This window comes from uncultured Microbacterium sp. (assembly GCF_963521645.1).
GTDB lineage: Bacteria > Actinomycetota > Actinomycetes > Actinomycetales > Microbacteriaceae > Microbacterium.
The window spans coordinates 1-55,283 of sequence record NZ_CAUQVQ010000007.1; the positions used below are offsets into that span (position 1 = coordinate 1).

The following is a 55,283-nucleotide window of genomic DNA, read 5'->3' on the forward strand; positions in this document are numbered from 1 at the left end:
ACGAACAGGCCGGCGAGACCGTCGATGTACTCCTTGCCCTTCGAGTCCCAGATGCGGTGCCCCTCGCCCTTGACGATGATCGGGACGCCGCTCTTCTCCATGGTCGACTGTCGCGTGAAGTGCATCCACAGGTGGTCTTTGGCCATCGCCTGGAGTTCGGCCTCGGACGGTGTCTGGCGGTGCGTGCTCATCTGGTCCCCCAGTTGTAGAGCTGCTTCTGCAGCTTGGCGTAGATGAAGGTCTCGGTCGACAGCACCCCGTCGATCGGACGGATGCGGTCGTTGATGAGTGCGAGGAGGTCTTCGTCGTCTTCGCACACGACCTCGGCGAGGATGTCGAAGGAGCCGACCGTGATCACGACGTAGTCGATCGCGGGGATCTCGGCGATGGCCTCGGCGACCACGCGCGTGTCTCCGGAGACGCGGATGCCGATCATGGCCTGGCGCGGGAAGCCGAGTTGCATCGGGTCGGTCACCGCGACGATCTGCATGACGCCGGATTCGGTGAGACGCTGCACCCGCTGGCGGACGGCGGCTTCGCTCAGTCCGACCTCGCGGCCGATATCGGAGTACGAGCGGCGCCCGTCCTCCTGCAGCAGCTCGATGATCGTCTTGGCGACGTCATCCAGGGGAGGGTGTTTCTTCGAGGACGGCATGATGCGATCCTCGCATCGGATCGGCCATCGTTCAACCGATTTCGCAGAATCAGCACACCTGCAGCGGTGAAACCGCAGCTGACCCGGTCAGGACTCGAGCGGTCCCAACCAGGCGCTCGCCGCGGTCGCGTGCGCGGACTCGGGGTCGGAGGGGTGGAACGCGCCCGCGAGCACATCGCGATAGAGCCGCGACAGCTCGGCGGACGAGAAGTACGAGCCGCCGCCCGCGACGAGCATCGCCTGGTCGACGACGTGCTTCGACATCGTGATCGCCCGGTGCTTGACCCCCGACAGCAGCGTGAACCAGCGCGCACCGTGGTCGACCTTGTCGTCGACGTCGCGAGCGAGCACGGCGATCTGCGGGGGGAGCGCGTCGTACGCGAGACCCATATCGGCGATGCGCCAGCGGATGTCGGGATCCTGGCTGTACGCAGCGCCCGTCTTCTTCGACCGGCGCTTCTGAGCGGTGAGCACCGCGAGGTCGAGGGCCCGCCGCGCGATGCCGGTGTAGACCGACGCGAGCAGGATCTCGAAGACCGAGAAGATGCCGAAGACGATGGGGTCGGGGTTCGGGCCCGGATCGATGCGGCGCACGACGTGTGCGGCGTCCGCCGTGGCGCCGTCGAGGCGGGTCGTTCGGCTCTGGGTGCCGCGCATGCCGAGGGTGTCCCAGTCGTCGCCCGTGACGACCGCGTCGGTGCGGTCGACGAATGCGAACACGAGCTTGGGGGCGTCGGGGCTCGTGGTGTCGAGTCCGTGCAGGCCGAGCCGGGTCCACACCGGTGCGAGAGAGGTGAAGATCTTCGTCCCGGTGAAGGCATAGCCGCCGTCGGACGTGGGAGCCGCCTCGGTGTCGCTGCCGAACAGCACGAGGTCGTTGCCGCCTTCGCTGATGCCGAACGCGAAGACCTCGCCCGCGACAGCGCCGTCCTGCACGAACTCGAGGCCCGGGACGCCGCGGTCCGAGAAGACCTTCGCGACGCCGGTCCAGACGAGGTGCATGTTGATCGCGAGCGCCGTGGCCGGGGCGGCGGTGGCGAGGCGCTGCTGCAGCACTGCGGCCTCGGCGAGGCCCAGGCCCGCGCCGCCGCGGTCGGTCGGGACGAGGATCGACAGATAGCCGGCGTCTCGCAGCTCGGCGAGATCCTGCTCGGGAAAGGTGTTCTCGCGGTCGTGGATGGGCGCACGCTCGCGGATGCGCTCGATCAGGTCGTCGGGAAGATACGCGGTGGGGTCGAAGGTGCTCACGCCAGTGCCTCTCTCAGCTGTCGAACGGTCTCTTCGGGCTTGTCGCGGTGCAGAGAATGCCCGGCGCCCTCGACGATCGACATCGTGACGAGGGGGTTGGCGGCGAGCACGCCGGTCGCGACATCGCCGGTGAAGATGCTGTAGACCTCGGGGTCCGAGGCGATCACATGGGTGGGAACGGTCAGCCGCGCGGCATCCGCCGTGACATCCCACGGAGTGTTCTGCGCGCTCGTCTGCTCCACCGCCCAGGCGCTGGCTCGCCGCACGGCGTCGACCTTGAGCTCCCAGTCCTGCGGATGCCAGTGGGGATGCTCCTGCCGTACGAGCTCGATCCTGTTGTCCGCGAACGCGCGCTCCTGACTCCTGCGGACGATCGCGGCGTCTCGACCGCCGACGAGCACGGCGGGGTCGAGCAGCACCAGGCGGCGCGTCCATCCGGGGGCGGATGCCGAGGCGGCCGTGCTCGCGGCGCCGCCGAGGGAGTGCCCGATCACGGCGTCCCACGGCCCGCCGCCGTCGGGCACGGTCGTGGCGAGGTCGGCGGCGTACCCGCCGACCGAGTAGTCGAGTGCGCGGGGCGCGTCGCCGTGACCGCGCAGATCGACTGCCGTGGCATGCCACCCGGCGTCGGCGAGGGCGCTGCCCAGGCGCCACATGAGGGCGCCGGACGAGCCGAGGCCGTGCACGAGGAGCGCGCGGCGACCCGAGGCGGGGTCGCCCCAGCAGATGCGAGGCAGTGTGAGCGGTGCAGGCATGCAGCCAGCCTACGACTGGCCCGTGCGCCGCGGCCGTTCGGCGTCAGTCGAGCGGCGGCAGATCGCCGTGTGTGGTCAGCACTCGCGCCGCTGCGGCGTGGCCGGCGGCGAGTCGTAAATCCAGCCCTGCGCCGTCGAGCGTCGCCGCGAGGAAGCCCGCCGCGAAGGCGTCTCCCGCGCCGACCGGTTCGACGACCTCGACGCGAGGAGCGTCCACGAACACGGGTTCGTCATCGCGGCGGAAGGCCGTCGCCCCGACATCGCCGTCCTTCACGATGAGCAGCCCGCAGTTCGGCAGGTGCGCGCGGATATCGGCGGCGGTCGCCGTGCCCCAGATGCGCTCGGCCTCGTCGCGGCCCACGAAGGCGATGTCGGCGGCGTCGGCGAGGCGCGCCAGGGTCTCTGCGGCATCCTGCATCGACCACAGGGCTCTGCGGTCATTCACGTCGAACGACACGAGCGCGCCCGCCGTGCGAGCGTCGACGAACAGCCGATCGACCATCTCGCGGCAGGCGGGGGAGAGCGCGGGGGTGATCCCCGTGGTGTGCACGATGCGTACGCCGTCGAGCCGAGCGGCGTCGAGGAAGCCGGGCCCCATCGCCGACGCGGCGGATCCGCGTCGGTAGTAGTAGACCGACGACGACTCGATGCCCGGGTCCTTGAACATGACGCCGGTCGGGGCGTCGGCGTCCGTGGTCACCCAGAGATCGACCCCGCGGCGGGCGAGCTCGGTCGAGATGCGGCTGCCGATCGGGTCGTCGCCGAGGCGCGAGGCCCAGGCGGCGCGGTGTCCGGCCGAGACGAGTCCGACCGCGACGTTGCTCTCGGCGCCCGCGAGCCCGAGCGCGGCGGTCTCGGTCTCGGCGAGCGGGGCGCCCAGAGCCGTGACGAGCCCCATGGACTCGCCGATGCAGACGACCTCGGGGATGACGGATGCGGAGGAGGGCGCAGAGCTCATGAAGGGGTGACCGCCAGAGGTTCGGTGTCGGGGTGGGGACTCGCATCGCGGTGACGCAGATCGGGGAAGGAACGGACGAAGACGATCGAGACCACGAGCGCGGCCGCGGCGAAGAGGGTCGCAGCCAGGTAGGCGCCCCGCGGGTCCGTCGCATCGACGAGGAAGCCCGCGACCGCCGAGCCCGCCGCTGCGCCGATCAGCTGGCCGGTGCCAGCCCAGCCGAAGGCCTCGGCCGTCTCGCTGAACTTGACGCTCGCGGTCGTGATCGCGAACAGCACGGCGAGAGCGGGCGCGATCCCGATTCCGGCGACGATCAGGGTGCCTCCGAGCCAGAACACGTCGAGCGAGACCATCGTCAGGGCCAGACCCACCGTCACGATGGTGAGGCGCCGGGCCATCGCCCAGGGCCCGATCGGGATGTGTCCGAACGAGAGCCCGCCGGCGAGGCTGCCCACCGCGAACACCGCGAGCACGACACCCGCGGCCAGGCTGCCGTGCTCGAACGTCGCCACGACGCCGACCTCGACCGCCGAGCACGCACCGATCAGCAGGAACCCGATGACGGTGGCGAGCAGCACCGGCGGCTTGAGCACGACCTTGCCGAGAGCGCTGCGGCTGCGCGGGATGCGCACGCGGCCGACCTCGGGGGAGAGGATGAACCACGCGCCGCCGCCGACGAGCACCACCGCCACGAGCAGCAGGCCCTCGGCAGTGCCCACCTGGGTCGACACGAGCGTGATCACGACAGGCGCGAGCACCCAGATGATCTCCTGCAGCGAGGCGTCGAGAGAGAACAGGGGCGTGAGCTGGCGGGAGTTCACGAGCTTCGGATAGATGGTGCGCACCGCCGCCTGGACCGGAGGGGTCGACAGTCCCGCGATCATGCCCAGGATCATGTAGCCGGCGACGTTCAGCGGCAGCAGCGCCAGTCCCAGCACGGCCACGACGCACACGCCGAGCGTGAGCGTGAGCACGCGACGCATTCCCCATGCGCCCATCCATCGGCTCGTGATCGGACCGGCCACGGCCTGGCCGACGCTGGTCGCGGCGAGCACGAGGCCCGCCGATCCGTAGGAGCCGGTCTGCTGCTCGACGTGCAGGAGGATCGCCAGCGAGGTCATCCCGTTGGGGAAACGAGCCGTCAGCTGAGCAGCGATCATGCGCGCCACCCCGGGCGTGCGAAGAAGGTCCCGATATCCCGCCACGGACCCACGCTATCGGGCATCGGGGACACCCGTCGAAGCGCCGTCGGCACGACACGCCGCGACACGCCGATGTCGAGTTTCCACACCACATCGAATGTCCGAGGGGGCGTTTAGCGTGCCCCCTGTGGATGGATCTCTCACAGGGCGTTCCCAGCCGCGATTTCACGCGGTTCGCGAGCGCCTCCGAGGGGGTCGAGCCTGTGGAAGAAACGGTGGAGAACCTGTGTTGTACCAGTGGAGAGCGGTGGAAAACTACACGGATGTAACTACTAGCCCTTGTGGTCACTCCGAATGTCCGTCCCTATATGTAGTATTGAGTTCCCGGTGAGGCTCTACCGGACAAACCAGAGATTTGAGGGGATCAGATGTCGATCACGGTCTACACGAAGCCGTCCTGCGTTCAGTGCAACGCCACGTATCGCGCGCTCGACGCGAAGGGCATCGAGTACGAGATCCACGACCTGTCGGAGGACCCGGCAGCGCTCGAGCAGGTCAAGGCGCTCGGCTACATGCAGGCGCCCGTCGTCGTGACCGACGGCGACCACTGGTCGGGCTTCCGCCCCGACAAGATCGACGAGCTCGCCTCGCGCCTGGCGTGATCCGCCATGAGCGCCGTCGCGACCGCCGCGCCGCTCCTGGTCTACTTCTCGAGCGCGTCGGGCAACACCGCGCGCTTCATCGAGAAGCTCGGGCTTCCGGCCCGACGCATCCCGCTCCACCGTCAGGACGAAGAGCTCGTCGTCGATGAGCCCTTCGTCCTCGTCACCCCCACATATGGCGGGGGTGAGGGGCGCGGCGTCGAACGCGGTGCCGTACCCAAACAGGTGATCCGGTTCCTCAACGACGAGCGCAACCGTCGTCACATCCGCGGGGTGATCTCCGCGGGCAACACCAACTTCGGCGAGTCCTTCTGTCTCGCCGGAGACATCATCAGCCGCAAGTGCCACGTGCCTCACTTGTATCGGCTCGAGATCTTCGGCACACAGGACGACGTTGATCGCGTGAGCGACGGATTGGAAAGACAGTGGCAACTGCAGTCGAAGAGCATGACTCCGTGAGCGAGACCGTGGCGTTCAAGATGAACCCGAGCTACGAGGGCCTCGACTATCACGCCCTCAACGCGATGCTGAACCTGTACGACGCGAACGGGAAGATCCAGTTCGACGCCGACAAGCGCGCGGCACGCGAGTACTTCCTGCAGCACGTCAACCAGAACACGGTGTTCTTCCACTCCCTCAAGGAGCGTCTCGACTACCTGGTCGAGAAGGAGTACTACGAGCCGGCCGTGATCGAGCAGTACTCGCTCGAGTTCATCCAGAAGCTCAACGATCTCGCCTACAGCAAGAAGTTCCGCTTCGAGACCTTCCTCGGCGCGTTCAAGTACTACACGAGCTACACGCTCAAGACGTTCGACGGCAAGCGCTACCTCGAGCGCTTCGAAGACCGTGTCGTGATGACGGCCCTCGGTCTCGCCGGTGGCGACGAGGACCTCGCGGTCGCGCTGGTCGAGGAGATCATCTCCGGTCGCTTCCAGCCCGCGACGCCGACCTTCCTCAACTCGGGCAAGGCGCAGCGCGGCGAGCTCGTCAGCTGCTTCCTGCTGCGCATCGAAGACAACATGGAGTCGATCGCCCGCGGCATCAACTCCGCGCTCCAGCTCTCCAAGCGCGGCGGCGGCGTGGCGCTGCTGCTCTCGAACATCCGCGAGGCCGGCGCGCCGATCAAGCAGATCGAGAACCAGTCCTCTGGCATCATCCCCGTGATGAAGCTGCTCGAAGACAGCTTCAGCTACGCCAACCAGCTCGGTGCCCGGCAGGGTGCGGGTGCGGTGTACCTCAACGCGCACCACCCCGACATCATGCGCTTCCTCGACACCAAGCGTGAGAACGCCGACGAGAAGATCCGCATCAAGACGCTGTCGCTCGGTGTCGTCGTGCCCGACATCACGTTCGAGCTCGCGAAGAACGGCGAGGACATGTACCTCTTCTCGCCGTACGACGTCGAGAAGGTCTACGGAGTGCCGTTCGGCGACATCTCGGTCACCGAGAAGTACCGCGAGATGGTCGACGACCCGCGCATCAAGAAGACCAAGATCAACGCGCGCGAGTTCTTCCAGACCATCGCCGAGATCCAGTTCGAGTCGGGCTACCCGTACATCATGTTCGAGGACACGGTGAACAAGGCCAACCCGATCAAGGGCCGCATCAACATGTCCAACCTCTGCAGCGAGATCCTGCAGGTGAACACGCCGACCACGTACAACGACGACCTCTCGTACGACCAGATCGGCAAGGACATCTCCTGCAACCTCGGCTCGATGAACATCGCGCTGTCGATGGATGCCGACGACCTCGGTCAGACGGTCGAGACGGCGATCCGTGCGCTGAGCGCGGTGAGCGACCAGAGCCACATCCGCTCGGTCCGCTCGATCGAAGACGGCAACGACCGTTCGCACGCGATCGGCCTCGGACAGATGAACCTGCACGGATACCTCGCTCGCGAGCACGTGCACTACGGCTCCGAAGAAGGCATCGACTTCACGAACATCTACTTCTACACGGTGCTGTTCCACGCTCTGCGCGCCTCGAACAACCTCGCGATCGAGCGCGAGCAGGCGTTCGACGGCTTCGCGGACTCGACCTATGCGTCGGGAGAGTTCTTCGACAAGTACATCGAGCGCGCCTGGGTGCCCGAGACCGAGAAGGTCAAGGAGCTCTTCGCGGGCAAGCACATCCCGACGCAGGCCGACTGGGTGGCGCTGAAGTCGTCGATCCAGGAGCACGGCATCTACAACCAGAACCTGCAGGCGGTGCCCCCGACCGGCTCGATCTCGTACATCAACAACTCGACGTCGTCGATCCACCCGATCGCGTCGAAGATCGAGATCCGCAAGGAAGGCAAGCTCGGCCGCGTCTACTACCCGGCGCCGTTCATGACGAACGACAACCTGGAGTACTACCAGGACGCGTACGAGATCGGCTACGAGAAGGTCATCGACACGTACGCCGCCGCGACCCAGCACGTCGACCAGGGCCTGTCGCTGACGCTGTTCTTCAAGGACACCGCCACGACGCGTGACATCAACAAGGCGCAGATCTACGCATGGCGCAAGGGCATCAAGACGATCTACTACATCCGTCTGCGTCAGCTGGCGCTCGAGGGCACCGACATGACCGAGTGCGTCTCGTGCATGCTCTGACGTTGCGTCGCTGCGTTTCGTCTCGCTCCGCTCGCTCAACGACCGACTCTAGGACCGAATCATGACTCCTCACCCCCCGCTCAAGCTGGTCGACAGCGTTCAGGCGATCAACTGGAACCGCATCCAGGACGACAAGGACCTCGAGGTCTGGAACCGTCTGGTGAACAACTTCTGGCTGCCCGAGAAGGTGCCGCTGTCGAACGACGTCCAGTCGTGGAACACGCTGACGCCCGAAGAGCAGCTGCTCACGATGCGCGTCTTCACCGGGCTCACGCTGCTCGACACGATCCAGGGCACGGTCGGCGCCGTGTCGCTGATCCCCGACGCGATCACCCCGCACGAAGAGGCGGTGTACACCAACATCGCGTTCATGGAGTCGGTTCACGCCAAGAGCTACTCCTCGATCTTCTCGACGCTCGCGTCGACCAAGGAGATCGACGAGGCGTTCCGCTGGTCCACCGAGAACCCGAACCTTCAGAAGAAGGCTCAGATCATCATGGACTACTACCAGGGCGACGACCCGCTCAAGCGCAAGGTCGCCTCGACGCTGCTCGAGTCGTTCCTGTTCTACTCGGGCTTCTACCTGCCGATCTACTGGTCGTCCAAGGCGAAGCTCACGAACACGGCCGACCTGATCCGCCTCATCATCCGTGACGAGGCCGTGCACGGGTACTACATCGGCTACAAGTTCCAGAAGGGCCTCGAGAACGAGACCGAAGAGCGCCGCCAGGAGCTGAAGGACTACACCTTCAACCTGCTGTTCGAGCTCTATGACAACGAGGTGCAGTACACGCAGGACCTCTACGACGGCGTCGGTCTCACCGAGGACGTCAAGAAGTTCCTGCACTACAACGCCAACAAGGCGCTCATGAACCTCGGCTACGAGGCCATGTTCCCGTCGACGGTCACGAACGTGAACCCGGCGATCCTGTCGGCCCTCTCGCCGAACGCCGACGAGAACCACGACTTCTTCTCCGGCTCCGGTTCCTCCTACGTCATCGGCAAGGCCGAGGCGACGGAAGACGACGACTGGGACTTCTGAGTCACCTGCTGAACACCACGAAGGGGGCGGATGCTGCGGCATCCGCCCCCTTCGTCGTCACCGTGTCACGCGTCGCGATGTCCTCGCGTCGAGGAGGACCGCCTGTGCAGCGCGTTCACCGGAGGCGAGGGCGCCCTGTATCGATGCCGTGTCACGGTGATCTCCGGCGACGTAGAGGCGCTCGGTATACCGCGGCGATCTCGCAGGCCGCAGCGGTGGAGTCTGGCTCGGGAGCGCGTCGGCGATGTCGTCGCGCCGCAGCAGCTGCCATGCGCTCACGTCGACACCCCAGATCTCGGTCAGGTGTCGGCGCACCTCGCTCTCCGCGGCGGACTCGCCGTCGCGCGACAGCAGGCAGGTCGCGGCGATGAGGTGACGCCCGGCGGGGGCGTATGACGGCACCGTATGCGTCATCACCACGGTGTTGACGATCGGACCCCGGGCCGTGCCTCTGCCGTCGACCGCGAGCAGCGCGGACGAGGTCGGGGGTTCATCGGCGGCGAACCACCAGGTCTGCAGTCCGTTCGTCGCAGGTCGGGGGAGAGGCGTGAGATCGGCGACGGCATCCGGTCCGACCGCCACGACAGCTCGGGCAGTCCGGACGGGGTCGCCGCCCTCGATCCCCACCTCGACGCCCTGTGCGCGGGTGGAGACCCCCACGGCGCGCGCCCGCAGGCGGATCTCGGCACCGGCAGCGCGTGCGCGTGCGGCGAGCTGCTCGGGGACCGCGGAGATCCCCTGCGCCGGCAACCCGGGGCGACCGAGAACGAAGTACTGCGCGAGCCATCGGGCGAAGGTGTTCGACGTCGCACCGTTATCCTCGGCCAGCACTCCCGCAAGGAACGGCTCGAGCACGGCGGTGCGCAGCGGACCGCGCAGCCCGACGGCATCCCATCCCGCACGCAGCGAGATGTCGTCCTGAGCGAGGCGTGAGAGGGGAAGCGCCAGAGCGGGCGTCGCCCAGCGGGCGAGCGCGACGGCGTCCGAGGCGCTCACCAGTCCGCTGCGCAGCGTGGTGTGGATCGACAGCGGATGCCGGAGCGGATGCCGCAACTCGACCACCCCGTCGTCCGTGCACACCCGGACACCTACCGGGAAGCTCCCCATCGCGAGTCGCCCGAGATCGACGCTGCGCCGGAGCTCGCCGTAGGCGGGATTGAGGACCTGGAATCCGCGATCCAATCGGAACCCGTCGATGAGGTCGGTCCGCTGGCGTCCGCCGACGGCGTCGCCCGCTTCGACCACGATCACGTCGAATCCCTCGGCGGCGAGCAGTCCCGCACAGCGCAGCCCCGCGAGTCCCGCCCCGATCACGACCGCGTCATGCATGGCCCCAGCCTATGTCGGTATGCCGAGAGGTGGTGCCGACGGGCCGGTCAGTCGCGCTCGTCCGCCAGGCGGGCGCGGCGGTCCTCCTCGCGCTTCGAATAGGTGGCGGCGCGGATCGCATCGTCCGATTCGAGGCCTGTGCCCAGCGCGCCGCCGAGCGTCGCCGCCGACGCGACGAACCAGGTGAGGACGAACAGCTCGGGGATGTCGACAGGGCGGCCGAGCGCGTCGCTCATCACTGTCAGGTCGAGGACGAAGAATCCCCACGCCAGGTTCACGACGTACAGCGCCAGATAGCAGATGCTGATGCCGATGGTCAGAGTCAGCAGCGTCGAGGTGTTGTAGAGGCGCGATCTCTCGCGCGCCTCGGGAGACGCGTCATCGGGGCGGTCCCAGAGCCGTCCGTCGATCACGATCCAGCCGATGATGATCGCGACGGACGCCACGGTCGCCGCCACGAGCCGCCACCCCGACAGCGACAGGGCGAGAGACCAGACCGAGGGCTCGATCGTCGCCACGGCTCCGGTCGCGAGAGCAGCGACGAGAGCGGATTTGAGTCCCGCGGCGAGCAGCCAGGGGCGATTGGCCAGCACCATCCCCAGAAGCAGGCGTCCGCGCGCGCTGAGCCGGGGGAGCGGCAGGCGCTGCTCGTCGGGTGTTGCGGGCACGGCCATGTCGTTGACGAGACCGTGGACGGCCCGACGGGCGCGCGTCTGCACACGGAAGCCGCCGAGGGCGGGCAGCGACAGCACGGCGGAGTGCCGCTGAGGATCCATCGCGGCCAGCAGATAGCGGCCGTCGTCATCGCGGAGGGGGAGTTCGGTGACGCCGATGACGAGGTCCCAGCGGTTCTCGTCGGCACGCGCTCGGAGTCGTTCCAGAGCGACGTCGACGTCTTCGGAGCCGAGAGTGAACGGCTCGCTCACGAGTTCGACCACCCAGCCGTCGCCATCGGCGTCGAGCATCGGTCCGACACCGGTCATCCGGCGCGCGACGGCTGTCGGCGAAGCCGGATCGGCCACGAGGCCCACACGGATCGGCTCCATCTCCGCAACCTACACCCGTCGGCCGCCGGCCGCATCGGCATCTGCGACCTGAGCCGCTCTACTTCCGGTTCGCCGCGTAATACGCGAGCAGCGACCGGGTGGACGCGTCCTGCGCGCGGATCGCCGCGTCGTCCCCGCCGATGGCGGGAGCGATCTGCATCGCGAGCTGCTTGCCGAGCTCCACGCCCCACTGGTCGAACGAGTTGATGCCCCAGATCGTGCCCTGTGTGAAGGTGATGTGCTCGTACAGCGCGATCAGCTGACCGAGCACCTGGGGGGTGAGCGCGGGCGCGAAGATCGACGTCGTCGGCCGGTTGCCGGCGAACGTGCGCGCCGCGACCAGGGCGCCGGTCGTGCCCTCCGCCTCGACCTCTTCCGCGGTCTTCCCGAAGGCGAGCGCCTTGGTCTGCGCCAGGAAGTTCGCGAGGAACAGCTCGTGCACGTCCTGGCCGTCGTCGGTCAGCGGGTACGCCGGGTTCACGAAGGCGATGAAGTCGGCGGGGATCAGCCGGGTGCCCTGGTGGATCAGCTGGTAGAAGGCGTGCTGTCCGTTCGTGCCGGGCTCGCCCCAGAACACCTCACCGGTGTCGGTGCTCACGGGGCTCCCGTCCCAGCGCGCGGACTTGCCGTTGGACTCCATCGTGAGCTGCTGCAAGTACGCGGGGAAGCGGCTGAGCTGCTGCGCGTACGGCAGCACGGCATGCGTCTGCGCACCGAAGAAGTTCACGTACCAGATGTTCAGCAGCCCCATCAGCACCGGCACGTTGCGCTCGAGCGGAGTCGTGCGCACGTGCTCGTCGACGGCGTGGAAGCCTGCGAGAAGCTCACGGAACGTGTCGGGTCCGAGAGCGATGGCGAGAGACAGGCCGATCGCGGAGTCGACCGAGTACCGGCCGCCCACCCAGTCCCAGAAACCGAAGGCGTTGGCGGGATCGATGCCGAACGCCGCGACCTTGTCGAGAGCGGTCGACACCGCCACGAAGTGGTGGGCGACCGCGTCGGTGCGCGCATCGTCGCCGTCGGCGATAGCCCCGGATGCCGCGAGCCCGGCCCACAGCCAGTCGCGGGCGAGCCGCGCATTGGTGAGGGTCTCGAGCGTGGTGAACGTCTTGGAGGCGACGATGAACAAGGTCGTCTCCGGGTCGAGGTCCGCTGTCTTCTGGGCGAGGTCGGTGGGGTCGATGTTCGACACGAACCGCGCCTCGATGCCGGCGTCCGCGTAGGGCTTCAGTGCCTCGTAGACCATGACGGGCCCGAGGTCCGAACCGCCGATGCCGATGTTCACGACGTGAGTGACCTTCTTGCCCGTCACGCCCCGCCATTCGCCCGCGCGGACGCGCGATGCGAATGCGCCGAGGGCGTCCAGGACCTCGTGGACGTCGGCATCCACGTCCTGCCCGTCCACGACGAGCGCGGGGGACGCGCCGACCGGGCGCCGCAGTGCGGTGTGCAGCACGGCGCGATCTTCGGAGGTGTTCAGGTGCGCCCCGGCGAGCATGGCCGCATAGCGGTCTGCGACGCCGGTCTGCTCGGCCAGACGGAGCAGGGCCGCGAGGACCTCGTCTGTGACGAGGTTCTTAGAGAGATCGACATGCAGGTCTGCCAGGGGGAACGACAGCTTCTCCGCACGGTCGTCCTCCGCGGCGAACCAGCCGCGGAGATCAGGGGTGAACGCGCCGTGCAGGGCGGTGAGCTCGGACCATGCGGGAGTGGCTGTCGGATCAACGGGAGCGGTCATGATCCCACGCTACTGCGATTCCCGAGGATGGCGGCGATGACGGGCCTGAGCCGCCGCGACGATATCGTGACATCGCTCGCGCGACCGAATGCGCGTCAGGGCGCGGATCGCGGTACGGTTCACTCATGGGAAGACTGCGATACGACGGCACATCGGAGCCGATCCTGATCGACGACGAGACGCTCGCACACCTCAAGGTGATCATCGGCACGAAGCTGCGCAGGCAGGAGAGCTTCATGATGACGTGGCACCCGACCGAGGGCGGCGATCCCGGCCGGGTCACCGTGTGGATCCATCCCGCCATCCCGCTGCAGTTCCTCTTCACCACCGCAGAGCCGCAGCAGATCGAGAAGTCGCGCATCGAGGACATGATGCACGCCCTCAACGCATCCGGCGAACTCGTGATCGACGAGTTCGCGCAGCCGGGCGTCCTCAGCGCGGGTGCCCCCGTCGCCTGAGTCCCCCTCGCGTCACTCCGCCGGGTAGCCGGTGTCCTTGAGGCTGCGAGCCAGGTGCGCGGCGTTGCGCGCGGCAGTGGCGGTCGCGGCGGCCACCTTTTCGGGAGTCTTCGAGAGGTCCTTGTAGTCGACCGTCTGCATGGCCTCGCCGTTCCAGTACACCGATCCTTGCGCGGGGATCGTGTAGCCCACATCGTTGAGGCCCTGGAAGAGGATCGCCGCGATGTGGTGCGCTCCGTCCTCGTTGCCGACCACCGCGGCGATAGCGACCTTGTCGAAGAGCGTCGGCCGCCCCTGATCGTCGGTCTCGGAGAGTTCGGCGTCGAGGCGCTCTAGCACGCGCTGGGCCACGCTCGAGTGCTGGCCCATCCAGGTCGGGGTCACGAACACCAGGATGTCCGCGTCGAGCACTCGCTGCCGCAGCTCGGGCCACTCGTCGCCGTCGCCCATGTCGGCCTCGACACCGGGGCTGATGTCGACGTCGATCGCGCGAACCAGACTGCCCGTCACACCGTGGTCCGCGAGCGCGTCGAGGATCTGGGAGCCGAGCAGGTCGGAACTCGATTCCGAGGGCGAGGGCTTGAGGCTGCAGGTGATCGCGAGAGCTGTCAGGGTCGTTGTCATGAGAGCGAGGCAATCACGTCGCGAGCCGTGCGGGGAGGGGGTTCCGTGTCTGCGGACTCTGCGCTAAAGGTATCCTGGATGCTGGCCGGTTGTTCAGACAGGAGACCCCGTGATCCTCAGCTTCATCTTCTTCATGATCCTCTTCCTCGGAGGCATCTGGCTCATGGGGCTCGCGCAGTCGCTCGAGGACTTCCAGGCGATCGTGTTCATCGCCGGCATCCTCATCGTCAGCCTGTCGCTGGCGTTCGTGATGCGTCAGCGCGGTTCGGCCACGCGACGCAAGGACAACTGGTCGGGCAACGCGACGGAGTGACGCTCAGAACCGCTTGGCGAGTCTCATCTCGAGATTCGCCCTGACCGCGGGCCACTCGGGTTCGATGATCGAGAACTCGACGCTGTCTCGCAGTGCCCCGTTGCGGTAGCGGCTGATCGCGCGCATCACGCCGTCCTGCTTGGCGCCCAGCCGCTCGATCGCCGCGCGCGACTGGAAGTTCACCCACTGGGTGGTCAGCCCGACCCGGAAGACTCCGAGCTCCTCGAACGCGTGCCGGAGCAGCAGGAGCTTGGACTCGGCGTTCGTGCCGGTTCCATGAGCCGACGGCCTGTTCCAGGTGTAGCCGATGTGCAGGCGGGGCACGTCCTCGACGATGTCGTAGTACGAGGTGAGTCCGAGGATGCGCCCGGAGGCGTCGAAGGTGGTGAACGGGACCATCCCGCCCGTCTCGATCAGGCTGATCCGACGGTCGATCTCGGCGGCGAGCCCCTCTGGCGACGGCACCGAGGTGTACCACGCGTTCTTCCACAGGTCGCCCTCTCTCAGTGCATCGAGGAGGCCGTCATGGTGAGAGGTCTCCAGAGGGCGGAGTTCGACCAGGCGTCCCGTGAGAGTGGTCGGAGCGGGGGCGACGCGAAAGCTCATGCGGTCATTCAACCAGTGCGACGGCCCCCCGCCGCAGCAGCCGCTGATACGCGCGCACGATCTCGACCGTGACCCCGAGCTCGAATGCGAGGCTCGCGGCGTGCGGGCCCCGCAACTGCTCTGCGTCGGCGTACGACCGCGCGGTGATGAGCAGCCGTGCGGCCCACTCGTCGGCTCGCTGCTCCTGGCGGTCGCGCACGAGGTCATCCGATGTCGCGACGTGGCCGAGCACGGCGTGCCCGAGTTCGTGCGCCAGCACACTGCAGGTCGCGCGACTGCTCAGGCCCGGTTCGATGCGGATCGTGGAGGTCGAGGGCTCGAAACCGCCGAGCGACGGTCCGCTGCGCTCGACGAGTCGAAGGCCATGCTGTTCGACCAGGAGGAGGAGTCGCTCCATGCCCTGCCTCCTCGATCGACGGTGTGCGCCGACCGACCTCGGGCCTCAGTCGTAGAGGTCGTCGGTGTCGCGGCGGTGAGGCAGTTCGGACTCGAAGGCCACCTCTGCGTCATTGTCTCGTCGACCGCCGACATCGGTGAGGGGTCGGAGGGGAGTGATGATCGCGTCCCCCTGTGACGCGTCGGTGCGGAATCGCTCCTGTGCCCGCTCGAGGATCACGTGGGGTGCGACGCCGATCACGGCGCACACTCGATACAGCACCGGGATCGGGATGTCGCGCTTGCCCGTCGTGTAGTTGTCGAGGGCGCTCCGCGACACGTCGATGTCACGAGCCATTCGCGCGATGCTGCTCCCGGCCGCGGCGATCTCGCCCTTGAGCTGGCGTCCGACGGCGCTGTTGTAGTCCTCCGCTGGTGTCGTCACGTGAGTCACGATAGCACTGGCATGAAACCAGGATGCCGTCATTCTGGTGCGGGGGGCTTGGCACCGGACCATGGCGGCGATAGTGTCGTCGAGTGACGACACATGTGCGACGAGCGGTCGCAGAAGCAGTGGTCCGCGAGCTCGCGGATGCCGGCGAGACGGCTCCGACGCTCGCCGACAGATCGGGGATCGAGGTGAAGACCCTGCAGGCCAAGCTCGCAGCGCGACGAGACTTCACGGTCACGGAACTGGCGTCGATCGCCGATGTCCTCGGCATCCCGATCACGCGTCTCGTCCCGCCGGTCTCTGACGACTGAGCACAGTGTCGTCGACATCGGGGCGCGCTGGGGCCGCGGCACGGGTCTGAGCAGAGTCGTGGTCGCGGGGTGTGGTCGGAGGCGTCGTGGGGTCGTGCTCCGGCCACATCGGCCCGCGACGGGCTAGCGTGGACCGCATGAAGAACGTGCCCTTCGGCTCCTCATCCGCTCCCGCCCTGGTCGCCGGCATGATGCGCATCGACGACAAGAACGATGCGCAGATCCGCGAACTCTACGAGGCCGCTAGGGGGAGCGGCATCGATTTCTTCGACCACGCCGACATCTACGGCGGCGCGATGCACGTCTGCGAGTCTCGATTCGCCGAGGCGCTGCAGCTCGCCCCGTCGGAGCGCGCGGAGATCGTGCTGCAGACGAAGTGCGGCATCGACCCCGCCCAGCAGGCCTTCGACTTCTCCTACGAGCACATCATGCGCCAGGCGGAGGGCTCTCTGCGCGCCCTGCGCACCGAGTACATCGACGTGCTGCTGCTGCACCGCCCCGACGCCCTCGTCGAACCCGAAGAAGTCGCGCGGGCGTTCGACGAGCTGCATGCCGCGGGCAAGGTGCGGGCGTTCGGCGTCTCGAACCACACGCCGAGGCAGATCGACCTGCTGCGCACGGCGGTCGAGCAGCCGCTGATCGTCAATCAGCTGCAGCTGTCGATCACGCACGCGCCGATCATCGCGCAGCCGGTCGCCGCCAACATGCTGGCAGAGGAGCAGAGCGTGGTGCGCGACGGCGGCGGGATCGTCGAATACTGCCGCATCAACGGCATCACGATCCAGGCCTGGTCGCCGTTCCAGGGGGGATTCTTCACGGGGGTCTTCCTCGGCAACCCCGAGTACGCAGAGCTGAATGAGGTGATCGATCGGCTCGCGGCGTCGTACGGCGTCGAGCCGATAGCGATCGCGACGGCATGGATCACGAGGCATCCCGCACACATGCAGGTGGTGCTGGGCACGACCACTCCCGCTCGGGTGCGGGATGCGGCGGCGGGCGCCGACCTCGAGCTGACGCGGGCCGAGTGGTACGAGCTCTTCCGCGCGGGCGGTCATCTGCTGCCCTGAGGTCCTTGCCCGGAAGGCCCTGCGCCGGGAGGGGGCTGTGCTGTTCTGAGCGCACGGCGCGCGAGCGCGATCCGTCGTCTACCCTGAACTCATGCCGTTCCTGTTCTCGCTCCTCGTCATCGTGCTGATGGTCGGCGCGCTGATCGACATCATCACGCGCGAGGACTCGCAGGTGAGGTTCCTGCCGAAGATGGCCTGGATCGTCATCGTCATCCTGCTGCCGCTGATCGGCGGGCTGCTGTGGTTCGCGATCGGACGCGAGTACTCCGAGGCCGGCTTGCGAATCCCGCGGATGCGCACGGCCGGCCGGCCGAGCAGGCGCCCGTCTCCTCAGCCCGCTCCGCCGCCCTCGACGCCGGTCGACACACGCTCCACCGAGCAGCAGATCGCAGACCTCGATCGCGAGATCGAGGAGTGGCGGCTCCGTGCGGAGCTCGAGAAGCGTCGGCGCGAGTCAGAGGGCGACGGTCCCGCGGCTCTCTGACGGTCAGGCGGCAGCGGCGGCGGTCGACGCGAAGGACTCGCGCACCGCCTCGTCGAGACGCGAGTAGGCGAACTCGAAGCCGGCAGCGGTGAGCTTCTCGGGCAGCACCCACCGACTCTTCAGGATCAACTCGGTCTCGGTGCGGATGCCGATCGCACCGAGTTCGAGCATCCACCGGGGCATCGGCGGCCCGATGACGGCGCCGGCCTCGCGGCGCACCGTCGCCATGAACTCACGGTTGTCGACCGGGTTCGGCGCGGCGGCGTCGACCGGTCCGTCGAGTTCGGGGTGCCGTTCGAGGAAGTCGATGATGCGAGCGACGTCCTCGATGTGCACCCAGCTGAAGCGCTGTCGGCCGCCACGAGCGCCGAACTCGTGGCCCGTGCCCGCAGCGCGTCGAGCGCGGCTCACCGGCCACCGTCCGTCGAGCTGGGTGCCCCCGAGCCCCAAGCGTGCGAGTGAGCGCAGAGGTCCGAGCACGCCGCCGTGGCCGAGCACGATGGCGCTCCGCAGGGCGACGCGCCGTGTGCGGGGCAGGTCGTCGGCGAACAGGGCGCGTTCCCACGCCTTCGCGACCTCGACGGAGAATCGGCTGCCGATCTCGCCGGTCGACTCCGTCATGGGGCGGTCTTCGGCGTGGCGGTAGATGGTGGCGGTCGAGGAGTTGACCCACAGCGCCGGCGGAGCATCCGCTCTGGCGATCGCGGTGCTGAGTGAGGTGGTCGTGTCGAGGCGGGAGCGGAAGATGGCGGCGCGGTTCTGGGGCGTGTAGCGGCAGTTGACGCTCTTGCCCGCGAGCCCGATCACGAGCGAGGCGCCGTCGACCGCGCGGTCGATCGCGGCCTGGTCGCCCCAGGCGATGTCGGCATCCGCGCGTGAGATGGTCACGACCTCGCGACCGGCGGCGCGCAGCCTCGGCACGAGGTAGGTGCCCATGAACCCGGTCGAGCCGCCGATGACGACCCGGCCCCCGCTCTCCGGGGCGCCCTCGATCACGGCGTCTCTTTCTCGATCGTGTACTCGAAGAAGCCCGTGTACTCGTAGACCCGACCGAGCACCGGGGCATCTATCGTCATGGCGACGTGGTGGCGTTCACTCTCGTCGTCCCATCGTTCGACCAGGGCGATCGTCGGGCGGAGGAAGGCGGGGGCGGCGAGCTTCAGGCGGCCCAGACGCAGACCGACCCGACGGATGGTCAGGACCACGGCTTCGTCTCGCACATCGATGTCGAACGTCGTGACCACGGTGCGATGAGGGCCGATCTCGTTGCGGAGGATGCCGGCGGGCGTCAGCTCGACGACGTCGGGCATGACCCACGTGCGACCCGGAAGCTCGAAGTGGCGGACTGCGAGGGCGCGGCCGTCGACGGTGCGGTTCTCGATGCGGAAGGGGACGTCCTCCTCCCATCCTGCGAACGCGACTCCGAGCGCCTCGGCGATGCGGAAGGCCGGCCACAGCCAGCGATGCCGCGACCCCGCAGTCGTGAAGGTGCCGCGTCCGACTCCCACGTGCCCGTCGGGAATGGTCCGGAAGTACCACCCGGTCTTGGGATGGAGCTCGGCGATGCGCGCGCCGAGCGCTCTCTCGTAGGGGGATGCGGTGGGGTTCTCCGAGGGAGTCACGGCTCCAGCCTAGGCCGTGGTCGTGTTCGCAGCCCCGGCTGCCGACAGCGCGAGGCGACGGTCGATGCTCGAGGGCGAGAGCACCTCACGCGCGACCATGATCGCTGCGCCGAGCACTGCGGCGCGCTCGCCGCCCTGTGACTGCACGATCGCGAGGTGCTGGGTGGCGAGCGGGATGGAACGTCGATAGACGACCTCGCGGACGCCTGCGAGCAGATGCTCACCCGCGCGGGCGATGCTGCCGCCGAGCACGATGATCGACGGGTTGAGCAGATTGACCACGGTGGCGAGCACCTCTCCGACATCGCGCCCCGCCTGCCGCGTGGCCGCGATCGCCGCCGCATCGCCGGACCGCACGAGTTCGATCACATCCGCGGGACCGTGCGTGTCGTGACCCTGCGCGCGAAGCGCGACGGCCAGGGCGGACCCGCTCGCGAGCGCTTCGAGGTCACGCTCGTCGTCGGCGGCACGCGACGAGGCTGCCGACGCGCCCGGGACCTGCACGTGTCCCATGTCTCCTGCCGATCCCTGCGCGCCGCGCTGCAGCTGGCCGCCGGCGATGATGCCGGCGCCGATCCCGGTGGACACCTTCACGAAGATGAGGTCGTCGACGTGCGGCCACGCGGTCGCGTGCTCTCCGAGGGCGAGGATGTTGACGTCGTTGTCGACCAGCACGGGAACGTCGAAGGTGCGCTGCACGTACCCGGGCACGTCGAAGCGGTCCCAGCCGGGCATGATCGGCGGATTGGTGGGGCGCCCGCTGGAGTGCTCGACGGGCCCGGGGACGCCGATCCCGATGCCGAACAGCGGGATCCCCGACGCGGCCGGCGACGCGAGCAGGCTCTCGGCGTCGTCCAGGATCCCATCGAGCAGCTTCTCGGGCCCCTCGCCGATGTCGATCGTGCGCGTGTGCGCGTCGAGGAAGACGCCGGCCAGATCCGCGAGGGCGACGGTCGCGTGGGTGGCCCCGAGGTCTACGGCGAGCACGAGCCCGGCGCGGGCGTTGAAGCCGACCCTGGCGGGAGGCCGCCCGCCGGTCGACGCCGCCTCGCCCGCCGGACGCAGCAGGCCGGCCGAGAGGAGCGCGTCGACGCGCACCGACACGGTGGAGCGGGCGAGCCCCGTGAGGGCGGCGAGCTCGGCCTTGGTGCGCGCGGGGCCGTCGCGGAGTATCTGGAAGATGTCCCCCACGCCGGGAGTGGAAGGCGCGGACGGCCGCGGAGCATCACCCATTGCGTCAGTAAACCACAGCAGTTCGACGCGTCTGCGACCAACTTCCAATTCGTTACAAACAACTTTTGACGAAGATCTAGCAAAAGATGCGCTCCCGTGTCAGACTCACCGGCATGACAACGGATGTCACGGCCACCGGCCTCGGAACGATCCGAGCCGGCATCCTCGGCGGAGGCTTCATGGCCCGCGTGCATCGCACCGCAGCCCGTGACGCGGGAGGCGAGCTGCGCGCCGTCGCCACCCGCTCCGCGTCGAGCGGACGTCGCGCGGCGGACGAGCTCGGAGCCGCTCGCGCAGAGACGGATGCCATCGCGCTCATCACGGCCGCCGACATCGATGTCGTGCACATCTGCACGCCCAACGCGACGCACGCCGAGTTCGCGCTGCACGCGCTCGAGTCCGGGAAGCACGTCATCTGCGAGAAGCCGCTCGCGATCCGTGCCTCCGACGCCCGGCGCCTCGCCGATCTCGCGGCCTCTCGCGGACGCGTGGCCGCAGTCCCGTTCGTGTATCGGTATCACCCGATGGTGCGTGAAGCGCGTGCCCGCGTGGCGCAGGGGGACGTGGGCGAACTCCTCACACTCGACTGCTCGTACCTGCAGGACTGGATGCTGCTCGACACCGACGACGACTGGCGGGTGCGGTCGGCATCGGGTGGCGCGTCCCGCGCCTTCGCCGACATCGGATCGCACCTGTGCGATCTGATCGAGTTCGTGGCCGGGCAGCGCATCCGCTCACTGAGCGCACGGACCCGCCGGGTGTTCGAGGAGCGCGGCGGCCGAGCCGTCGACACGGAGGATATCGTCGCCGTGCTCATCGAGACGGAGTCCGGCGCGCTGGGCACGCTGCTCGTCTCGCAGATGGCCGCGGGGCGCAAGAACGCGCTGACTCTCGAACTGCACGGCACCCGCCAGACTCTGCGGTTCGAGCAGGAGCGGCCGGAGGAGCTGTGGATCGGCACGCGAGACGACTCGCGACTGCTGCTGCGGGATCCCGCCACGGCGACCCCCGACTCGGCCCGACTGCAGCGCGTGCCCTCGGGACACCCCATGGGGTACCAGGACGCCTTCAACGGCTTCATGGCCGATGTGTACGCGGCGATCGGCGGCGCGCAGCCCGAGGGGCTGCCGACGTTCGAAGACGGTTTCCGTTCGGCCGTGCTCACCGAGGCGGTCCTCGCCTCGGCCGCGGCAGACGGTCGATGGACGGAGGTGGCGGCATGACCGCGACGATCACGCAGCCGGTGCTCGAGGTCTCGGGCATCCGCAAGTCGTTCTTCGGGGTGGAGGTGCTGAAGGGTGTCGACTTCGACGTGCGTCCGGGCGAGGTCCACGGCCTGGTCGGCGAGAACGGCGCAGGCAAGTCGACCCTGATGAAGATCATCGCCGGAGTGCAGCCCGCCGATGAGGGCGTGGTGCGGTATCGCGGCGAGGAGGTGCGGCACGCACATCCGCGGCAGGCGATGGACGACGGCATCGTGACGGTGTTCCAGGAGTTCACCCTGCTTCCCGAGCGCACCGTCGCACAGAACGTCTACCTCGGGCGGGAACCCCGCCGCGGCGGCTTGGTCGATCAGAAGGCGATGATCCGACGCACCGGCGAGCTCCTCGCCGACCTCGGCGTCTCGTTCATCGACCCGCAGGCCCGGGTCGGCTCGCTCACGGTGGCCGAGCAGCAGATCGTCGAGATCGTGAAGGCGCTGTCGTTCGACGCCAGGGTGATCTCGATGGACGAGCCGACGGCCGCGCTCAGCGACCGCGAGGTCGAGCTGCTCTACGCCATCATCCGACGGCTCACCTCTCGCGGCGTGGCGGTGATCTACGTCTCGCACCGACTCAAGGAGATCTTCGACCTGTGCGACCGCATCACGATCCTGAAGGACGGAGCGCTCGTGTCGACCGATGACGCGGGTGCCCTGACGACCGATGAGCTCGTGCGCCGCATGGTCGGACGCTCGATCCAGTCGTACTACCCCGACGCCGTGGCCGGGACGATCGTCGGCGAGCCGCGCCTCGAGCTCGACGAGTGCGGCAACGCCTTCGTGGACGGCGTCTCCTTGACCCTCCGCGCCGGGGAGATCGTCGGGATCGCGGGGCTCCAGGGGTCCGGTCGCACCGAACTGGTCGAGGGGATCTTCGGCATCGATCCGTTCGTGCGCGGCACCATGCGGATCGACGGCACGCCGACGCGCATCACCAGTGCGAGAGCGGCCGTGCGAGCCGGGCTCGCCCTCGTCTCGGAGGACCGGAAGGCACAGGGGCTCGCGCTCGGGCAGTCCGTGCTCGACAACGCTCTGCTCGTGATCCGCAGCGTCTTCGCCGGACGCACGACACCGTCGAGACGGGAGGTCCCCGGCGTGCTCAGCTCCCTCGAGATCAGCGCCCGCGGCCTCGACCAGGAGGCGCGGTTCCTCTCGGGAGGCAACCAGCAGAAGGTGGTGCTCGCGAAGTGGCTGCTCACCCAGCCGCAGATCGTGCTCTTCGATGAGCCGACCCGTGGCATCGACGTGGGAGCGAAGTACGCCGTGTACCAGCTCATGCGCGATCTCGCGGCGCGGGGCACAGCCGTGCTGATGGTGTCGAGCGAGCTCCCGGAGGTCATCGGGATGAGCGATCGCATCCTCGTGATGCACGACGGCGAACTCGTCGCCGAGCTCCCGGCGGGCTCTGCGGAGCACGAGATCCTGGGCGCTGCCGCAGGTGCCACCGAGGGAGGTGCTCGATGAGGCGGCTGCGCATCGACTCCACGGTCATCGTGCTCGGGATCCTGATCCTGACGCTCATCATCGGGGCCGTGCTGGTCGCGACCGTGGGGCGCAACTTCTTCAGCGCCGGCAACATCCGCGACATCCTCACCGGCATGAGCGTGCTCGGACTCGTCGCGATCGGGCAGACCCTCGTGGTGCTCGGAGCGTCGCTCGATCTGTCGGTCACCTACGTCGTGAGCCTGTCGAGCCTGCTGGCCGCCACGATCATGAACGGCAACCCGGCGAACATCCCGGCCGCGGTCGCCGTCACCCTGCTCGTGTGCGCCGGCATCGGACTCGTCAACGGCCTCATCGTCACGGTGCTCAAGGTCAACGGATTCATCGCCACGCTCGGCGTGGGCCTGATCCTGCAGGGGATACTGAACACCAATTTCGAGGGCTCGGCGGGCAGCGTGCCCTGGGAGTTCCAGCTCATCGGCGCCACGGGAGTCGGCCCCGTCCCCGTGTCGACGATCATCATGATCGCCCTGGCCGTCGTGGTGTGGATCCTGTTGAACCGCACCCGGACCGGCGCGCACCTGTACGCGGTCGGCGGCGACCCCGAGATCGCGCGTCTGTCGGGAGTGCGCACGCGTCCGCCGCTGATCGCCGCTCATGTGCTGTGCTCGGTGTTCACCGGATTCGCCGGCCTGCTGCTGGCCAGCCGACTCGGCGTGGGGAGCCCGACCGTCGGCCAGCAGGGCGGCTATGCGCTGCTGTCGATCGCCGCCGTGGTGCTCGGCGGCACACTGCTGCTCGGCGGACGCGGATCGATCTGGGGAGCCATCGGCGGTGTCGCGATCCTCGCGGTGGTCGACAACGTGATGAGCGTCATGCAGGTCAATCCGTTCCTGAAGGACGTGGTTCGCGGCATCGTGATCGTCGCCGCGGTCGCGGTCTACAGCCGCCGCTCGATCGTCAGCCGCCGGCCGCGCTTCGGAGCGGGCGGCACGAGGACCGGGGGAGACGACGCCGCGAAGGCCGCCGACTCCGAGATGGCGGCCGCTGCCTCCGAGCTCGCCGATACGAGCACCGCTGCGGAAGGAGGACGGCCATGAATGCACTGCGCACCCTCGTGAGCCCTCGTGGCGCGGTGTTCCTGCTGCTGGTGATCCTGCTCGTCTCGGTCGCGCTGCTCAACCCGAGCTTCGCCGAGCCCGGCCAGTTCATGAGGTTCATCCAGCGCGTCGCACCGATCGCGATCGTGGCGATCGGCCAGTACTTCGTCATCATCGCGGGCGAGTTCGATCTGTCGCAGGGATCGCTGATCACCGCGCAGGTCATCATCGCGGGCAACCTCGTCGGCCAGGACGACTCCCGCACCGTGCCCGTGCTGCTGCTCATGATCGTCTTCGGGGTGATCGTCGGACTCGTGAACGGCGTCATCACGACTCTGCTCAAGGTGCCGTCCTTCATCGTGACTCTCGGCATGATGCTCGCACTGCTGGGCGGCGTCATGTGGTGGACGGGCGGCGCGGCCACCGGCAACCCGGCAGACAGCTTCCGCGAGATCGGGCGCGGCGGCATCCGCGACGTGCCGGTGCTCGAGTTCATCCCGTGGTCGGTGCTGATCCTGATCGGCTGGCTCGCCCTCGGCATCTGGATCACCAAGCGCCCGCTCGGCAAGCTGCTCATCGCGGTGGGCGACAACGCCACGGCGGTCGACTTCGCCGGCGCGCGCAGCGCATGGGTGACGACACGCGCGTTCGTCATCTCGTCACTGTCCGCGACGCTCTCTGCCGTGCTGCTCGTGGGATACGCCGGAGTGCACCCGTCGGTGGGACGAGGGTACGAGTTCATCGCGATCACCGCGGTGGTCCTCGGCGGCGTCGTGCTCGGCGGTGGGCGTGGCTGGATCGTCGCGGCGGCGGCCGGAGCCTTCGCGCTCGAGGCGCTCTTCATGCTGTTGAACATCGCGGGTGTCCCGTCGACGCTGCGAGACGCCGTGCAGGGCGTGATCATCATCGCCGCCGTCGCGTACTCCGCGGTCGCCTTCCGGGCACGCCGCAGACAGCGCCCGCAGCCGTCGCCCGATGACGCGACGGCAGAGACCCCCGACCCCGTAACAACCAGCACCATCCACACAGAAACCAGAGGAGATTAGCAATGCGACGATCGATGAAGATCGCCACCGCAGGGGTGGCTCTCTTCGGCCTCATCGCGCTCGCCGGGTGTACGACTGACCCGTCCGTGGCGCCGGCGGAGTCGGAGAACCCGGAGGAGTCGGCCGAGACCACGGAGTGGTTCGACCAGGAGCTCTTCGACAAGCAGGATGCCGAGCGCGGTGTCGAGCCCCAGGGGCCGGCCGATGAGCCGTACCTCCAGCACATCAACGCCGAGATGGTCGACACCGCGGAGTTCGCGAGCGCCGGCGCCAAGAAGGCCTGCTTCGCGAACGCCTCGATCTCGAACCCGTGGCGTCAGACCGGCTGGATCACGATGAACGAGCAGTTGAAGGCGCTGCAGGAGGCCGGCGCGATCAGCGAGATGGAGACCCGCGATGCGCAGGACTCCGATGACACGCAGATCGCCGACATCGACTACTTCATCTCTGAGGGCGGCTGCGATGTCTTCCTCATCTCTCCCAACAGCACCGCGGCGATGACCCCGGCCGTCGAGCGGGCGTGCGAGACCGGCAAGCCCGTGATCGTGTTCGACCGCGGCGTCGACACCGACTGCCCGGTCACGTTCATCCACCCGATCGGCGGATTCGCGTGGGGCATCGACACCGCCGAGTTCCTCATCGACAACCTCGAGGAGGGCGACAAGGTCGTGGCGCTCCGCATCCTCCCCGGCGTCGATGTGCTCGAACACCGGTGGGCCGCGGCGGAGAAGCTCTTCGACGAGGCGGGGATCGAGGCCGTGGACTACTTCACGGGCGCCGACCCGGCGGAGATCAAGAGCATCATCAGCGACGAGCTCGCCAAGGGCGACGTGCAGGGCATCTGGATGGATGCCGGTGACGGCGCCGTCGCGGCGATCGAGGCGTTCGAGGATGCGGGTGCCGACTATCCCGTCATGACGGGTGAGGACGAGATGAGCTTCCTGCGCAAGTGGAAGGACACGGGACTCACGGGGCTTGCGCCGGTGTACTCGAACTTCCAGTGGCGCACGCCGTTGATCGCGGCGCAGATGATCTTCGCCGGTCAAGAGGTCCCCAAGGAGTGGGTCCTGCCGCAGAAGCCGATCACCGAGGCGGAGCTCGACGACTATCTCACCGCCAACGAGGGCATGCCCGACGGGCACTACGCGAAGTTCGGCGGGGAGAACCTCCCCGGGTACCCGACGGTCTGGCAGGAACGCCAGATCCCGTAGAGTCACGCGTGCGGGCGTTTCGTCTCGCTTCGCTCGCTCAACGACCACCGGTCGTCGAGCGAGGAGCGAAGCGACCAGCATCGGTCGTTGAGCGAGGAGCGAAGCACCGAGACGAAACGCCCGCAGTCATCCCCGAAGGAGCAGGATGCCTCGCACGATCGCCGTCAACACCTGGGTGTGGACGTCTCCGCTGACCGACGCGACCCTGGAGCCGCTCGCGCGGAAGGCCGCGGAGATGGGCTATCAGGCGCTGGAGCTGCCGCTCGAGAACGTCGGCGACTGGGATCCGCAGCGCACCCGCGACGTGCTCGACGAGCGCGGGCTCGGCGCGATCGTCGTCGGGGCGATGGGGCCGCAGCGCTCGCTGCTCGCCCGCGCCGGAGACGTCGATGCCACCCAGTCCTATCTGCGGTCGTGCATCGCGGCGGCCACGGCCGTCGGCTCCGCGGTCGTCGCGGGCCCTTTCTACGCCCCCACCGGAGTGACCTGGCGGATGTCGCGGGAGGAGCGGGAGGATGCCGTGCAAGAGCTGCGCGAGAACCTGCGACCTGTCGCCGACGCGGCGGCCGCCGCCGGCATCACCGTGGCGATAGAGCCGCTCAACCGCTACGAGACCAGCGTGCTCAACACCGTCGAGCAGAGCCTCGACGCGCTGGCACCTCTCCTGGGGGCGGGCGTCGGGCTCGCCCTCGACACCTACCACCTGAACATCGAGGAGAAGAGGCCTGCCGCCGCGATCCGAGCCGCGGGCGCATCGATCGCCCATGTGCAGGTGTGCGGCAGCGATCGAGGCGCGGTCGGCGATGACCACACCGACTGGCCCGAAATCCTGAGGGCTCTCGACGACGCGGGCTATCAGGGGCCGCTGGCACTCGAGAGCTTCACGGGCGAGAACGCGACGATCGCGGTCGCGGCCTCGGTCTGGCGACCGCTCGCGCCGAGCCAGGACGAGCTCGCCTCGCGCAGCATCCGGGCACTGAGGGAGCTCGGAGCCTGACCGACCACGCGATACGAACCAGCCAGCGGTACGAAGGAGTATCCATGACCACGCATCCGGTCACGTTGTTCACCGGGCAATGGGCCGACCTGCCGTTCGAGGAGGTCGCCCGCCTGGCCGCCGAGTGGGGGTACGACGGCTTGGAAGTCGCCGCCTCCGGGGATCATCTCGATCTGCGGCGAGCCGAGGAGGACGAGGGGTACATCGCCTCGCGCCTCGAGATCCTCGACCGGCACGGATTGCGGATCTTCGCGATCTCGAACCATCTCGCAGGGCAAGCCGTGTGCGATGCGCCCATCGACTTCCGGCACCGGGCGATCCTGCGCGACTACGTCTGGGGCGACGGCGACGCCGAGGGCGTGCGTGCCCGCGCTGCAGAAGACATGACACGAGCGGCCAGGGTGGCGCGCAGGCTCGGCGTCGACACCGTCGTGGGTTTCACCGGATCGTCGATCTGGCCCTACGTCGCGATGTTCCCACCGGTGCCCGCGTCGGTCATCGAGGAGGGGTTCGAGGACTTCGCCGCTCGTTGGAACCCCATCCTCGACGTGTTCGACGGCGAAGGCGTGCGGTTCGCGCACGAGGTGCACCCGGGGGAGATCGCCTATGACTACTGGTCGTCGGTACGTGCTCTCGAGGCCGTCGACCATCGCCGGGCGTTCGGTTTCAACTGGGATCCGTCGCACATGATGTGGCAGAACATCGACCCGGTCGGGTTCATCGTGGATTTCGCCGACCGCATCTATCACGTGGACTGCAAGGACACACGGACGAGGCCGCGCAACGGGCGCGCGGGCGTGCTCGGCTCGCACCTGCCGTGGGGCGATCCCAGACGCGGCTGGGATTTCGTCTCGACCGGACACGGCGATGTGCCCTGGGAGGACGCGTTCCGTGCGCTCGACGCGATCGGCTATCGCGGTCCGATATCCATCGAGTGGGAGGACGCCGGGATGGACAGGCTGCACGGAGCACCCGAGGCGCTGGCCTACGTGCGGTCGCTGCTGTGGCCGGCACCGACAGCCTCGTTCGACGCCGCCTTCCGCAACCAGGGCGGCGCTGAGGAGCTCTGAGCGGTCGGCGCAGCGAGTGTTGGGGTCTACGCCTCAGGCGGCCTGCTCGCGCAGCCGCACGAGCCGCTCGTGGCCGGTCTCCTCGAGCTCTGCGATGCCCTCACGGGACTTGAGGAAGTCGGAGAACGAGCGGTAGCCGAGAGCCTTCTCGCTGAACGACGGGTCCATACGACGCATGTGCGTCTTGACCGCCGAGCTGTGCAGCCATTCGTCCGCGCCCGCCTTGTCGTGACCCAGCCTCAGCGCGCGCTGCAGCAGTTCGGTGGCCTCGCCCTGTTCGGTGCCTTCGCCCTGTTCGTCGACCTTCGCGGGCGGCGCGGCGGCCGCAGCCGACGCCTTCGCCTTGGCTGACTTCGTCTGGGCCCTCGTCCTGGTTTTGACGGCCGGCTCCGCGACGGGCTCGGCGACCTCGGCCACGTCGGGCAGCGGCGCCTCGACCACCGCTGCGGGAGTGGTCGCCTTGGCGGGGCGCACCACACCGGGGAGGGAGTCGTAGGCCTCGAACTCGTCGCATGCGGCGGCGAGCGACTTGGCGGTGGAGCCCGCGACGCCCACACCGATCACGTAGCGGCCCAGGCGCTTGCACCGCTGAGCGAGCGGCACGTAGTCGCTGTCTCCGGCCACGATCACGACGTGCGTGAGGTCGGGAAGGCGGAACATGTCTTCGACGGCATCCACGGCGAGGCGGATGTCGGCGCCGTTCTTGGCATATGCGGCGGCGGGGAACAGCTGCACGAGATCGACGGCGCGAGCCACGAGCTGGGAGCGGTACACGGCGTTCACGGGCGACGACCAGTCCGCGTAGGCGCGGGTCAGCACGAGAGTGCCGAAGGATGCGGCGTAGTCGATGATCGCGCCGACCTCGATCATCGCTCGAGCGAGCCGCTCGGTGACGTCGGGATCCGCAGGGTTCTCGGTGATGCGCTGACGGTCCTTCCCGTACGCGTTGCGTCCGTGCACGCGGTCGTACCAGGAGATGACGATGTTGTCGAAGTCGAGGTAGACGGCGACGCGGGCGTCGGGTGCCTCAGCCATGGTTCACTCCCTCGTTCGGGTATCGGACGCCGATCTGGGCCCGGATCTCGTCGAGGGTGCCCATGATCGCGACGCTCTCGGCGATCGGCAGGATGTCGCCCTCGAGGATGCCGTCGCGCACGAGGCGTTCGGCCGCCTGGGCCTGGTACTGCATGCCTCGCCCGTCGACCTCCGACACGTACTCCTCGACGACGGTCCCGTCGGGCTGCACCACACGGAACGTGGTGGGTGTGTACCAGACGCGATCGATGTCGATGCGCGCCTCGGTGCCGACGATGCTCGCAGCGTTCGGGCCCGCGGCCCGCGAGGACGAGACGGTGGTCGACACGGCCCCGCCGCGATGCGTCATGATGGTCGCCACCTCTGCGTCGGCTCCGGTCTCGATCAGGCGCGCGGCGGCCTGGATCGTCTCGGGTGCGCCCAGCACATCCCAGACGAACGAGATGGGGTAGATGCCGAGGTCCAGCAGTGCGCCCCCGCCCAGTTCGAGAGCGTTGAGGCGGTGCGCCGGATCGTCCGAGATCTTCTGTGTGTGATCCGCGGTGACGACGCGGATCTCGCCCAGGGTGCCTGCGTCGAGGATCTCGCGGATGCGGACCATGTGCGGCAGATACCGCGTCCACATCGCCTCCATGGCGAGCAGGCCGCGCTCGGCGGCGAGCCGCTGAAGGTCTTCTGCCTGGGCGCGGTCGACCGTGAACGCCTTCTCGACGAGAACGTGCTTGCCGGCCTCGAGGGCGAGGCGGGCGTTGGCGTGATGCATCGGGTGCGGGGTCGAGACGTAGATGATGTCGACCTCGGGATCGGCCACCAGCTCCTCATAGGAGGCGTGAGCGCGCGCGATGTCGAACCGCTGCGCGAACGCATCCGCCGACTCCTGCGATCGCGAGCCGACCGCCACGAGATCGAGTCCGGCGGTGCGCAGATCGGACGCAAAGGCGCCGGCGATACCGCCGGTCGCGAGGATTCCCCATCGAAGACCAGTCATGGTCTCAGCGTAGAGGGTCGCGCCGACGCGCGTCGCCGTCAGACGACCGTCTGCAGTGCGCGCTGCGGCACGAGCGGGAAGACCTGCTCGGCGATCCGCTCGAGTTCCTGATCGAGCGGCGACGACTGGATCAGCAGCAGGGTGATGCCGGCATCCGCGTATTCGTGGATGCGCTCGGCGACCTGCGCGGCCGTGCCGACGAGGTTCGGGCGGAGGCCTCGCGTGCCGACCGAGTACTCGCGCCGAGTGAGTTCGAGCGACAGCTGGGAGTTGCGCTGGAACTGCTCGAACGACGCATAGCCGGGTGAGTCGGGGTCGACGGTCGTGATGCGGTCGAGTTCGCGTCGGGCCTCGGCCTCGGTGTCGCGGACGATGACATATGCGGGCATTCCGAATTCGGACACGGGGCGGCCGTGCAGCCGTTCCGAACGCGAGTTCATGTCGACCACGTTCGCACGCACCTCGTCGAGCGTTCCGCCGTGCATGACGTACGCATCGGCGAAGCCGGCGATCGACTCGCGGCCCGCCTCGCTCTCCCCGCCCGCGAAGATCACCGGATGCGTCGACGGCTTGGGTTCGACGATCGTACCGTCGAGGGAGTAGTGCGACCCGTCGAACGAGAACGGCGTCTGCTCCCACAGCCCGTTCAGCACCTCGACGAACTCCTGCGCCTGCACATACCGCTCATCGTGGGTCGTGAACCGACCGCCGAACTGCGCGGCCTCCTCGGCCCACCACGCCGCGACGACGTTCAGCGCCACACGGCCGGGGGCGATCTGATCGAGCGTGCCGACGGTCTTCGCCAGTACGGCGGGCAGGTGGAAACCGGGCCGCACCGCGGTCATCACGCGCAGTCGCTCGGTGACCGCGAGGATCGCGGCCGAAAGCGACCACGCCTCCAGGCTCGGCGCAGCGATGCCCTTGCGATCGTTGAGGTAGAGCTCCGGCACGAGAGTGGTGTGGAACCCGAGGCGATCGGCCGTGACCGAGACCTCCCGGATGTAGTCCCAGGTCGCGGCCATCCGACCCTCGTCGGCCACGTTGCGCAGGAACCCGCCGTAGACGGGCGTCCAGTATCCGAGATCGATTGCCATGGTGCTCCTTGGTCAGACGCGGGACAGCGCGGTGTCGAGATCGGCGATGAGGTCGGCGGGGTCTTCGAGTCCCGCCGAGAGCCGGATGGTCGTGAGCGAGATGCCGGCTGCGGCCCGCTGCGCTGCAGTGAGGTGGGAATGGGTCATGGAGGCGGGGTGGTTGACCAGGCTCCGAGCGTCGCCGATGTTCGCGACCAGCCGGATCACCTGCAGCGAGTCGATCACGCGCGCCACGCTGCCCTGCGTCTCGGCATCGAGCGGCACGGCGAGGTCGAACGAGAAGACCGAGGGGCCGCCCCGTGGCAGATAGCGTTGGGCATTCGGATGCCAGGCGTTGCCCTCGAGCCCCGGGTGATGCACGGCGGCGACGGCAGGATGCTGATCCAGATGCCGCGCGAGCTGCAGAGCCGTGGCGCTCTGCCGCGCCACACGCAGGTCGAGTGTCTCGATCCCCTGCAGGATCTGCCACGCGTTGAAGGGAGACAGCGAAGGGCCGAGATCGTGCACGTACTTCGACTTGACCAGGGCCGCGAACGCCTGACCGCTGCCGAAGCGCTCCCACAGGGTGAAGTCGCCCACACGTGCGTACGGCGCGGTGAAGTGCGGCCAGCGCGCCGGTTCGCGCCCGAAGTCGAAGGTGCCCTGATCGACGACGACGCCACCGAGAGACGTGCCGTGCCCGCTCAGGAACTTGGTCGCCGAATGCACCACGAAGTCGGCACCGTGCTCGCCGGGACGCACCAGGTAGGGGGTGCCGACCGTGTTGTCGATCACGAGGGGCACCGCCGCCTCGTGCGCGATATCGGCCACCGTGCGGATGTCGAGCACCTGCGCGATCGGATTCGCGACCGACTCGGCGAACAGCACGCGCGTCTCCGGTCGGATGGCGGCTCGCCAGGCGGCGGGATCGTCCTGGTCGACGAAGGTGACGGGGATGCCGAAGTCGTCGAAGGTCTCCTGCAGCAGGTCGACCGTGCCGCCGTACAGCTGGGTGGCGGCGACGATGTGCCCGCCGCGGCCCACGAGCGCGAGCAGAGTGACCGCGACCGCCGCCTGGCCCGACGCGACGGCCACCGCCGTCGCTCCGCCCTCCAGCGCGGCGACGCGCTCCTCGAGCACCTGCTGGGTCGGACTCGCGTTGCGGCTGTAGAGGTTGCCGGTGGTGCGCAGCGCGAACAGATCGGCGGCGTCGGCGAGCGAGGCGAACTCGTAGGCGGCGGTCTGGTAGATCGGGGGGACGGCACTGTTCTGCGGAGTCCCGGGCACGTAGCCTGCCTGGATCTGCCGCGTGGAGAACTCCGTCATGACGTCGTCCGCACGGACTCGCGGACTCGGACGATCTCGGCGTGCACGTCGCCGGTGCGCAACCGTTCGAGCCACTGCACGAGGGCTGCAGCGACGCTGCGGTGCGACTGATCGTTCAGGGCGTCGTGGAGTCCCTCGACCGTCTCCACGATCTCGAGGTCGGGGACGGCGCGGAGCGCATCGAGCACGTCGGCGAGCGGGGAGAGCGGGTCGGCGCCACCGTGGACGGCGAGCACGGGAACCTCGATCGCCGCGAGGTCGGCGGGGGCGGGCAGCGGCTCTGCGGCGCGGAGGCCGTCAATCGTGGTCTCGGCGGCCAGCACCCCGAGATGCACCGGGCACGCGGTGCGCAGCTCGGGGGCGGGCACACCGACCTCGGCATCCGCGAGCGTGCCGGCGATCACCACGGCGTCGAGGGCGGATCCCTGTGCGGCGAGTCGCAGCACCGCGGATGCTCCGGAATCCGATCCGACGAGGACCCGCGGAGCGTCGGCGGCCTCGGAGAGCCAGGAGGCGGCGGCCTCGGAATCTCCCTCGAAGACCGCCACGGTGTAGCCGTCGGAACTCAGCCGACGGCCGAAACGCTCGTACACGCCCGCGCGTTCTCCGCGACCGGCGACGACGGCGAGCGTCCCGCGGACGCGGGCGGGCGGAGCCCAGAGTGCAGGGGAGGAGGTCGTGGTCATACGCTCCATCCTGTTGTCGACCCAGGAGCCCTCACGCGATATTTCGCAGTGTTGCGCACCGTGACCCTTCGCTTCGCGGAGGTTGTGACCGCACGCGGCCGCTCATACTTTCGCTTGCATGACCCGCCGATCCCGACTTCCCCTCCTCGCCGCCGCCACCGCTGCGACCCTCGCCCTCGCCGGTTGCGCCGGCGCGACCGCCGCCCCGTCCGACTCGGCAGGCACGACCTCGCTCACCTGGGGATGGGCCCTGCCCACCAGCTGGGATCCCGTGACCTCGACCGCCGGGTGGGACACGCATGCGCTCGCCCTCGTCTATGACGGGCTCACGCAGCTGGACACCGAGGGCGAGGTGGTCCCGGGGCTCGCCGAGAGCTGGGAGTACAACGCCGAGGGCACCGCCATCACCTTCCACCTGCGCGAGGATGCCGCGTTCACCGACGGCACACCCGTCACGGCGGACGCGGTCAAGCAGAGCATCGAGCGCGGCCGCGACCAAGAGAACTCCACCCTCGCCGGCCAACTGCGCATCGTCGTCGGCATCGACGTGGTCGACGAGCGGACGGTCACCGTGCACCTCGATCAGGCCGACTACCAGGTGCCCTACCTGTTCGCCGGCAAGACCGGATTCATCGTGAACCCGGCGGCGTTCGACGACGTCACGACCCTCGCCACACAGCCGGAAGGATCCGGGCCGTTCGCTCTCACCGAGTACGTGCCCAACGCGCACGCCGACCTCGAGAAGAACGAGGACTACTGGAACGCCGACCACATCTTCATCGATGACTTCTCGATCGTGCCGGTCACGGATCCCGCGACGGTCGTCGCCGGTGTGAACTCGGGCCAGTGGGACGTGGCGCAGGTCCCTCCCGCCCAGGTCGAGGGCGCGGAGGCCGCGGGTCTCGAGGTGGAGACGATCAGGGCCCTCACCGTGCGGGCCCTCGACGTGAACAGCACGGTCGCGCCCTTCGACAATCAGCGCGTGCTCCAGGCGATCAGCCACGCGACCGACCGGGAGGCGCTGATCGACGCCGCGTACTTCGGGCAGGGCACACCCAACTGGCAGCCGTTCCCCGAGGGATACGTCGCGCACAGCCCCGAGCTCGACGACCTGTACCCCCACGACGTGGAAGCCGCGAAGCAGCTGCTCGCGGATGCCGGTCACCCGGACGGGCTGGAGATCACGCTCTCGCTCACCGAGGACGACACCGCGCTCGCCGAGGTGCTGCAGGCGCAGTGGGCCGAGGCCGGCATCGACGTGACCCTGAACGTGCTGCCCGCCGCGGCCGTCGCCCAGAACTACGTGCAGCGCACACTGCCTTTCGTGCTCGACAGCTACTCCGGTCGGCAGTCACCGCTCCAGGGACTCGAAGTGCTCTACGGCGCCGAGGGGCTCATGAACCTGGGTCGTCAGACTCCGCCCGAGCTGACCGAGGCGATCGACGAGGCCCGTGCCACGCCGACGGACGCCGACGACTACGCCGAGAAGATCCAGGACGCGGTCGAGGTCGGTGTGCGCCTGCAGCCGAACACGTTCCTGTTCAGCTGGCCGCGGATCCTCGTGCACCCCGGGAAGGTCACGGGCATCCAGCACTGGCTCGACGTGCAGCGCTGGGAAGACGTCAAGGTCGAGGGCTGAGTCCGATGTCGACCGTGACTGCCGCGGCGCGCTCCGCGCTCGACCTCGAAGGCGCAGACGTCACGCGCAGCGCATGGCCCGCGCTGCGCGGAGTCCTCGCGACGCTGATCACGGCGGTCACGGTCTTCATCCTCGCCACCTTCGTGACGTTCGCCCTCGGGGCCGCGAGCGGGGCGAATCCTGCCGCGGTCGCACTCGGCGAGGTCGCGACCCAGGAGGACGTGGACCGACTGAACCACCAGTTCGGTCTCGATCGTCCGTTCCTCGTGCGCTACCTCGACTGGATTTCCGGTGCCGTCACGGGCGATCTCGGCACGTCGTGGTTCACGACGATCCCCGTCGCCGACAGCATCGCCCAGGCGTTCCCGGTGAGCCTGTCGATCGCCGCGGGCGCCACGCTGTTCGCCCTCGTCTTCGGGTTCTCCGGCGGCGTGCTCGCGGCGGTGAACAGGGGAGGGGCGATCGACAGAGCCGTGACCGCTCTGAGCACGATCGCCGCCACTCTTCCCGCGTTCGTCGCGGCGATCGGACTCATCCTGCTCTTCTCCTACGCGATCCCGCTCTTCCCCGTGGCCGGGTACACCCCGCCAGAGAAGAGCATCGGCGCATGGCTCCTGTGCCTCGTGCTCCCGTCGGTCGCGCTCAGTCTCGATGCGGGCGCCGACATCGCCAGGCAGCTGCGCACCTCGCTCGTCGGCACGCTGGGGGAGAACTACGTCATCGGTGCGCGGGTGCACGGGCTGGGCCCCGCACGCATCGTCTTCCGACACGCGCTGCCCATCGCGTCGGGCCCCGCTCTGTCGACTCTCGGCGTCCATGCGCCGCGTCTGGTCGGCGGAGCGGTGATCACCGAGGTGATCTTCGGCATGCCGGGACTCGGACAGCTCGCCAATCGCGCCGCGCTGCAGGGAGACGTGCCGGTCGTGCAGGGCGTGCTGCTCGTGACGATCGCGATGATCGTGATCATCGGCGCCGTGCTCAACCTCGTGATCTCGCGCACCGGCGGAACAGAGCGGAGCGCCGCATGACCGTCATCGCATCGTCGGCCCCCGCACGCCTCTGGCGAGCCGGCTGGAGCGTCAGGCTCGCGCTGCTCGTGCTGGTCGGCGTGGCGCTGCTCGCCGTCGCGGGGCCCGCTCTCGCTCCGCAGGATCCGCTGGCGCAGAACGCCTCGGCCGCGCTGCAGGAGCCGAGCCTCGCGCACCTCCTGGGCACTGACTATCTCGGCCGGGACGTGCTCTCGCGGCTGTTCGCCGGGGCGCCCGCCTCGCTCATCAGCGCTGTCGCCGCAGCGTTCATCGGTCTCGTGCTCGGCGCGGTGCCCGGAGCCATCAGTGCCTTCGTGCCGAGGTTCGCCGAGTGGTTCTCGCTGCGGATCGTCGACGCGCTCCTGGCGCTGCCCTTCATCCTGTTCGCGATCGTGTTCGCGGCGCTGCTCGGCAACGGTCTCGTGCAGGCGACTCTCGCGATCGGCATCCTCGTCGCTCCCGGATTCTTCCGCATCTCCCGTGCCGCGACCCTGAGGGTCCGCGATTCGCAGTACATCGACGCCGCGAGCTATCTCGGCGCGTCGGCGTGGTGGATCCTGCGGCGCCACGTCTGGCGTCAGGTCGCCCCCAACCTCGTGGTCGCGGCGGTGTCGGCACTCGGCGGGGCGCTTCTGGCTGTGGCCTCGCTCACCTTCCTCGGGATCGGGGTGCAGCCGCCGGCGCCGACATGGGGCGGGATGCTGTCGAGCGACCTCGGATACCTCGGACAGCGCCCGTGGGGTCCACTGGCTCCCGCGCTCGCGATCATCGTCACCGTCGGCGCTCTCAATCTCGTCGCGGACGCCGCACGGGATGTGCTCGGCGCGGACGCTCCGACCCCACGGAAGGCGGTGGCTCATGTCTGACACCCGATCGATCGTCGAGACGCGCGAGAGCGCACGCAGCGCGACTGCAGCACACGGAGCTCCGCTGCCGCCCTCGTTCGACGAGGCCTCTCTCGCGCGCCCCGCGACGGCCGCGGTCACCGACCTCGTGATAGCTGCAGCCGACGGGACGGAGCTCGTCCGCGGCGTGTCGACATCCGTGCGACCGGGTGAGGCGCTGGGGATCGTGGGGGAGTCGGGAAGCGGCAAGACGCTCACCTGCCGTGCCCTGCTCGGCATCCTGCCCGCGGGCCTGCACATCACGGGCGGGACAGTGCAGGTCGACGGGGTCGATCTCACCGACGCCGCCGAGCCCGCCTGGCGTCGCGTGCGCGGCACGCACATCGGCGCGGTGTTCCAAGACCCGGCCTCGTACCTCAACCCGGCGATCCCGGTCGGCGCACAGCTCGAGGAGACGCTTCGCGTGACGGCAGGGCTCGCGCGGCGACAGGCCAGGGAACGCGCTCGTGAGATGCTCGACGACCTCGGCATCCGTCGGGTCGACCTCGTACTCCGCCAGCGTGTCGCGCACCTGTCCGGGGGGATGCTCCAGCGCGTGCTCATCGCGATGGCGCTCGCCGCGGACCCCGCCGTGCTGATCGCCGACGAGGCGACGACAGCGCTCGACGTCACCGTGCAGGCCGAGCTGCTCGAGCTGCTCGCGCGCCTGCGCAGAGAACGCGATCTCGCGCTGATCCTCGTGTCGCACGATCTGGCCGTCGTCGCGCAGGTGTGCGAACGCGTGCAGGTGTTCCGTGACGGACGGGTCGTCGAGGCGGGGGCGACATCGCGCGTCCTCCGCGCCCCCGCGCACCCCTATACACGGGAGCTCCTCAGCGCACACGCCGCATACGGACTCGAGAGGTTCCTCGCATGACGGCTCCGATCCTCCAACTCGAGAATCTCTCGGTCGACTACGGCCGGGTGCGCGTGCTCGATCGTCTCTCGCTCTCCGTGCGGCCCGGTGAGGTCGTCGGCGTCGTCGGCGAATCGGGCTCCGGCAAGACCACACTCGCCAAGACCGTGCTGCGCGCCGTCGACCCCGCCGCGGGATCCCGCCTGCTCGTGGACGGCCGCGATGTCACCCGCCTTCGCAGCCGCGCGTTGCGCGCCTGGCGACGCGGAGGGGCGGTGCAGTACGTCTTCCAGGATCCGCTGCGCTCACTCGACCCCGGCGTCCGCGTCGCCGACTCGATCGTCGAGGGGCTCCGCATCGCCGGAGTGCCCGCCGCAGACGCCACCCGTCGTCGTGTCGAGGCACTTGCCGCCGTCGGCCTCGAGGAGGAGCTCATCGCGCGGCTCCCGACGGGGCTCTCGGGCGGGCAGCGCCAACGCGCCGCGATCGCGCGCGCCCTCGTCGTCGAGCCCCGGCTGCTGCTGCTCGACGAGCCCGTGAGCGCTCTCGACGCGGCCAGTCGCGATCGGGTCGTGCAGGCGCTCATCGCGCTGCGCGATTCTCGCGGGACCGACCTCGCGATGCTGGTGATCTCGCACGACATCGGCTCGCTCGCCGCCCTGAGCGATCGCCTGATCGTGCTCGATCGCGGCCGCATCGTCGAGGACGGCCCCACTCGCCGTGTGATCTCGCAACCCGAGCATCCCTACACCCGGCTGCTCATCGACTCGGTGCCCCTCATCCACACGCCCCGGGCGAATCGCCCGTCCCCCGTCCCCCTCAGGAGCTGACGCACATGCCCATCGAACTGCTCGGAATGATCGCCACGACCCCCGGATCGGAGTCGAAGGGAGTCGACGGCCCGCCGATCGACGCCGACTACGTGCGTGAGTTCTCCCGCGCGCACGAGGAGGCGGGGTTCGACCGCGTCCTGATCGGCTACAGCGCGAGCTCGCCCGACGGCTTCGCAGTCGCGGCCGCGGCGCTGCACTCGACCGAGCGGCTGAAGGTGCTCATCGCCCACCGGCCGGGATTCGTCGCTCCGACCATCGTCGCCCGCAAACTCGCGACCCTCGACCACCTCACCGGCGGGGGACGTGTCGCGATCCACCACATCACCGGGGGCAGCGAGGCCGATCAGCGCAGAGACGGCGACTTCAGCGAGAAGTCCGACCGCTATCGACGCACCGGCGAGTTCATCGACGTGCTCCGTCGCACCCTGACCTCGGACGAGCCCTTCGACTATCACGGTGACTTCTATCGGGTCGAGGGTGCGTTCTCGGCGGTGAAGCCCGCGACCACCGAGGGGATCCCGGTGTTCTTCGGCGGACTGTCGGAGGGCGCCGTCGAGGTCGGCGCCAAGGCGGCAGACGTCTACATGCTGTTCGGCGAGCCGCTAGCCGACGTCGCCGAGAACATCCGCACGATTCGCGCGGCGGCTGCGCGGGAGGGCCGGACCGTCGAGTTCAGTCTGTCGACCAGGCCGATCATCGCGGCCACCGAAGCGGAGGCATGGGAGAAGGCCGACCGCATCTACGCCGAGACGGAGGCCGTGATCGCCCGCCGCGCCTCGGGCAATCCCCTGACCTTCGCTCGCCCCGAACGGCACGAGCCGGTGCCCGTCTCCGCCGACCGACTGCAGCAGGCCGCCCGTCGCGGCGACGTGCATGACGAGCGGCTCTGGCTCGGGATCACAAGACTGACCGGTCCTGCGGGCAATTCGACGGCTCCGGTCGGCACGCCGCAGCAGGTGGCCGAGGCGCTGCTCAAGTATTACGACCTCGGCGTGACCCGTTTCCTCATCCGAGGCTTCGACCCGTTGGGCGATGTGCGCGACTGGGGTGCGGAACTTGTGCCCGCTCTGCGCGAGGGGGCGCGGCTGCGCGACGAAGCGCGCGCGGAGGAGGACGCCGCGAGGGTCGCCTGAGCGACCCTCGCACTCCGCGGTCGACCTTCGGCGGCAAGCGACAGTACCGGAATACCTTCTATACGTAGGCATATGACGACGTTACGGTTGCTAACGTCGACGCATGTCTGCAGCGACCTCGGCCCTCTACGACGTCGACACCGACGTGCTTCGCGCCATGGCGTCGAAGGTGGGTCGTCTCGTCGGGGAGCTCGGGTCGACGGCGGTGGCGGCGCCCGGTGATGCCGGGCACGAGTGGGTCGTCACTGCGGCGGCGGGTTTCGGCACCGCCTGGTCAGACGGACTGTCACACGAGTAGATAGCAAGGACGTTCCGTGAGAGCACCATTCACCCATGGGGAGCAATCGCCGGCCGGAATGCAGGGGTGGGTGACCGACGGTTATCGGCCGATCCCTGATCACCTGCGTCTCATGCTCGGCCATCTGAATGCTGACGGAAAGTACACCTACATCATCTGGCCCGGGTCCGATCCTTCGAGCACCATCGGATTCCGAGTACCGGCGCGCGACTCGTTCATGCAGGCCGCCGGTTCAGCCGACGCCATGACCGTGGAGGTCCGCCTCCCTGGCCCCGACGGGGAGAGCCACCTGTACACGGTCGGCAGACCCGAGCCCGCGGACGCCTCGACCACCCTCATCCCGATTAGCGATGACCGCGCGGTTCGCGTGTTCTCGAACGAGATCTTCACGGCCGACGAAGCCGCGGTGATCTTCTTCACCTACTACCTCACGGAGTCCGTCTCGCAGCCCTATGTGCTTCGCGAGCTCGACCTCTCGCGAGAACTCTCGGAGCTGCGATGAGGGTCTCGGTCCGCCACGACGCCGTCGCACAGAAGATCGCGCAGCTCGCGCTCGCGGTGAAAGCCGTCGAGCACGAACTCGCCACCCTCGATTCTGAGGTCGCGAGGCTGGAGTCCGCCTGGAGCGGTGAGGCACGCCGCACCTACGCCCGCGCTCAGCAGCACTGGTCTGCGGCGCTGGCGAAACTGAAAGCGGCGCTCGCCGAAGCCACCCGCCGTCTGATCACCGCGAACTCGATCTCGAGGGCGACGGCCGACACGGCCGCCCGCATCTGGTCCTGAGGCTCTACGGGATCAAGACGATCTTGCCCGAGGCCGCGCCGGACTCCACCAGCTCGTGGGCCTGCGCCGCTTCGGCGAGGGGGAGCTCGGGACCGAGCTCGATCGTGAAATCGCCGGCTGCGAGCAGATCGATGGTCGCGCCGAGGGCCTCGGCCCGCCACGCCAGCTCCTGCTCGGTGAGAGGCTGCGGTGCCCCGCCCGAGAAAGCGCGGATGCCGAAGGATGCGGCGTCCGGGCCGCGGACGATCGTCGCGATGCGGTCGCGGTCGCTGACGAGTGCGAGCGACACCTCGATGGCCTCGTCGGTGCCTGCGCAGTCGAGTGCGACGGTCACGCCGTCGGTAGCCGCCTCGCGCACGCGTTCGAGCAGTCCTTCGCCGTAGGCGACCGGGATCGCACCGAGCTCGCGGAGCAGGTCGTGCCGCGCAGGGCTGGCGGTGGCGATGACGGTGGCGCCCCACGCGACCGCGAACTGCACGACGGCCTGACCCACCGACCCCGAGCCGCCGTGAACGAGCAGCACGTCGCCCTCGCCGACGCCGAGCGACTTCAGCGCCTGATACGCGGTGCCGGCGGGGATGCCGATGGCGGCGCCCTCCGCAGCGGTCACGGCATCCGGAAGCAGCACGAGATGTTCCGCCGGGACGGCGAGAAGACTGGAGTAGGTGCCGCGGGTGTCACGGATAGCGACGCGGTCACCCACCACGAACCCGTCGACGTCGTCTGCCAGCGACTCGATCACTCCCGCGCCGTCGAAGCCGACCGTGCGAGGCTCCTCGATCGGCGGTGACGGTCGCTTCGCCGAGCGCAGCTTGGCGTCGATCGGATTGACGCCGGCAGCGTCGATGCGCACGACGACCTCGCCGCTCAGCGCGATCGGATCCGGTACCTCCATCTCGTGCAGTACGTCAGGGGAACCGAACTCTGTGTAGACGATCGCGCGAGCCATGTCCTCAGGCTACCCCCGCGACGACAGCACCTTCATGATGCGCTGCGGCGAGACGGGCTGCGCGGTGCCGAGTCGCTGCGCGAACACGCTCACGCGATACTCCTCGAGCAGCCAGCGCGTCTCGACGAGTGCGGCCGGTGCATCGGGAGCGAGGGGGATCGTGCCCCCGGCATCCTCGAACGCCTTCGCCATGCGCTCGAACTCGCTCATGCGCGTACGGTCCTTGCCGGGTTCGTTCGCGAGCGTCCTCAGCCGCTCGAGCATCCCGTCGAGGTAGCGCGGGAAGTGTGCGAGGCGCTCGACTCCCGCGGCGGAGACGAATCCCGCGTGCAGCAGACCCGAGAGCTGGGTGCGGATGTCGTTCAGGGGCCCGAGCAGCGCGAGGGAGTTCTGCGACTTGATGCCGCGTTCCACCTCTCGGGACTTCGTGAGGATGCGGGCGACGAGCGACACGCACGCGAAGAGGTCGTCGACCAGGGATGCCGAGACGGTGTCGCGCACGCGCACGAACTCGGCCTCGGTGCGCACGATGCCGCCCGGAACCGTGCGGTCGATCACGTTCTGCACCACGGCTGCGCGGCAGTCTTCGATGAGGGCCGCGGCGGACTGGTACGGCGACGCCGCGAGGGCGAGCTTCTCCTGACTCGTGAGGTGCTGCTGCACGTACGACGACGGCGAGGGCGCTCCGAGCAGGACGAGCCGACGCACACCGGCACGAGTGGCTGCGGCCGCCGCGTCGGCCGTCGACTCGACCCGCACCGACACGGTCTTGCCCTGATCGACGATCGCGGGGTACCCGCGCACCACTCCACCGGCGACGCGGGTGTCGAGCACTTCGGGCAGATCACCGAACGTCCAGCCGGTGAGTCCGTCCTGTTCGACCGACGGAGCCGGTGCCGCGGGCTGAGGGCCCTTCGCGGGGCCGGGACGACGGGGCGGCGCGGCGATCGACCGGGCAACGCTGCTGCGTGCCCGGTCGGCGAGCTGCGCCTGCAGCGCGCTCAGGTCGCGGTTCGACCCCGCGACCCGACCGCGCTCGTCGACCGCGCGGAAGTTCATGCGCAGGTGCGCCGGCACACGGTCGTCATCGAAGTCGGCGGCCGAGACGAGCTGGTTGGCGAGCGGCTGGATGAGCCGGGCGAGAGCCTCTTTGAGCGTGCGCGCGGGCATGCCGCCGTGCGACTCCGGCCCGTCGCCGGCAAGCTCCGCGCCGAACTTCTCGGCCCAGTCGGCCGCGGGCACGACGTGTCGCCGGATCGCCTTGGGCAGCGCCCGCAGCAGCCCCGTCACGAGCTCGGCGCGCAGCCCCGGCACCTGCCAGTCGAAACCGCGGTTCTCGATCTGCGCGAGCAGGGGGAGCGGGATGACCACGCTCACGCCGTCGTCGGGCGCGCCGGGTTCGAAGCGGTAGGCCAGCCCCAGCACCTGGTCGCCCTGGGTCCACCTGCTCGGGAACTCGTGCTGATCGGCCCGGCCCTCGTCGTCGAGCAGGTCGGCCTCGCGCATCACGAGCAGCTTCGGCGTGGTGGAGAGCGTCTCGCGCCACCATCTCTCGAAGGAGCGCACGTCGAAGACGTCGGCGGGGATGCGCTCGTCGTAGAAGCGGAAGACGGCCTCGTCGCCGGCGAGGATGTCGCGGCGCCGCTCGCGCTCCTCGAGCTTCTCGAGGCGTCTGCGCAGCTCGGCGTTGCTGCGCCAGAACGCGCTGACGCGCTTGTCGATGCGCGACGGATCCCATTCGCCCTCGACCAGGGCGTGCCGCACGAAGAGCTCCCGCGACGCGGCCCGGTCGATGCGAGCGAACTGCACGCGCCGTCGGGGGATGATCTCCACTCCGAACAGCGTGACCTTCTCGTACGCGACGGCGGCGCCCGCGTCTTTCGACCAGTGCGGCTCGGTGACCTGTCGCTTCGCGAGGTCACCCGCCAGGGCCTCGGCCCAGGCGGGGTCGATCGCGGCGACCGTGCGCGCATAAGTGCGCGACGTCTCGACGATCTCGGCCGCCATGACGGCCTGAGGGCTCTTCTTGCGCAGCGCGGAGCCGGGGAAGATCGAGAAGCGGATGCCGCGAGCGCCGCGATACTCCGCCATTCTCTTCTTCTTCGGGTCGATCCCCTTGCCGGTCTTGCGCTCGTCGAGGATGCCGATCTGCGAGAGGAGCCCCGACAGGAGCGCGCGGTGGATCGCATCCGGATCCGCCGTGGACGACCCCGATGCGTCCTTCGTCTTCACGAGTCCGCGGAGCTGACGGTGCACGTCGAACCATTCCCGCACGCGCACGTAGTTCAGATGCTCGGCGCGGCAGAGCCTGCGGAAGGCGCTCGAGCCCAGCTCCCGCTGCTGCTCCCTGAGGTGGTTCCAGAGGTTCAGGATCGAGAGGAAGTCGCTCGTCGGGTCGGCGAACCGCGCGTGCATCCTGTCCGCCTCGTCGCGGACGCTCTGCGGCGCCTCCTGAGAGGGGCGTTCGCGTACGTCCTGGATCGACATGCCGGCGACGATCGCGAGCACATCGCGCGTGACGTCGGCACTGCCGGGGCGGCCGGCCTCGATGAGCATGCGCGCGAACCGCGGGTCGATCGGAATGCGCGAGATGTCGCGGCCGATGCGGGTGAGCGTCGGGGCTCCCGAGCCGCCCGAGGGGTGCGCCGCCCCGAGCTCGGTGAGCAGGTCGAACGCCGCCTTCACTCCTCGCGAGTCGGGCGGGGTGAGGAACGGGAAGGCGGTGATGTCGCCGAAGCCCAGCGACAGCATCTGCAGGATCACCGAGGCGAGCGAGGTCCGCAGGATCTCGGGCTCGGTGAACTCCGGCCGTCTGTCGAAGTCCTCCTCGCTGTACAGGCGGATCGCGATGCCGTCGCTCGTGCGGCCGGCGCGGCCCGAGCGCTGATTCGCCGAGGCCTGCGAGATCGCCTCGATCGGCAGACGCTGCACCTTGGAGCGGTTGCTGTACCGCGAGATGCGGGCTGTGCCCGTGTCGATCACGTAGCGGATGCCGGGCACGGTGAGGCTGGTCTCGGCGACGTTGGTGGCGAGCACGACGCGGCGCCGCACGCCGGCCACCCGGCTGCGCTCGAACACGCGGTGCTGCTCGGACGCCGACAGTCGGCCGTACAGCGGCAGCACCTCTGTGGGGGAGCGATCCTTCGCATACGCGCCGCGCACGGCATCCGCGGCGTCTCTGATCTCGGCCTCGCCTGGCAGGAACACGAGCACGTCGCCCGGTTCCTCGCGGTCGAGCTCGCGCAGGGCCGCGACGATGGCCGTGACCTCGTCGGCCGCCTCGGCGGCGTCGCCGTCCTCGGTCACCTCGGTCTGCCCGCGATACCGGATCTCGACCGGATAGGTGCGCCCGGACACCTCGATGATCGGCGCCGGGGTGCCGTCCGCCGCCGCGAAATGCCGCGCGAAGCTCTCGGGGTCGATCGTCGCCGAGGTGATGATCACCTTCAGATCGGGGCGATCGGGCAGCAGCCGTGCCAGATATCCCAGCAGGAAGTCGACGTTGAGCGAGCGCTCGTGCGCCTCGTCGATGATGATCGTGTCGTAGCGGCGGAGCAGCCGATCGCGGTTGATCTCGTTGAGCAGGATGCCGTCGGTCATCAGCGCGATGCGCGTGTCGTCCGAGACCTTGTCCGTGAAGCGCACCTTGTAGCCGACGAGTGTGCCGAGCTCGACCTGGAGCTCCTCCGCGACCCTTTCGGCGATCGTGCGCGCGGCCAGGCGACGGGGCTGGGTGTGCGCGATCCGCTCTCGGCCGAGCTCGAGGCAGATCTTCGGCAGCTGCGTGGTCTTGCCCGATCCCGTGGCGCCCGCGACGATGACGACCTGGTGGTCGCGGATGGCGTCGGCGATCTCACCCCGGGCGGCGCTGACGGGCAGCTCGGCGGGGTACGAGATGACGGGGGAGGACATGGCCCTCCATCGTATGACGGGATCGGCCTCTACGATCGTCGAATGAGCGTCGTGCACCGCCCCACCCAGTGGTTCCACGACTTCGGACGCGCCCCGCGCATCCTCGGACTCGACGTCGCCCGGGGTCTCGCGATCCTCGGCATGGTCGGAGCGCACATCGGGGAGTCCACCTCGTTCGACGCCCTCGATCCGTCGACCTGGGGCGATCTCGTCAACGGGCGCTCGTCGATCCTGTTCGCGGTGCTCGCGGGGGTGTCGGTCGCCCTCATGACCGGGCGCAGCGCCGGGCCCGATCCGGCGCGGATCCCGAGCATCCGATTGCAGCTCGTCGGACGGGGTGCGGTGATCTTCCTGATCGGCGTGGCCCTCGAGCTGCTGAACACCCCGATCGCGGTGATCCTCACGCTGTACGGCCTGCTCTATGTGTCCGTCATCCCGTTCCTGCGCTGGCCGCCGTGGAAGCTCGTGGTCGCGGCCGTCGTGCTCGCGCTCGTGGGACCGGCTCTGCTCGCGCTGATGGCGGTGCTCGCACTGCATCCGTCGGGCCCCGGCATCGATCTGGTGCTCTACGGGTCGTACCCGATCACGGTCTGGCTCGCGTTCGTCTTCGCGGGGATGGCTCTCGGGCGCCTGCACGTCGAGCGGCTCGAGACTGCGGCGGCCACGCTCGCGGTGGGGCTCGGGCTCATGGTCGTCGGGTACGGCCTCGGTCTCGTCGGCGCGCTCGCGGGTCTCGCCGACAGCGCCGAGCACGGGGGCGCGACGCCGTCGAGCACGGGATGGAGCACGTATCCGGATGCGGTGGCCGCCGGGGATCCGCTCGGCGCGGTGCTCGCGGCGGTCTTCGGCGTCGACCCGCATTCGGGCGGCACGGCCGAGATCCTCGGATCCGGCGGGTTCGCGCTCGTGATCATCGCGCTGTGCGTGCTGCTCAGCCGTCCGCTGCGCTGGCCGCTGCTGCCGCTCGCCGCGCTGGGGTCCATGCCGCTCTCTGCGTACAGTGCGCACGTGCTCTCCACTGCTCTGATCGGTGGACCGGGAGGGTTCTTCACGAGCAACGAGTTCTGGGCCGCAACGGCGATCATGCTGCTGCTGGCGACGACGCTCTGGTCGATGCTCGTGGGGCGGGGCCCGCTCGAGCGGCTCGCGGGGAGTGCGGCCGCGGCGATGGCGGCCCCGCCCGCCCCGGGTGCTCCTAGGCTGGAAGCATGACGATTCCTGCACTCGAACTGAACGACGGCAACTCCATCCCCCAGCTCGGCTACGGCGTCTTCAAGGTGCCGGCCGATGAGACCGAGCGCGCCGTGAGCGAAGCGCTCGAGATCGGCTACCGCCACATCGACACCGCGGCGATCTACGGCAACGAAGAGGGTGTGGGCGCGGCGATCGCGGCATCCGGCATCCCGCGCGACGAGCTGTTCATCACCACCAAGCTGTGGAACGACCGCCACCACGACGACGAGCCGAACGCGGCGATCGCCGAGAGCCTCGAGAAGCTCGGCCTCGACGCCGTCGATCTGTACCTCGTGCACTGGCCCACCCCCGCCAAGGATGACTACGTGCACGCCTTCGCCAAGCTCATCGAGCTGCGCGAGGCGGGCCTGACCCGCAGCATCGGCGTGTCGAACTTCCTCGTGCCGCATCTCGAGCGCGTGGTCGCCGAGACGGGTGTGACCCCCGCCGTGAACCAGATCGAGCTGCACCCGGCGTATCAGCAGCGCGACATCGTCGACTGGGCGACCGAGCACGGCGTCCGCATCGAGTCGTGGGGCCCGCTGGGCCAGGGCAAGTACGACCTGTTCGGCACCCCCGCGATCGCCGACGCCGCATCCGCCCACGGCGTCACGCCTGCCCAGGCGGTGCTGCGCTGGCACCTGCAGAAGGGCTTCATCGTGTTCCCGAAGTCGGTGCGCGCCGAGCGCCTGCGCGAGAACCTCGACGTGTTCGGATTCGAGCTGACCGATGCCGAGATCGCGGCGATCGACGCGCTCGACCCGCTCGACGGTTCGGGCCGCGTGGGCTCGCACCCCGACGACGTCAACTGAGGCGTTCCGTTTCGACAGATGACGCCCCGTGTCGCACATCGCGACACGGGGCGTCGTCGTGAGTAGCGTCGTCGGCATGACAGCTCCCTACCGTGTCGTCGCCGTGTCCGGCTCCCTGCACGAACCCAGCAAGACCACGGCGCTCATCCGTGCGATCGCCGGTGCTGTCGCCGAGCGCGCGGCCGTCGAGATCGAGGTCATCGAGCTGACCGACATCGGTCCCTCACTCGCGGGAGCGCTGAGCCGCGAGCAGCTGCCCGAGCGGGTCGAGGAGAAACTGCAGGCCATAGAGCGGGCCGACCTGCTCATCGTGGGCAGCCCCGTGTACCGCGCGTCGTTCACGGGGCTCTTCAAGCACCTGTTCGACTTCGTCGGCCAGTACGCCCTCGTCGGCAAGCCGGTGCTGCTGGCGGCGACCGGAGGCGGCGAGCGCCACGCGCTGATCATCGAGCATCAGCTGCGTCCGCTGTTCGCGTTCTTCCAGGCGCTGACGCTGCCGGTCGGCGTGTACGCGAGCAACACCGACTTCGACGGCTACGTGATCTCGTCCGATGTGCTGCAGGCGCGCATCGCTCTCGCCGCCGACCGCGCGCTGCCTCTCGTGGGGTACGCCGCCTCGCGTCCTGCCGAGACCCTGCTCGTCTCCTGAGGCCGTCCGTCTTCCGTCGCGCTGCGCGGGCCGCGTAGCGTGAGGGTATGACGAACCGGCTCGCCGCCACGCTCAGCCCCTACCTCCGCGCCCACGCCGACAACCCCGTCGACTGGTACCCGTGGGGTCCCGAGGCGTTCGCCGAGGCCGAGCGTCGGCAGGTTCCGCTGCTCATCTCGATCGGCTACAGCACCTGTCACTGGTGCCATGTGATGGCGCGCGAGTCGTTCGCAGATCCCGTGACCGCAGCGGCGATCAACCGGGACTTCGTGGCGGTCAAGGTCGACCGGGAGGAGCATCCTGACGTCGACGGCGCCTACATGGCGGCGGCATCCGCGTTCACGCAGAATCTGGGCTGGCCTCTCACGGTGTTCGCGACCCCGAGGGGGCGCACGTTCTACGCCGGCACCTACTGGCCACCGGTGCCGCACCCGCCCATGCCGGCGTTCCGCGATGTGCTCGCGGCGGTGCACGAGGCGTGGACCGTGCGGCGGGAGCAGGCCGAGGAATCGGCGGATGCGGTGACGACCGCTCTCGAGCAGGCGTCGGCGTCGCTCCCGGCGGACCTGCCGGATGCGGCAGCGATCGGTGCGGCTGCGCGGACGATCACCGCTCAGGAAGACCTGCAGCACGGCGGCTTCGGCGGCGCGCCGAAGTTCCCCGTGGCGACCACGCTGAGCTTTCTGCAGAGTCCCCTCGTGCGCCGCGAGGCGCCGGATGCCGCGTCCGCCGTCGGTCGGGCCCTCGCTTCGATGACGGCATCGGCTCTGCGCGACGAGGACGGCGGCTTCTTCCGCTATGCCACTCGGCGCGACTGGACGGTGCCGCACTATGAGCGCATGCTGACCGACAACGCCCAGCTGCTGCGCGTGGCGCTCGACGAGGGTGATGTGCAGACCGTGCGCGGGATCGCGGACTTCCTGCTGCGCACGCTGCGGCGCGAGAGCGGAGGATTCGGTGCCGCACAGGACTCGGAGTCGTGGATCGACGGACAGCGCAGCGAAGGCGGCTACTATCTGCGCCCGATCGCCGAGAGGGGAGACCTCGATCCCCCCGCGGTCGACGGCAAGGTGATCACCGGGTGGAACGGCCTCGCGATCGCGGCGCTCGCGCGCGCCGGCATCGCGCTGGCAGAACCGGGATGGGTGCAGGCCGCGGTCGAAGCCGCCGAGCATGTGCTCCGGATCAATCGAGATGCCTCGGGAGCCTTGGTGCGGGCGTCGCTCGATGGCATCGCATCGTCGGCGGTCGCGACGACGGCCGACGTCGCGCTGCTCGCCGAAGGCCTGTTCGCACTGGCCCTCGCCACCGGCGATGCGGCCTGGGCAATCGAGGGGCGAGAGCTTCTCGACGATGCTCTTGCGGGCCTCGCCGGCGACCCGCTGCTGGCCGAGAACGGCATCGCGACCGCGCCCGATCAGACCGACGGCGATCTTCCGTCGGGAGCGGCGGCCGTAGCCTCGGCATCCCTCACCGCGTGGCTGCTCGGTGCCGGCGACCGGTATCGCGACGCCGCCGCCCAGAGGGTGCGCGAGCACGCCACCCCGGCAGTGGGGGAGCCGTTCGCGCACGGCAGTCTGCTGCGCGTCGCCGCAGGGCTCGTCGATGCTCCACGCCAGCTCGTGGTCGTGACGGAACTGCCGGACGGTGCGTTGGCCTCCGCTGCGCGCGGTGCCGATGCGGATGCCGTCGCGATCGTCTCGCCGGCACAGGCGCGCGCCTTCGCCGATGCCGGGTTCGAGCTCTTCGAAGGCAAGGCAGGCACAGCAGAACAGGCGTTCGACTGCCGGTCGTTCGTGTGCCGACTGCCCGTGAGCGACCCCGCCGAGCTGGCGCTCGCGCGCTGATCGGGATTCAGCGCGCGTTTCGCGGATGCTGTCGCGCCGTGCGCTCGTTGCCACGCCGGTAGTTCCCGGTGATCCGCGCCATCAGCAGCTGGGCGTCGCCCTGCTCGACCTGAGTGAGGAACTCGCTCGCCCTCGTCCCTCTCAGCACGGTCGCCGTCGCGCCGCGGTGCCTGATGACGACCTCGTCGCCACGCACGACGAACTCGAAGCCGGATGGAGCGCCCATGAGGAGATCGTAGGCTGAGACCGCACCGCAGGAGGTACACGCATGACCGAGGTTCCCATCACCACGACCACGACCAAGGGTCTGCACCCGGGGCTCACCCGCCGCCAGATCTCGATGATGGGGCTCGGCGGTGCGATCGGCGCGGGACTCTTCGTCGGATCCGGGCAAGCGATCGGCATGGCCGGTCCTGCAGTGCTCGTCTCGTATCTCGTGGCCGGCGGCATCGTGGTGCTGGTCATGGCGATGCTCGCCGAGATGGTGGCCGCGCGCCCCAGCTCGGGCGCCTTCAGCTCGTATGCGCAGAAGGCCATGGGGCGAAGCGCCGGCAGCGCGGTCGGCTGGCTCTACTGGATCCAACTCGTCGTGGTGATCGCGGCCGAGGCGACCGGTGCCGCCGTCATCGTCGCCGCCCGGGTGCCCGGCATCCCCGCCTGGGTGTGGGTGCTCGTCTTCGTGGTCGCGCTCACGGCCGTGAACCTGTTCGGCGTGCGCAACTACGGGCGGTTCGAATTCTGGTTCGCGGCGATCAAGGTCGCCGCGATCATCGCCTTCCTCGTGGTGGGCGTGTGCGCGATCATCGGTCTCTTCCCCGGCATGCCGGCCACGGGGCTGGGCAACCTCGTCGACAACGGCGGCTTCGCTCCGAACGGCATCGCCGGCGTCGCGGGGGCCCTGCTGGTGGTGATGTTCGCGTTCGGCGGCACCGAGGTCGTGGCGATCGCCGCGGCGGAATCCGATGATCCTGCACGCAACATCCGTCGCATCGTGCGCGAGGTCCTGGTACGCATCCTGATCTTCTACGTCGGCTCGATCTTCGTGATCGTGGCGGTGCTGCCGTGGGACGATCAGGCCGTCGCGAACGGTCCTTTCTCGGCGGTGCTCGAGACCCTGCGGGTGCCCGGCGTCGGCCTGGTGATGGATCTCATCGTCGTGATCGCCCTGCTCTCGGCGATGAACGCCAACATCTACGGCGCCTCGCGCATGGCCTTCTCGCTGGGCGAGCGCGGGCTCGCGCCGGCTGTGGCGACCCGCACGACGGCGAAGGGCGTTCCCGTCGTCGCGGTGCTCGCCTCGGTGTCGTTCGGCTTCGTCACGGTGGGCCTCAACGGGGCGTTCCCGGATCTGGTGCTCCCGGTGCTCCTGAACATCGTGGGGTCGACCGTGCTCATCATCTGGTCCGCCACGGCGGTGTCGCAGATCATCCTCCGCCGCCGTGCCGACCGCGAAGGAGCCCAGCTGCCCATGCGCATGTGGGGCTTCCCCTGGCTGTCATGGCTGTGCGTCGTGCTGCTCGCCGGTGTCATCGCTCTCTCGATGACCGACCCGGCGGCCCGCGCGCAACTGCTGCTCACGATCGGCCTGATGGCCGTGCTGCTCGTCGTCGCGCGCCTGACCCGCCGCCGCGTCTGAGGTGGGATCGGCCGGGATCAGACCCAGCCGGGCAACCAGTTGTGCACGAGCCAGAAGTCGTACGGCACGCTCACACCGGTCCACACGGGGTAGTAGAACGCCGAGATCAGCACGACGACTCCGAGGAACACCATGACGGTGCGTTCGCCGGCCTGGCGTCGGTGCAGCGGGTCTTCGCGTCGACCCGCGATCACGCGCAGCACGACCGCAAGGCCGATCACGAGGAAGGGCGCCATCGCCACCGTGTAGAACTGGAAGATCGTGCGCTCGGGGAACAACAGCCAGGGCACATAGGTCGCGGCGAGACCGACCAGCGGGAATGTCAGTGCCGGATCGATCGGTCGCCGCGCGATGGCCGCACGCACGAGGCGGTAGACCAGGTAGACGGCGGCCGCGATGCTCGCGTACCAGATCAGCGGATTCGGGATCGTCGAGATCACGGCGATGCAGTGGTCGACGCCGCACGGCGCGGGATCCGTGCCGACCCACACCGCCGTCGGACGCAGCAGCAGCGGCCATTGCCATGCGGGACTCGCGTAGGGATGGCCGCTGGTCAGCCCGACGTGGAAGTTGAGGATCGACTGGTGGTAGTTCCACAGCGCGAGGAACGGGTTCGGGTCGCTGTCGCGGGCGTAACCGCCGTCGGTCACGAGCCAACCGGTCCAGCTCAGCAGATACGCGGCGAATGCGGGGAAGACCAGCAGCACGAACGACACGGGGCCCTGGCGGAAGGCGGCCGAGCTCGGCCACAGCACCACCCCGGCACGGCGTCGGGCGAGCGCATCCGTCACGACGACATAGAGACCGAAGACCGTGAGTGCATACAGGCCCGACCATTTGACGGCGCATGCGGCCCCGAGTGCCACGCCCGCCGCGATCAGCCAGGGGCGTCGCCACAGCACACGTCCCCAGAGCGGTTCGGGGGAGTCGGCGTCGACGCGCTCGAGGACGGGGATCACGCGGTCTCGGTCGAGCAGGATGAACAGGGCGCCGAGCATCACGAAGAACGTGAGCGGTCCGTCGAGCAGCGCGGTACGGCTCATCACGATGCTCAGGCCGTCGATCGCGAGCAGTCCGCCCGCCGCGGTCGCGACGACGATCGAGCCGGTCAGTCGGCGCGCGACGAGGTAGACGAGCAGCACGGTGGCGGTGCCGAGCAGCGCCGTCGCGAGCCGCCATCCGACGGAGTTGTCGGGTCCGCCGATCGACATGCCGAGCGCGATCAGCCACTTGCCCAGCGGAGGGTGCACGACGAAGGATCCGTTGTCGGCGAGAGGCAGCTCCTGCAGGGTGATGAACGCCTCGTTCGCCTTCTCTCCCCACGTGCCCTCATAGCCCAGGGTCCACAGAGACCAGGCGTCCTTGACGTAGTACGTCTCGTCGAACGCGAGTTGATGCGGGTGCCCCAGGTTGACCAGGCGCAGCACCGCCGCGACGACCGTCACGATGAAGGGCGCGAACCATCTCAGCATCGGCCCCCAGCCGGGGTCGTCCTGCAGGCGGTCGCGCAGGCGCTCGAACCGCGTCGGCCGCTCGTCGAGAGAGGGCATGAGGGGCTCGGGCGCGGTCACCGCTCCAGCCTAGACAACCGGGGTCTCCGACGGCCGTCCGAGTCGGTCGGCCTAAGCTGGGCGGGTGATCATCCTCGCCGCCACCCCGATCGGAAACCTCGGGGATGCATCCCGCCGACTCATCGAGGTGCTCGAGAACGCCGAGGTCGTCGTCGCGGAGGACACGCGCACGACCGGACGGCTGCTGCAGGCGCTGCAGATCGAGAACAGGCCGCGGTTGATCGCGCTGCACGACCACAACGAGAAGCAGAAGTCGGCCGAGCTCGCGGCACTCGCGATCGAGCAGGACATCGTGGTGGTCAGCGATGCGGGGATGCCCGCGATCAGCGATCCGGGATACGCGCTGGTCGCCGAGGCCGTCGCACAGGGCGTGACGGTGACCGCGATCCCGGGCCCGAGCGCCGTCATCATGGCTCTCGCGATCTCGGGGCTGCCGACCGACCGCTTCACTTTCGAGGGCTTCCTGCCGCGCAAGCCGGGGGAGCGGCGGTCGAGTCTTCGCGCTCTCGCGACCGAACCCCGCACGATGGTCTTCTTCGAGTCGCCCGCACGCCTCGCGTCGTCGCTCGCCGACATGGGCACGGTCTTCGGGGAGGACCGGCGCATCGCGGTGTGCCGTGAGCTGACGAAGTTCTACGAGGAGGTGCGTCGGGGCACGGCGACGGAGCTCGTCGAGTGGGCGACCGCGGGCGTCAAGGGCGAGATCGTGGTCGTCGTAGAGGGGGCGGCGCCACGGGAGTCCTCGGCCGAAGACGCCCTCGTGCAGGTGCAGCGGCTGGTCGCCTCCGGAGTCCGCCTGAAAGACGCGTGCGCCGAGGTCGCCGCGGCCACCGGGCTGTCGTCACGCGACCTGTATCAGGCAGCGCTCGCCGCCCGCTGATGCGCGCCGGCACGGATGCCGCGATCGCCGCGGCCTATGACGCTCGTGCTGCGGAGTACGTCGCGGCCCTCGGCGCGGTCGAGCAGATGGATGCGCGCGATGCGGCCGTGATCGCGCGGTGGCGCGATGACACCGAGGGCGCGCTGCTGGATGCCGGGTGCGGGCCGGGGCACTGGACCGCCTTCCTCGCAGAGCGCGGCCGCGAGGTGCGCGGGATCGACCTGTCGGCGGAGTTCGTCGACCGCGCGCGGCAGCGGCATCCCGACATCGTCTTCGATCGGGGATCCTTCCGTGAGCTTCCGCTCGCGAACGGCTCGGTCGGCGGCGTGCTCGCCTGGTACTCGCTGATCCACACGCCTCCCGACGGCCTTCCCGAGATCCTCGA

At 69.1% G+C, this 55,283-nt stretch carries 56 protein-coding genes and 1 pseudogene (1 of these 57 running past the window's edge); 32 read left to right on the forward strand and 25 right to left on the reverse strand.

What is annotated here, in order from left to right; genetic code table 11:
• The 6 genes and pseudogenes from RWO82_RS03255 to RWO82_RS03280 all read right to left on the reverse strand — a co-directional run.
• Window positions 1–191, reverse strand: a pseudogene (locus tag RWO82_RS03255) (aspartate aminotransferase family protein); the annotation flags it as partial.
• On the reverse strand, window positions 188–655 hold the full coding sequence (locus RWO82_RS03260; protein ID WP_194763655.1) for an Lrp/AsnC family transcriptional regulator: 468 nt from the start codon (window positions 653–655) through the stop codon (window positions 188–190). The gene RWO82_RS03260 and the pseudogene RWO82_RS03255, both read right to left, overlap by 4 nt.
• Before the next feature lie 87 nt (window positions 656–742).
• Entirely contained in the window at window positions 743–1,903 is a 1,161-nt protein-coding gene (locus RWO82_RS03265) for an acyl-CoA dehydrogenase family protein (RefSeq protein WP_314423263.1), read from the reverse strand.
• Window positions 1,900–2,658, reverse strand: a complete 759-nt coding sequence (locus RWO82_RS03270; protein WP_314423268.1) for an alpha/beta hydrolase — start codon at window positions 2,656–2,658, stop codon at window positions 1,900–1,902. Before RWO82_RS03270 ends, RWO82_RS03265 begins: the two co-directional genes overlap by 4 nt.
• Window positions 2,659–2,701: 43 nt before the next feature.
• The gene (locus RWO82_RS03275; RefSeq protein WP_314423270.1) at window positions 2,702–3,616 is read right to left on the reverse strand and encodes a sugar kinase; all 915 of its coding nucleotides are present in this window, start codon (window positions 3,614–3,616) and stop codon (window positions 2,702–2,704) included.
• On the reverse strand, window positions 3,613–4,776 hold the full coding sequence (locus RWO82_RS03280; protein ID WP_399540703.1) for an MFS transporter: 1,164 nt from the start codon (window positions 4,774–4,776) through the stop codon (window positions 3,613–3,615). Before RWO82_RS03280 ends, RWO82_RS03275 begins: the two co-directional genes overlap by 4 nt.
• Before the next feature lie 410 nt (window positions 4,777–5,186).
• Between RWO82_RS03280 and nrdH the strand changes: the two genes are divergently transcribed.
• The 4 genes from nrdH to nrdF all read left to right on the forward strand — a co-directional run bounded on the left by nrdH (window position 5,187) and on the right by nrdF (window position 9,062).
• The gene (gene nrdH / locus RWO82_RS03285) at window positions 5,187–5,420 is read left to right on the forward strand and encodes a glutaredoxin-like protein NrdH (RefSeq protein WP_201470361.1); all 234 of its coding nucleotides are present in this window, start codon (window positions 5,187–5,189) and stop codon (window positions 5,418–5,420) included.
• Window positions 5,421–5,426: 6 nt separating this feature from the next.
• Entirely contained in the window at window positions 5,427–5,879 is a 453-nt protein-coding gene (nrdI, locus tag RWO82_RS03290; RefSeq protein ID WP_314423278.1) for a class Ib ribonucleoside-diphosphate reductase assembly flavoprotein NrdI, read from the forward strand.
• Between the two features lie 20 nt (window positions 5,880–5,899).
• Window positions 5,900–8,020 carry a class 1b ribonucleoside-diphosphate reductase subunit alpha gene (gene nrdE / locus RWO82_RS03295; RefSeq protein ID WP_314423452.1) on the forward strand — a complete coding sequence of 707 codons (2,121 nt, stop codon included), beginning with the start codon at window positions 5,900–5,902 and terminating at the stop codon, window positions 8,018–8,020.
• A gap of 61 nt (window positions 8,021–8,081) precedes the next feature.
• Window positions 8,082–9,062 (forward strand): class 1b ribonucleoside-diphosphate reductase subunit beta, encoded by a 981-nt coding sequence (gene nrdF, locus RWO82_RS03300; protein ID WP_241796658.1) that lies wholly within the window; start codon window positions 8,082–8,084, stop codon window positions 9,060–9,062.
• Between the two features lie 57 nt (window positions 9,063–9,119).
• On the opposite strand, the gene RWO82_RS03305 is transcribed toward nrdF, so the two are convergent.
• From RWO82_RS03305 to pgi, 3 genes are read right to left on the reverse strand one after another with little or no spacing between them, the layout of a single operon-like run.
• Window positions 9,120–10,391, reverse strand: coding sequence for an NAD(P)/FAD-dependent oxidoreductase (locus RWO82_RS03305; protein WP_314423284.1), 1,272 nt, complete (start codon window positions 10,389–10,391; stop codon window positions 9,120–9,122).
• A 47-nt stretch (window positions 10,392–10,438) separates the two neighbouring features.
• Complete coding sequence (locus tag RWO82_RS03310; RefSeq protein ID WP_314423286.1) at window positions 10,439–11,437, reverse strand: hypothetical protein; 999 nt, start codon at window positions 11,435–11,437, stop codon at window positions 10,439–10,441.
• 58 nt (window positions 11,438–11,495) lie between these two features.
• On the reverse strand, window positions 11,496–13,175 hold the full coding sequence (pgi, locus tag RWO82_RS03315) for a glucose-6-phosphate isomerase (protein ID WP_314423288.1): 1,680 nt from the start codon (window positions 13,173–13,175) through the stop codon (window positions 11,496–11,498).
• Window positions 13,176–13,300: 125 nt separating this feature from the next.
• On the opposite strand from pgi, the gene RWO82_RS03320 reads away from it, so the two are divergent.
• The gene (locus RWO82_RS03320; protein ID WP_314423290.1) at window positions 13,301–13,633 is read left to right on the forward strand and encodes a hypothetical protein; all 333 of its coding nucleotides are present in this window, start codon (window positions 13,301–13,303) and stop codon (window positions 13,631–13,633) included.
• A 12-nt stretch (window positions 13,634–13,645) separates the two neighbouring features.
• Here RWO82_RS03320 and RWO82_RS03325 read toward each other — a convergent pair whose 3' ends face one another.
• Entirely contained in the window at window positions 13,646–14,257 is a 612-nt protein-coding gene (locus tag RWO82_RS03325; protein WP_314423293.1) for an NAD(P)H-dependent oxidoreductase, read from the reverse strand.
• Between the two features lie 109 nt (window positions 14,258–14,366).
• Between RWO82_RS03325 and RWO82_RS03330 the strand changes: the two genes are divergently transcribed.
• Window positions 14,367–14,570, forward strand: a complete 204-nt coding sequence (locus tag RWO82_RS03330; protein WP_201470347.1) for a hypothetical protein — start codon at window positions 14,367–14,369, stop codon at window positions 14,568–14,570.
• Between the two features lie 3 nt (window positions 14,571–14,573).
• On the opposite strand, the gene RWO82_RS03335 is transcribed toward RWO82_RS03330, so the two are convergent.
• The 3 genes from RWO82_RS03335 to RWO82_RS03345 are packed head-to-tail and all read right to left on the reverse strand — an operon-like array spanning window position 14,574 to window position 15,996.
• Window positions 14,574–15,176 carry a GNAT family protein gene (locus tag RWO82_RS03335; RefSeq protein ID WP_314423298.1) on the reverse strand — a complete coding sequence of 201 codons (603 nt, stop codon included), beginning with the start codon at window positions 15,174–15,176 and terminating at the stop codon, window positions 14,574–14,576.
• Window positions 15,177–15,180: 4 nt separating this feature from the next.
• Window positions 15,181–15,573 (reverse strand): ImmA/IrrE family metallo-endopeptidase, encoded by a 393-nt coding sequence (locus RWO82_RS03340; protein ID WP_314423301.1) that lies wholly within the window; start codon window positions 15,571–15,573, stop codon window positions 15,181–15,183.
• Window positions 15,574–15,618: 45 nt separating this feature from the next.
• Entirely contained in the window at window positions 15,619–15,996 is a 378-nt protein-coding gene (locus RWO82_RS03345; RefSeq protein ID WP_314423304.1) for a helix-turn-helix transcriptional regulator, read from the reverse strand.
• 92 nt (window positions 15,997–16,088) lie between these two features.
• On the opposite strand from RWO82_RS03345, the gene RWO82_RS03350 reads away from it, so the two are divergent.
• From RWO82_RS03350 to RWO82_RS03360, 3 genes are all read left to right on the forward strand, one after another.
• Window positions 16,089–16,313: an XRE family transcriptional regulator gene (locus RWO82_RS03350; RefSeq protein ID WP_314423307.1), complete on the forward strand. Its 225-nt coding sequence runs from the start codon at window positions 16,089–16,091 to the stop codon at window positions 16,311–16,313.
• A gap of 137 nt (window positions 16,314–16,450) precedes the next feature.
• Window positions 16,451–17,380 carry an aldo/keto reductase gene (locus RWO82_RS03355; RefSeq protein WP_314423310.1) on the forward strand — a complete coding sequence of 310 codons (930 nt, stop codon included), beginning with the start codon at window positions 16,451–16,453 and terminating at the stop codon, window positions 17,378–17,380.
• A 91-nt stretch (window positions 17,381–17,471) separates the two neighbouring features.
• The gene (locus RWO82_RS03360; protein WP_314423312.1) at window positions 17,472–17,864 is read left to right on the forward strand and encodes a PLDc N-terminal domain-containing protein; all 393 of its coding nucleotides are present in this window, start codon (window positions 17,472–17,474) and stop codon (window positions 17,862–17,864) included.
• A gap of 3 nt (window positions 17,865–17,867) precedes the next feature.
• Here RWO82_RS03360 and RWO82_RS03365 read toward each other — a convergent pair whose 3' ends face one another.
• The 3 genes from RWO82_RS03365 to RWO82_RS03375 are packed head-to-tail and all read right to left on the reverse strand — an operon-like array spanning window position 17,868 to window position 20,719.
• The gene (locus tag RWO82_RS03365; RefSeq protein ID WP_399540707.1) at window positions 17,868–18,857 is read right to left on the reverse strand and encodes an epimerase; all 990 of its coding nucleotides are present in this window, start codon (window positions 18,855–18,857) and stop codon (window positions 17,868–17,870) included.
• Entirely contained in the window at window positions 18,857–19,486 is a 630-nt protein-coding gene (locus RWO82_RS03370) for a DUF4166 domain-containing protein (RefSeq protein ID WP_314423317.1), read from the reverse strand. Before RWO82_RS03370 ends, RWO82_RS03365 begins: the two co-directional genes overlap by 1 nt.
• A 9-nt stretch (window positions 19,487–19,495) precedes the next feature.
• Complete coding sequence (locus tag RWO82_RS03375; RefSeq protein ID WP_399540704.1) at window positions 19,496–20,719, reverse strand: ROK family protein; 1,224 nt, start codon at window positions 20,717–20,719, stop codon at window positions 19,496–19,498.
• A gap of 113 nt (window positions 20,720–20,832) precedes the next feature.
• On the opposite strand from RWO82_RS03375, the gene RWO82_RS03380 reads away from it, so the two are divergent.
• The 7 genes from RWO82_RS03380 to RWO82_RS03410 all read left to right on the forward strand — a co-directional run bounded on the left by RWO82_RS03380 (window position 20,833) and on the right by RWO82_RS03410 (window position 28,847).
• Window positions 20,833–21,942, forward strand: a complete 1,110-nt coding sequence (locus RWO82_RS03380; RefSeq protein ID WP_314423322.1) for a Gfo/Idh/MocA family oxidoreductase — start codon at window positions 20,833–20,835, stop codon at window positions 21,940–21,942.
• Window positions 21,939–23,444 (forward strand): sugar ABC transporter ATP-binding protein, encoded by a 1,506-nt coding sequence (locus tag RWO82_RS03385; RefSeq protein ID WP_314423325.1) that lies wholly within the window; start codon window positions 21,939–21,941, stop codon window positions 23,442–23,444. The genes RWO82_RS03380 and RWO82_RS03385 overlap by 4 nt, the downstream gene beginning before the upstream one ends.
• Window positions 23,441–24,523: an ABC transporter permease gene (locus RWO82_RS03390; RefSeq protein ID WP_314423328.1), complete on the forward strand. Its 1,083-nt coding sequence runs from the start codon at window positions 23,441–23,443 to the stop codon at window positions 24,521–24,523. The genes RWO82_RS03385 and RWO82_RS03390 overlap by 4 nt, the downstream gene beginning before the upstream one ends.
• The gene (locus RWO82_RS03395; protein WP_314423330.1) at window positions 24,520–25,569 is read left to right on the forward strand and encodes an ABC transporter permease; all 1,050 of its coding nucleotides are present in this window, start codon (window positions 24,520–24,522) and stop codon (window positions 25,567–25,569) included. The genes RWO82_RS03390 and RWO82_RS03395 overlap by 4 nt, the downstream gene beginning before the upstream one ends.
• A gap of 14 nt (window positions 25,570–25,583) precedes the next feature.
• Window positions 25,584–26,780: a substrate-binding domain-containing protein gene (locus RWO82_RS03400; protein WP_399540705.1), complete on the forward strand. Its 1,197-nt coding sequence runs from the start codon at window positions 25,584–25,586 to the stop codon at window positions 26,778–26,780.
• 145 nt (window positions 26,781–26,925) lie between these two features.
• The gene (locus RWO82_RS03405) at window positions 26,926–27,777 is read left to right on the forward strand and encodes a sugar phosphate isomerase/epimerase family protein (protein WP_314423335.1); all 852 of its coding nucleotides are present in this window, start codon (window positions 26,926–26,928) and stop codon (window positions 27,775–27,777) included.
• A gap of 44 nt (window positions 27,778–27,821) precedes the next feature.
• Window positions 27,822–28,847, forward strand: a complete 1,026-nt coding sequence (locus RWO82_RS03410; protein ID WP_314423336.1) for a sugar phosphate isomerase/epimerase family protein — start codon at window positions 27,822–27,824, stop codon at window positions 28,845–28,847.
• Window positions 28,848–28,880: 33 nt separating this feature from the next.
• Here the strand turns inward: RWO82_RS03410 and RWO82_RS03415 are convergent, their stop codons facing one another.
• Genes RWO82_RS03415 through RWO82_RS03435 form a run of 5 tightly spaced genes read right to left on the reverse strand, consistent with a single transcriptional unit; the run spans window position 28,881 to window position 33,955 of the window.
• Window positions 28,881–29,882 (reverse strand): NYN domain-containing protein, encoded by a 1,002-nt coding sequence (locus RWO82_RS03415; RefSeq protein WP_314423339.1) that lies wholly within the window; start codon window positions 29,880–29,882, stop codon window positions 28,881–28,883.
• On the reverse strand, window positions 29,875–30,870 hold the full coding sequence (locus RWO82_RS03420) for a Gfo/Idh/MocA family oxidoreductase (protein WP_314423342.1): 996 nt from the start codon (window positions 30,868–30,870) through the stop codon (window positions 29,875–29,877). The genes RWO82_RS03415 and RWO82_RS03420 overlap by 8 nt, the downstream gene beginning before the upstream one ends.
• Window positions 30,871–30,908: 38 nt before the next feature.
• The gene (locus RWO82_RS03425) at window positions 30,909–31,964 is read right to left on the reverse strand and encodes an LLM class flavin-dependent oxidoreductase (RefSeq protein WP_314423345.1); all 1,056 of its coding nucleotides are present in this window, start codon (window positions 31,962–31,964) and stop codon (window positions 30,909–30,911) included.
• Between the two features lie 12 nt (window positions 31,965–31,976).
• A complete protein-coding gene (locus RWO82_RS03430; RefSeq protein ID WP_314423348.1) occupies window positions 31,977–33,269 on the reverse strand; it encodes an aminotransferase class I/II-fold pyridoxal phosphate-dependent enzyme in 1,293 nt (430 codons plus the stop codon).
• Window positions 33,266–33,955: a hypothetical protein gene (locus RWO82_RS03435; RefSeq protein WP_314423351.1), complete on the reverse strand. Its 690-nt coding sequence runs from the start codon at window positions 33,953–33,955 to the stop codon at window positions 33,266–33,268. Before RWO82_RS03435 ends, RWO82_RS03430 begins: the two co-directional genes overlap by 4 nt.
• Window positions 33,956–34,073: 118 nt before the next feature.
• Between RWO82_RS03435 and RWO82_RS03440 the strand changes: the two genes are divergently transcribed.
• The 9 genes from RWO82_RS03440 to RWO82_RS03480 all read left to right on the forward strand — a co-directional run bounded on the left by RWO82_RS03440 (window position 34,074) and on the right by RWO82_RS03480 (window position 41,409).
• Complete coding sequence (locus tag RWO82_RS03440; RefSeq protein ID WP_314423354.1) at window positions 34,074–35,594, forward strand: ABC transporter substrate-binding protein; 1,521 nt, start codon at window positions 34,074–34,076, stop codon at window positions 35,592–35,594.
• A 5-nt stretch (window positions 35,595–35,599) separates the two neighbouring features.
• Window positions 35,600–36,622 carry an ABC transporter permease gene (locus RWO82_RS03445; RefSeq protein WP_314423357.1) on the forward strand — a complete coding sequence of 341 codons (1,023 nt, stop codon included), beginning with the start codon at window positions 35,600–35,602 and terminating at the stop codon, window positions 36,620–36,622.
• Window positions 36,619–37,488 (forward strand): ABC transporter permease, encoded by an 870-nt coding sequence (locus tag RWO82_RS03450; protein ID WP_314423360.1) that lies wholly within the window; start codon window positions 36,619–36,621, stop codon window positions 37,486–37,488. Before RWO82_RS03445 ends, RWO82_RS03450 begins: the two co-directional genes overlap by 4 nt.
• Complete coding sequence (locus RWO82_RS03455; protein WP_314423363.1) at window positions 37,481–38,383, forward strand: ABC transporter ATP-binding protein; 903 nt, start codon at window positions 37,481–37,483, stop codon at window positions 38,381–38,383. Before RWO82_RS03450 ends, RWO82_RS03455 begins: the two co-directional genes overlap by 8 nt.
• Window positions 38,380–39,192, forward strand: a complete 813-nt coding sequence (locus tag RWO82_RS03460) for an ABC transporter ATP-binding protein (protein WP_314423365.1) — start codon at window positions 38,380–38,382, stop codon at window positions 39,190–39,192. Before RWO82_RS03455 ends, RWO82_RS03460 begins: the two co-directional genes overlap by 4 nt.
• 5 nt (window positions 39,193–39,197) lie before the next feature.
• Window positions 39,198–40,328 (forward strand): LLM class flavin-dependent oxidoreductase, encoded by a 1,131-nt coding sequence (locus RWO82_RS03465; protein ID WP_314423368.1) that lies wholly within the window; start codon window positions 39,198–39,200, stop codon window positions 40,326–40,328.
• Window positions 40,329–40,431: 103 nt separating this feature from the next.
• Window positions 40,432–40,626, forward strand: a complete 195-nt coding sequence (locus RWO82_RS03470; protein ID WP_314423371.1) for a hypothetical protein — start codon at window positions 40,432–40,434, stop codon at window positions 40,624–40,626.
• A gap of 16 nt (window positions 40,627–40,642) precedes the next feature.
• Entirely contained in the window at window positions 40,643–41,128 is a 486-nt protein-coding gene (locus tag RWO82_RS03475; protein ID WP_314423374.1) for a hypothetical protein, read from the forward strand.
• Window positions 41,125–41,409, forward strand: a complete 285-nt coding sequence (locus tag RWO82_RS03480; RefSeq protein ID WP_314423376.1) for a WXG100 family type VII secretion target — start codon at window positions 41,125–41,127, stop codon at window positions 41,407–41,409. Before RWO82_RS03475 ends, RWO82_RS03480 begins: the two co-directional genes overlap by 4 nt.
• Window positions 41,410–41,413: 4 nt before the next feature.
• Here the strand turns inward: RWO82_RS03480 and RWO82_RS03485 are convergent, their stop codons facing one another.
• Both RWO82_RS03485 and hrpA read right to left on the reverse strand, forming a co-directional pair.
• Window positions 41,414–42,358: an NADP-dependent oxidoreductase gene (locus RWO82_RS03485; protein WP_314423381.1), complete on the reverse strand. Its 945-nt coding sequence runs from the start codon at window positions 42,356–42,358 to the stop codon at window positions 41,414–41,416.
• 9 nt (window positions 42,359–42,367) lie between these two features.
• Complete coding sequence (gene hrpA, locus RWO82_RS03490) at window positions 42,368–46,270, reverse strand: ATP-dependent RNA helicase HrpA (RefSeq protein WP_399540706.1); 3,903 nt, start codon at window positions 46,268–46,270, stop codon at window positions 42,368–42,370.
• A gap of 42 nt (window positions 46,271–46,312) precedes the next feature.
• Here hrpA and RWO82_RS03495 point away from each other — a divergent pair, with 42 nt between their 5' ends.
• The 4 genes from RWO82_RS03495 (at window position 46,313) to RWO82_RS03510 (ending at window position 50,811) form a co-directional block, all read left to right on the forward strand.
• Entirely contained in the window at window positions 46,313–47,482 is a 1,170-nt protein-coding gene (locus RWO82_RS03495; protein ID WP_314423387.1) for a heparan-alpha-glucosaminide N-acetyltransferase domain-containing protein, read from the forward strand.
• Complete coding sequence (locus RWO82_RS03500) at window positions 47,479–48,315, forward strand: aldo/keto reductase (protein WP_314423390.1); 837 nt, start codon at window positions 47,479–47,481, stop codon at window positions 48,313–48,315. The genes RWO82_RS03495 and RWO82_RS03500 overlap by 4 nt, the downstream gene beginning before the upstream one ends.
• A gap of 76 nt (window positions 48,316–48,391) precedes the next feature.
• The gene (msuE, locus tag RWO82_RS03505; protein ID WP_314423393.1) at window positions 48,392–48,964 is read left to right on the forward strand and encodes an FMN reductase; all 573 of its coding nucleotides are present in this window, start codon (window positions 48,392–48,394) and stop codon (window positions 48,962–48,964) included.
• A gap of 47 nt (window positions 48,965–49,011) precedes the next feature.
• Window positions 49,012–50,811, forward strand: coding sequence for a DUF255 domain-containing protein (locus RWO82_RS03510; RefSeq protein ID WP_314423396.1), 1,800 nt, complete (start codon window positions 49,012–49,014; stop codon window positions 50,809–50,811).
• Window positions 50,812–50,818: 7 nt separating this feature from the next.
• Here RWO82_RS03510 and RWO82_RS03515 read toward each other — a convergent pair whose 3' ends face one another.
• Window positions 50,819–51,037 (reverse strand): hypothetical protein, encoded by a 219-nt coding sequence (locus RWO82_RS03515; RefSeq protein WP_314423398.1) that lies wholly within the window; start codon window positions 51,035–51,037, stop codon window positions 50,819–50,821.
• Between the two features lie 42 nt (window positions 51,038–51,079).
• On the opposite strand from RWO82_RS03515, the gene RWO82_RS03520 reads away from it, so the two are divergent.
• On the forward strand, window positions 51,080–52,447 hold the full coding sequence (locus tag RWO82_RS03520; RefSeq protein WP_314423401.1) for an amino acid permease: 1,368 nt from the start codon (window positions 51,080–51,082) through the stop codon (window positions 52,445–52,447).
• A gap of 17 nt (window positions 52,448–52,464) precedes the next feature.
• Here the strand turns inward: RWO82_RS03520 and RWO82_RS03525 are convergent, their stop codons facing one another.
• On the reverse strand, window positions 52,465–54,018 hold the full coding sequence (locus tag RWO82_RS03525; RefSeq protein ID WP_314423402.1) for a phospholipid carrier-dependent glycosyltransferase: 1,554 nt from the start codon (window positions 54,016–54,018) through the stop codon (window positions 52,465–52,467).
• A 64-nt stretch (window positions 54,019–54,082) separates the two neighbouring features.
• Between RWO82_RS03525 and rsmI the strand changes: the two genes are divergently transcribed.
• Together rsmI and RWO82_RS03535 are read left to right on the forward strand one after the other, a co-directional pair.
• Window positions 54,083–54,898: a 16S rRNA (cytidine(1402)-2'-O)-methyltransferase gene (gene rsmI / locus RWO82_RS03530; RefSeq protein ID WP_314423404.1), complete on the forward strand. Its 816-nt coding sequence runs from the start codon at window positions 54,083–54,085 to the stop codon at window positions 54,896–54,898.
• Window positions 54,898–55,283, forward strand: partial view of a class I SAM-dependent methyltransferase gene (locus RWO82_RS03535; RefSeq protein ID WP_314423405.1) — the 5' portion only. Its footprint extends 253 nt past the window's final position; only the first 386 of its 639 coding nucleotides appear in the window; the start codon lies at window positions 54,898–54,900; its stop codon lies off the right edge, out of view. The genes rsmI and RWO82_RS03535 overlap by 1 nt, the downstream gene beginning before the upstream one ends.

Bases quoted from the DNA above. Each gene is read 5' to 3' on its own strand.
- msuE (WP_314423393.1), top strand. From the start codon at position 48,392: ATGACAGCTCCCTACCGTGTCGTCGCCGTGTCCGGCTCCCTGCACGAA.
- nrdE (WP_314423452.1), top strand. From the start codon at position 5,900: ATGAACCCGAGCTACGAGGGCCTCGACTATCACGCCCTCAACGCGATG.
- RWO82_RS03515 (WP_314423398.1), bottom strand. From the start codon at position 51,037: ATGGGCGCTCCATCCGGCTTCGAGTTCGTCGTGCGTGGCGACGAGGTC.
- RWO82_RS03450 (WP_314423360.1), top strand. From the start codon at position 36,619: ATGACCGTCATCGCATCGTCGGCCCCCGCACGCCTCTGGCGAGCCGGC.
- RWO82_RS03440 (WP_314423354.1), top strand. From the start codon at position 34,074: ATGACCCGCCGATCCCGACTTCCCCTCCTCGCCGCCGCCACCGCTGCG.
- RWO82_RS03390 (WP_314423328.1), top strand. From the start codon at position 23,441: ATGAGGCGGCTGCGCATCGACTCCACGGTCATCGTGCTCGGGATCCTG.
- RWO82_RS03510 (WP_314423396.1), top strand. From the start codon at position 49,012: ATGACGAACCGGCTCGCCGCCACGCTCAGCCCCTACCTCCGCGCCCAC.
- RWO82_RS03410 (WP_314423336.1), top strand. From the start codon at position 27,822: ATGACCACGCATCCGGTCACGTTGTTCACCGGGCAATGGGCCGACCTG.
- RWO82_RS03355 (WP_314423310.1), top strand. From the start codon at position 16,451: ATGAAGAACGTGCCCTTCGGCTCCTCATCCGCTCCCGCCCTGGTCGCC.
- RWO82_RS03340 (WP_314423301.1), bottom strand. From the start codon at position 15,573: ATGGAGCGACTCCTCCTCCTGGTCGAACAGCATGGCCTTCGACTCGTC.
- RWO82_RS03360 (WP_314423312.1), top strand. From the start codon at position 17,472: ATGCCGTTCCTGTTCTCGCTCCTCGTCATCGTGCTGATGGTCGGCGCG.
- RWO82_RS03310 (WP_314423286.1), bottom strand. From the start codon at position 11,437: ATGGAGCCGATCCGTGTGGGCCTCGTGGCCGATCCGGCTTCGCCGACA.
- hrpA (WP_399540706.1), bottom strand. From the start codon at position 46,270: ATGTCCTCCCCCGTCATCTCGTACCCCGCCGAGCTGCCCGTCAGCGCC.
- RWO82_RS03400 (WP_399540705.1), top strand. From the start codon at position 25,584: ATGAAGATCGCCACCGCAGGGGTGGCTCTCTTCGGCCTCATCGCGCTC.
- RWO82_RS03480 (WP_314423376.1), top strand. From the start codon at position 41,125: ATGAGGGTCTCGGTCCGCCACGACGCCGTCGCACAGAAGATCGCGCAG.
- RWO82_RS03455 (WP_314423363.1), top strand. From the start codon at position 37,481: ATGTCTGACACCCGATCGATCGTCGAGACGCGCGAGAGCGCACGCAGC.
- nrdI (WP_314423278.1), top strand. From the start codon at position 5,427: ATGAGCGCCGTCGCGACCGCCGCGCCGCTCCTGGTCTACTTCTCGAGC.
- RWO82_RS03420 (WP_314423342.1), bottom strand. From the start codon at position 30,870: ATGACTGGTCTTCGATGGGGAATCCTCGCGACCGGCGGTATCGCCGGC.
- RWO82_RS03275 (WP_314423270.1), bottom strand. From the start codon at position 3,616: ATGAGCTCTGCGCCCTCCTCCGCATCCGTCATCCCCGAGGTCGTCTGC.
- RWO82_RS03320 (WP_314423290.1), top strand. From the start codon at position 13,301: ATGGGAAGACTGCGATACGACGGCACATCGGAGCCGATCCTGATCGAC.
- RWO82_RS03395 (WP_314423330.1), top strand. From the start codon at position 24,520: ATGAATGCACTGCGCACCCTCGTGAGCCCTCGTGGCGCGGTGTTCCTG.
- RWO82_RS03495 (WP_314423387.1), top strand. From the start codon at position 46,313: ATGAGCGTCGTGCACCGCCCCACCCAGTGGTTCCACGACTTCGGACGC.
- RWO82_RS03280 (WP_399540703.1), bottom strand. From the start codon at position 4,776: ATGATCGCTGCTCAGCTGACGGCTCGTTTCCCCAACGGGATGACCTCG.
- RWO82_RS03435 (WP_314423351.1), bottom strand. From the start codon at position 33,955: ATGACCACGACCTCCTCCCCTGCACTCTGGGCTCCGCCCGCCCGCGTC.
- RWO82_RS03430 (WP_314423348.1), bottom strand. From the start codon at position 33,269: ATGACGGAGTTCTCCACGCGGCAGATCCAGGCAGGCTACGTGCCCGGG.
- RWO82_RS03460 (WP_314423365.1), top strand. From the start codon at position 38,380: ATGACGGCTCCGATCCTCCAACTCGAGAATCTCTCGGTCGACTACGGC.
- RWO82_RS03485 (WP_314423381.1), bottom strand. From the start codon at position 42,358: ATGGCTCGCGCGATCGTCTACACAGAGTTCGGTTCCCCTGACGTACTG.
- RWO82_RS03470 (WP_314423371.1), top strand. From the start codon at position 40,432: ATGTCTGCAGCGACCTCGGCCCTCTACGACGTCGACACCGACGTGCTT.
- RWO82_RS03520 (WP_314423401.1), top strand. From the start codon at position 51,080: ATGACCGAGGTTCCCATCACCACGACCACGACCAAGGGTCTGCACCCG.
- RWO82_RS03415 (WP_314423339.1), bottom strand. From the start codon at position 29,882: ATGGCTGAGGCACCCGACGCCCGCGTCGCCGTCTACCTCGACTTCGAC.
- nrdH (WP_201470361.1), top strand. From the start codon at position 5,187: ATGTCGATCACGGTCTACACGAAGCCGTCCTGCGTTCAGTGCAACGCC.
- RWO82_RS03385 (WP_314423325.1), top strand. From the start codon at position 21,939: ATGACCGCGACGATCACGCAGCCGGTGCTCGAGGTCTCGGGCATCCGC.
- RWO82_RS03270 (WP_314423268.1), bottom strand. From the start codon at position 2,658: ATGCCTGCACCGCTCACACTGCCTCGCATCTGCTGGGGCGACCCCGCC.
- RWO82_RS03380 (WP_314423322.1), top strand. From the start codon at position 20,833: ATGACAACGGATGTCACGGCCACCGGCCTCGGAACGATCCGAGCCGGC.
- RWO82_RS03335 (WP_314423298.1), bottom strand. From the start codon at position 15,176: ATGAGCTTTCGCGTCGCCCCCGCTCCGACCACTCTCACGGGACGCCTG.
- RWO82_RS03465 (WP_314423368.1), top strand. From the start codon at position 39,198: ATGCCCATCGAACTGCTCGGAATGATCGCCACGACCCCCGGATCGGAG.
- RWO82_RS03445 (WP_314423357.1), top strand. From the start codon at position 35,600: ATGTCGACCGTGACTGCCGCGGCGCGCTCCGCGCTCGACCTCGAAGGC.
- RWO82_RS03405 (WP_314423335.1), top strand. From the start codon at position 26,926: ATGCCTCGCACGATCGCCGTCAACACCTGGGTGTGGACGTCTCCGCTG.
- RWO82_RS03260 (WP_194763655.1), bottom strand. From the start codon at position 655: ATGCCGTCCTCGAAGAAACACCCTCCCCTGGATGACGTCGCCAAGACG.
- pgi (WP_314423288.1), bottom strand. From the start codon at position 13,175: ATGACCGCTCCCGTTGATCCGACAGCCACTCCCGCATGGTCCGAGCTC.
- RWO82_RS03375 (WP_399540704.1), bottom strand. From the start codon at position 20,719: ATGGGTGATGCTCCGCGGCCGTCCGCGCCTTCCACTCCCGGCGTGGGG.
- RWO82_RS03500 (WP_314423390.1), top strand. From the start codon at position 47,479: ATGACGATTCCTGCACTCGAACTGAACGACGGCAACTCCATCCCCCAG.
- RWO82_RS03305 (WP_314423284.1), bottom strand. From the start codon at position 10,391: ATGCATGACGCGGTCGTGATCGGGGCGGGACTCGCGGGGCTGCGCTGT.
- RWO82_RS03425 (WP_314423345.1), bottom strand. From the start codon at position 31,964: ATGGCAATCGATCTCGGATACTGGACGCCCGTCTACGGCGGGTTCCTG.
- nrdF (WP_241796658.1), top strand. From the start codon at position 8,082: ATGACTCCTCACCCCCCGCTCAAGCTGGTCGACAGCGTTCAGGCGATC.
- RWO82_RS03325 (WP_314423293.1), bottom strand. From the start codon at position 14,257: ATGACAACGACCCTGACAGCTCTCGCGATCACCTGCAGCCTCAAGCCC.